Below are 56,717 nucleotides of genomic sequence, written 5' to 3'. Positions count from 1 at the left end.
CCTGGCCATGGAGCAGACCGGCCGCGCCGAGTGGCTGGTCACCAAGGTGGCCGTGGTCCCGGGCGGCTCCGGCCTGGGACTGCGGCGACGCGGCCCGACCAAGATCGTGGAGTGGGCCGAGGTCGGCGGCTTCGGCGCGGTGCAGAAGGACCAGGGCGCGGCCAACCTGCTGGTCGCCTTCGAGACGATGCGCGCGGCCGACCTGGCCGGCGCCCTGCACGAGCTGCCGGACAAGCGGCGCGCCGAGGTGGCCGCCGCCCTCGACGACGTACGGCTCGCCGACGTGCTGGAGGAACTCCCCGAACGCGACCAGATCGGCGTCCTGAGCAGGCTCACCCCCCAGCGGGCCGCGGACGTGCTGGAGGAGATGGCCCCCGACGACGCGGCCGACCTGCTGCAGGAGCTCCCCCCCGAACAGGCCGAGGCGCTGATGGCGCTGATGGAGCCCGAGGAGGCCGCCCCGGTCCGGCGGCTGCTGGTCTATCCCGAGGACACCGCGGGCGGCATGATGACGAGCGAGCCCGTGATCCTCCCGCCGAACGCCACGGTCGCGGAGGCACTGGCCCACATCCGCCAGCGCGAGGTGTCACCCGCGGTGGCCGCGCAGGTCTACGTGGCCCGGCCACCCGTCGAGACGCCGACCGGCCGCTTCCTGGGGCTGGCCCACTTCCAGCGACTGCTCCGCGAGCCCCCGTCCACGCTGCTGGGCGGCGTCATGGACACCTCCCTGGACCCGATCCGGCCCGAGTACACCCTCAACCAGGTGGCCTCCTACCTGGCCACCTACAACCTGATGGCGGTTCCCGTGGTGGACGAGGTGGGCCGCCTGGTCGGCGCCGTCACCGTGGACGACGTGCTCGACCACCTGCTGCCCGACGACTGGCGGGAGCAGGACCACGGACCGGGGGCCGAACATGACTGACCGGCTCGACCTTCCCAGGGAGCGGGGCCTGCGCCTGCGCGTGCACTACGACCCGGAAGCCTTCGGGCAGCTGTCGGAGCAGATCGCCCGGTTCCTCGGCACCGCCAGGTTCCTGGTTTACATGACCGTCTTCGTGGCGGTCTGGGTGCTGTGGAATGTTCTCGCCCCGGTGAACCTGCACTTCGACCCCTATCCGTTCATCTTCCTGACACTGATCCTCTCGCTCCAGGCGTCCTACGCCGCGCCGCTGATCCTGCTCGCCCAGAACCGGCAGGACGACCGGGACCGGGTCCAGAACGAGCTTGACCGCGGGGCGGCCGAGCGGAACCAGGCCGATGTCGAGTATCTGAGCCGGGAGATCGCCGCCCTGCGCATCGCGGTCGGCGAGGTGACCACCCGCGACTATCTCCGCTCGGAGCTCCAGCGCCTGCAGGAGGATCTCAGGGAGCCGCCCTCCTCGGCCGTGTCACGGTCCACGGAGCCTTAGTCCCGCGGAACGACGGTCCCCCCGGCAGAGCTGTCAGCATCCTGACATTCCTCGATTTTTCTCCACATTCCTCCACATTTTCAAACGGTCCACCCGCGGAACCCGAGGGCCGGGCCGCGAGCGGGGAGAACGGGCGCGGCGCCGCGGACGGCAGCCCCGCCCCGCCGTTCCCGACCTTGATCCGCAGGTCACTCCGGCGGTCGTGCCCCCGCGCCACACGGGGCAGCACAGGCTCCCCGGACCACGCATTCAGCGGGACAAACCCCAACGAACGACGGATTCCCCGCTTTAAACCATAAAAGACGGAGCTTTCTGACAAACCACAGCAAAACTGGGACTTGCATCGGCCATGTGACGTGTGAAATTTTACATTTCATATAACGATCAACCGCTTGGCCGCGTTCTCGGCCGGGCGGCATCGCTCCCCCTCCCCCCAGGAGTGACATGCAGAGCAGATTGCGCCGGACGATCTCCCAGGTGGTCCTCATCGGCTCCGTCCTCGGCCTCGGCGTCGGCACGCAGGTCGTGCTCGCCTCCCCGGGTTCGGCGGTCGCACGGGACACCTCGACGATCACAAGTGGGACCGTTCCCGACGGGGATGTCATCGGCCCCAGCGACGGTGCGCCGCCCCATATCCAGCACGAACCCCTCAAGCTCGAAGACCGTCCGCCGCTGTCGGCCTCCACCAAGGAGCGCGGTCGCGACCACAACGCTCCGCCGACCACCGACAAGCCCACGCAGAAGGCGACGGAGAAGCCGACCCAGAAGTCCCTCCAGGCCGCCGCGGCCTGCGGCGTCTCGGACTTCACCGGCCGGACCGGCGGCGCCCTGGTCACCGCGATCAAGAACGCCACCCCCGACTGCGTGAACACGCTGTTCGGTCTCACCGGGGGCAACGCCTCCGCCGCGTTCCGCGAGTCGCAGATGACCAGCGTGGCCTACGCGCTGCGCGACAACGCGCTCTACTACACAGGTGACAACAGCACTGGCACGCTCCAGTTGGTGCTGTATCTCCGGGCCGGCTACTACGTGCAGTGGTACCACCCCGGCGACGTCGGCTCCTACGGCGCCGGCCTCAAGACCGCGATCCGCTCCGCCCTGGACGCGTTCTACGCCAACGGCCACTCCGGCGACGTCAACAACGTCAACGGCGAGACCCTGGCCGAGGCCGTCACCCTCATCGACAGCGCCCGGGAGAACGCCCGCTACATCTACGTGGTGAAGCGGCTGCTGAACGCCTACAACAGCTCCTACGACCAGCACTGGTACATGCTCAACGCCGTCAACGGCGTCTACACCGTGCTGTTCAACGGCCACGACGAACCCGAGTTCGTCACCGCCGTCACAAACGACACCAGCGTCCTCGACACCCTCAACAGCTTCGCCAACAACAAGTTCAACCTGATCAGCACGGGGAACTACTACCTGCCCTACAACGCCGCCCGCGAACTGAGCCGTTTCCTGCGGCACAGCGCGCTGAAGGCCAAGGTCCGTCCCCTGACCAAGGCGCTGATCGGCCGGAGCGGCATCACCGGTACGACCGCCCGGATCTGGGTGGGCGCGGGCGAGATGACCGACAGGTACGACAAGGCGAACTGCTCCTACTTCGGCACCTGTGACTTCCTTGGAAGGGTCAAGGCCGTCGCCCTGCCGCTCAGCCACACCTGCAGCCCGACCCTGCGGATCCTGGCCCAGGACATGACCGCGGCCCAGTTCAGCGAGAGCTGCGCCAGCCTGGCCAACCAGGACGCGTTCTTCCACAACATCGTCAAGGACAACGGCCCGGTCGCCGACGACAACAACACCTCCCTTGAGGTGAGCGTCTTCGACTCCGACGTCGACTACGACACCTACGCCGGCGCGTTGTACGGCATCGACACCAACAACGGCGGCATGTACCTGGAGGGCAACCCCGCCGTCGCCGGCAACCAGCCCAGGTTCATCGCCTACGAGGCCGACTGGCTCCGCCCGACCTTCGCCATCTGGAACCTGAACCACGAGTACACGCACTACCTCGACGGCCGCTACAACATGCACGGCGACTTCGACGCCGGCATCACGACCCCGACCATCTGGTGGATCGAGGGCTTCGCCGAGTACGTCTCCTACTCCTACCGCCAGGAGGTCTACACCGCCGCGATCACCGAGGCGGCCAAGAAGACCTTCACCCTGCGCGAGCTGTTCGACACCACCTACGACCACAACGACACCACCCGCACCTACCGGTGGGGCTACCTCGCGGTCCGCTACATGCTGGAGAAGCACCCCGCCGACGTCACCAAGGTCCTGGGCTACTACCGCTCCGGTAACTGGAACGCGGCCCGCACCTTCCTGACCGGCCTGAACTACAACACCGACTGGAACGCCTGGCTGACCGCCTGCGCGACCGGCGCCTGCGGCGGCGGTGGCGGCAACCCGAACAACCAGGCCCCCACCGCGGCCTTCACCTCCAGCGTGAACGGCGCCACCGCCACCTTCACCGACGGCTCCACCGACTCCGACGGCACCATCGCCTCCCGGATGTGGGACTTCGGCGACGGCACCACCTCCACCGCCGCCACCCCCTCCAAGACCTACACCGCCTCCGGCACCTACGCCGTCCGCCTCACCGTCACCGACAACGACGGCGGCACCGGCACGGTCACCAAGAGCGTCACCGTCACCGTCGCGCTACCCCAGTGCACCAGCGCCGACAGCCGTGAGCTCGGCAAGAACTGTGCCCGGAGCAACGCCACCGCGACCGCGGGCAACTACTCCTACTTCTACATCAACGTCCCGGCCGGAACCACCCAGCTGAAGATCACCAGCTCCGGCGGCACCGGCAACGCCGATCTCTACTACAGCCCCAGCACCTGGGCCACCACCGGCAACTACACCAAGCGCTCCGTCACGGCCGGCAACGCCGAGACCCTGACCATCACCAACCCGGCTGCCGGCTACCACTTCATCACCCTGCACGGCGCCACCGCCTTCGGCGGCGTCACCGTGACCAGCCAGTACTAACGGCCGGAGCCGGCGTCCGACGTCGATCGGCCGCCGGAACACCGATCGCCCCCGAGCCCTCCCCGTCCTGGACGGGGAGGGCTCGGCCGTGCCCGCCGGCGCGTCCTTCAATCGGCCTACATTTAAATGCCATTGTGAATCAGCACATTAATGACAGCTTCGGACAAGCATCAGATGTTCCATTGCGAGGCGATGCAGGATCGGAGCGTTCCATGATGTTGCGCGCAATTTCCCCGCGACTCGATCAGAGGTCATCAATCCGGCATGTGACATGTGACATCTTGTGAATCACGGGCGCCCTGCAACGGGGCGGGCGACCGTGATTCCACGGAGGAACTCGATGAAGCAGATCGCCAGACGCGGCGCCGCACTCCTGACCGCGGGGGTGGTCGCGGCCTGCGGGCTCACCGTGAGCACCCCCGCCTCGGCCGAGATCACCACGACCACCTGCGGTACCGGACCGGTCCAGGCGCTGAACATCAAGGCGTGCGTGGACGTCAGCGGCGGCTACGTACGGATCTACGGGATCGTCGGCGCCCGAGGCATCTCCGAGCCCCCGGGCACCCCCATGAACGTCCGGGCGACCGTCTCCGGCGAGATCGCCGGCGGCGCGTCCCTCGGCTCCAACAGCCGGGGGCTGAGCATCTGGAACAACTCCTTCACCGTCGAGGGCCCCAGCGCGTTCGTGGCCTGTGGCTCCACGGTCCGCGCCACGGTAAGCGTCACCCCCGGCCCGTCGGGCCCCGGCGGCGGCGGCATCCCGCCCGTGCTGACGCCCGTCTCCATCGACGTTCCGGTCTTCTACTGATCCAGACGGGGCCGACCGAATCACAGGGGCGCGGAACCACGGTTCCGCGCCCCCACGCGTTTTCCAGGCGCCCCCGCTCGATGGGAACGTTCCTACCTGGGCACCTCCGGAGCAGACAGTCACTGACACCGCGCCCACCTCAGCGATAACTCACCGAAAACACCCCACACAGGTGAGATCCGCCGCCGCCTCCGGCGCATCCGCAAATCAGACCGCACCTCAACACAGATTTAGGACAGCCCGTTAATGCCGCCTCCCAGCAGACCGTCGCGCGTTCTGTTGCGTGGCGATGCAGGATTAGAGCGTTCCATGATGTTGCGCGCAATTTCGCTGCAATTCACTTGGAGATCATTAACTTGGCATGTGACATGTGACATCTTATGAATCACGGGCGCTCCGCAACGGGGCGAGCGCCCGGACTTCCTGGAGGAACTCGATGAAGCAGATCGCCAAGCGCGGCGCCGCACTCCTGGCCGCGGGGGTGGTCGTGGCCTGCGGGCTCACCATGAGCACCCCCGCTTCGGCCGGCACCACCACGACCACCTGCAGCACCACTGGACCGATCCAGGCGCTGAGCGTCAGGGCCTGCGTGGACGTCACCGACGGTTACGTACGGGTCTACGGGACCGTCGGTTCCGTCGGCATCTCCGAGCCCCCGGTCAACCCGAGGAGCGTCGGCGCGCAGGTCTCCGGCTCGATCGTCGGCGGTGCCTTCCTCGGTTCGGGAAGCCAGGCGCTGAGCATCTGGAACAACTCATTCACCGTCGAGGGCACCACCGCGACCGTGGCCTCCGGCTCCACGGTCCGCGCCACGGTGCAGATCACCCCTGGCCCCTCCGGCCCCGGCGGTGGCGGCGGCGGCACGCTGCCCGGCCCGACATCCGTCTCGGTGGACGTTCCGGTCGTCTACTGACCGGAACCAGATCAACCAAACAGGCAGGGCGCGGAACCACGGTTCCGCGCCCTGCGCGTGTTGCCCGCCCGGCCCCCTCCGCGCCGCACCGGCCTCCCCAGGCCACCTATCAAGCGGAATAAACCTCTTCAAACAATAGATTTCCCACTTCAACCCGCAAATGGCAATGCTCTTTGACAAGGTGGAGTAAAGCTGGACCTTGCACCCGTCAGGCAATGTGTGAAATTTTACATTTCATACATTGATCAACTCCTTGGCCGGCAACTGCCGGCCAAGGGGGATCGCTCCCCTTACCCCCCAGGAGTGACATGCAGAGCAGATTGCGCCGGGCGGTCTCCCAGGTGGTCCTCATCACCTCCGTTCTCAGCCTCGGCGCCGGCACGCAGGCCGTGCTCGCCGCCCCCGGTGCGGCGGCCGCACGAGACGGCTCGACGATCACCAGCGGAACCACTCCCGACAGGGATGTCGTCGGTCCCAGCAACGAGGAACCGGCCCACGTCCAGGACAAACCCCTCAAGCTCGAAGACCGCCCGCCGATGTCGGCCTCCACCAAGGAGCACCGCCGCGACTACGACACGCCGCAGGCCGCCGACAAGCCCAAGCGGAAGTCCCTGCGGGCCGCCGTGCCCTGTGACACCTCGCAGTTCACCAGCCAGACCGGCGGCGCTCTGGTCACCGCGATCAAGAACGCCACCCCCGACTGCGTGAACACGCTGTTCAGCCTCACCGGGACCGACGCCGCGGCGGCCTTCCGAGAGGCGCAGATGGCCACCGTGGCCACGTCGATGCGGAACGTGTCGGGCAAATACGCCGGCGACAACAGCACCAGCCTGCTTCAGCTGGTGATGTACCTGCGGGCCGGCTACTACGTGCAGTGGTATCACCCGACCGACGTCGGCACCTACGGCGCGACGCTCAAGAGCGCGATCCGCTCCGCGCTGGACGCGTTCTACGCCAACCCCCGCTCCGGCGACGTCAACGAGGCCAACGGCGAGACCCTGTCCGAGGTCGTCACCCTCATCGACAGCGCCCAGGAGAACGCCCGCTACCTCTACGTGGTGAAACGGCTGCTGAACGCCTACAACACCGGCTACAACCAGTACTGGTACATGCGCAACGCCGTCAACAACGTCTTCACGGTGCTGTTCAACGGCCACGCCCTCCCCGAGTTCGCCACGGCGGTCACCCAGGACCCCAGCGTTCTCACCACCCTCGACACCTTCGCCAACGACTACTTCAACCTGATCGGCACGGAGAACTCCTTCCTGCCCTACAACGCCGCCCGCGAGCTGACCCGTTTCATGCAGTACAGCGCGCTGAAGGCCACGGTCAGCCCCATGTCCAGGGCGCTGCTCAACCGCAGCAGCCTCACCGATCCGACCACCGTCAGCGTCTGGGTGGGCGTGGCCGAGATAGCCGACCTGTACGACAAGGCGAACTGCTCCTACTACGGGATCTGTGACCTGCAGGCCCGGGTCAAGGCCGTCGCCCTGCCCATCAGCCACACCTGCAGCCCCAGCCTGCGAATCCTGGCCCAGGACATGACCACGGCCCAGCTCAACGAGAGCTGCGCCAGCCTGGCCAACCAGGACGCGTTCTTCCACAACATCGTCAAGGACAACGGCCCGGTCGCCGACGACAACAACACCTCCCTTGAGGTGAGCGTCTTCGACTCCAGCTCCGACTACGGGACCTTCGCCGGCCTGCTGTACGACATCGACACCAACAACGGCGGCATGTACCTGGAGGGCAACCCCGCCATCGCCGGCAACCAGCCCAGGTTCATCGCCTACGAGGCCGAGTGGGTGCGCCCGACCTTCGAGATCTGGAACCTGAACCACGAGTACACGCACTACCTCGACGGCCGCTTCGACATGTACGGCGACTTCGACGCCGGCGTCACGACCCCGACCATCTGGTGGATCGAGGGCTTCGCCGAGTACGTCTCCTACTCCTACCGCAACGTCACCTACAGCGAGGCCATCACCGAGGCGGCCAAGAAGACCTTCACGATGCGCGAGGTGTTCGACACCACCTACGAGCAGAACGACACCACCCGCACCTACCGGTGGGGCTACCTCGGGGTCCGCTACATGCTGGAGAGGCACCCGGCCGACATCACCAGGCTCCTGGGCTACTACCGGGCCGGTAACTGGAGCGCGGCCCGCACCTTCCTGACCGGCCTGAACTACGACTCCGACTGGAACACCTGGCTGTCCTCCTGCGCGGCCGGCGGCTGCAACTAACAGCCGGCACCAGCCGGACCGGCAACACCGATCACTCACCCGAAGCCCTCCCCACCAAGGACGGGGAGGGCTTCGGCCGTATCCACCGGCGCCCCCGAGAGCCGGGCGAGCCCGCCGCCTCCGTCAGCCGGGATCGGGGAGGATCTCGTCCAACATGGCGACGCACCGGCGCAGTTCCCCGGCCTCCGGCCGGCCGGTGAACTGGGCGCGCAGGTCGCGCAGGTAGGTGGGGGTGGCCTCCGCCAGCCGTACGGCACCCCCCTCGGTGAGAACGGCGTACAGCCCCCGCGCGTCACCGGCGCAGGCCTCGCGCTCGACGAGGCCGTCACGCTGGAGACGGTCGACGAGACGGGTCAGACCACTACGGGAGAGCAGGACCCGCTCGGCCAGGTCGTTCATCCGCAGCCTCCGGCCGGGCGACTCCGCCAGCCGCGCGAGCACGTCGTAGGAGGCCAGGGCCAGGTCGTGCTCGACCAGCAGCCCGGCCTCCACCGCCCGGGTGACGCGCGCCTGGACACGCTGCAGCATCCGCCAGATCTCCGGCTCGCGTGAGCCGACGACCTCTCGTGGCTCGCCCGCTGTCAAGGACACGGAGTAACCTTAGAACGTTGCACACGCATCTACACAGCGAATTGTCCGAATCGGGGATCACAGCGGACCCCTGGAATTCCCCAGATCCTCCCCGGGTTCCTACCATGGGTCCGTGACATAGCCCCGCTCCCCTCCGGGAGCGGCCCCTCGCCAAGCCGCATGGCGTCACGACGGACAGACCGTGCCCGTGGAACGCCTGGCCAACAATAGACAAGGAGGGACGGCACCCTCCGCCGCCTTAAGGGTGGCGGTCCGTTGCCGACACTTCGATGGCACCTACCCCGGAACTGGTGATGGCCGCGCTGGCGACCGTCAACGACCCTGAGATTCGTCGGCCGATCACCGAACTCGACATGGTCAAGAGCGTCGACATCTCCCCCGAGGGGGCGGTGCGCGTCGGAATCTACCTCACGGTGTCAGGCTGTCCCATGAAGGACACCATCACCCGCGACGTCACCGGCGCGGTCTCCAAGATCGACGGAGTGAGCGGCGTCCAGGTCGAGATGGACGTCATGAGCGCCGAGCAGCGCAAAACGCTCCAGACCAAGCTGCGCGGTGACAAGGGCCCGGAGAAGGAGATCCCCTTCGCCCAGGCGGGCTCCCTGACCCGGGTGTTCGCGGTCGCGTCCGGCAAGGGCGGTGTCGGGAAGTCCTCCGTCACCGTGAACCTCGCCGCCGCGATGGCGGTGAGCGGGCTGAAGGTCGGCGTCGTGGACGCCGACATCTACGGCCACAGCATCCCGCGCATGCTCGGCGTCTCCGAGCGCCCCACCAAGGTCGAGGACATGATCATGCCGCCGGTGGCGCATGACATCAAGGTCATCTCGGTGGGCATGTTCAAGCCCGAGGGCAACACCCCCGTCGTGTGGCGCGGCCCGATGCTGGACCGGGCGCTGCACCAGTTCCTCGCCGACGTCTACTGGGGCGACCTCGACGTCCTGCTGATGGACCTGCCTCCGGGCACCGGCGACATCGCGATCTCGGTGGCGCAGCGGATGCCGTCGGCGGAGCTCCTCGTGGTGACCACCCCGCAGCAGGCCGCCGCCGAGGTGGCCGAGCGCGCCGGGTCGATCGCCGTCCAGACCCACCAGCAGATCGCCGGCGTCATCGAGAACATGGCCTGGCTGCCCTGCCCGCACTGCGACGAGCGGATCCCGGTCTTCGGCGAGGGCGGCGGCCAGACCGTCGCCGACGCGCTCACCCGCACCCTCGGCGCCCGCGTGCCCCTCCTCGGCCAGGTGCCGATCGACATGCGGCTGCGCGAGGGCGGCGACGAGGGCAAGCCGCTCGTGCTCACCGAGCCGGACGCTCCGGCCTCCACCGAGCTGATCGGCATCGCCGCCGCCCTGAGCAAGAGGTCGAGCAGCCTCAAGGGCATGCAGCTCGGGATCTCCCCGACCCGGGGCCGCTAGCGCCGCCACCCGGCCGGAACGCCGACGGGCGCCCCTTCACCTCGGGGTCGCCCGTCGTCCGTAGGCGTGCCGTCCGGCACCCGATCACCCGCCGGGGGGCATACCGCTCACCCGCCGGGCGGTCCGTGCCGCCCGCTCCTCAGGTCGCCTCCGAGTCGTACGGCGGGACCTCACCGTAACCGAGCTCCTGAGCCGCGTCCGCCGAGTAGGAGTCGGCGTAGGCGGACGCGACGGCCGCCGTCGGGGCCGCGGACGAGGCACCGTTCCAGCTGTCCTCAAGGTCGCCGGTGAGGTGCTTGCGGACGAAGGTCTTGGGGTTGAGGTCGGCGGGGTCGAAGTCGGCGAACTCGGGCCCGAGCCCGCTCCGCAGGTCCTGCTTGGCGTTGTTCGCCATCTGACGCAGGTTGCGCAGCGTCTTGCCCGCCTGCGCGGCGGCCTGGGGCAGCTTCTCCGGACCGAAGACGAGAAGGGCGATGACCACCAGCGCCACGACCTCAGGCCAGCCGAGTCCGAACACGGTGATCTCCTACCGGGACAACGCCATGACAGCCCTCCGGGCAGACGTCCGGAGACCCTCCAGACTAATGCCCCTTACCACGAGCCCGCACCCACCCCCAAGTGATCAAGACGGCCGGGGCGTGGGCCGCACGGGTGCGGCGCCCACGGTCACGGTGACCGTCCTCTCCCGGCCGCCGCGCTGGAACTTGACCGTCAGCTTCTCCCCGGGGGCCTTGTTCCGGATCAGCGCGATCAGCTCGTTGCCGTCCTGCAGCACGATGCCGTTGACCTCCAGGATGACGTCTCCGGGCTTGAGGCCCGCGTGGTCGGCCGGGCCGTTCGGCTCGACGGGCCGGCTGCCCTGCCTGGCCTCGGTCTCGATGCGCACCCCGGCGCCCTGGTAGCTCTGGTCGATGGTGACGCCGATCCGCGACTTCTTGGCGACCCCGGTGGTCACCAGCTCCTCGGCGACCCGGCGCGCGTGGTTCACCGGGATGGCGAAGCCGAGGCCGATGCTGCCGCTCTGGCCGCCGACCGACCTGCCGAGCGTGGCGATCGCCGAGTTGACCCCGATGACCTGGCCGTCGGCGTTGACCAGCGGACCGCCGGAGTTTCCCGGGTTGATGGCGGCGTCGGTCTGGATCGCGCTGAGCCAGGTGGTGTCGCTGCTGTTCTCCTCCCCCGCCTGGACCGGGCGGTTGAGCGAGCTGACGATACCGGAGGTGACGGTGCCGGTCAGGCCGAGCGGGGAGCCGATGGCGACGACCGGGTCGCCCACGACCACGTTGTCGGAGTTGCCCAGGGTGATCTCCGGGGCGCCGAACGTCTCATCGGGCTTGACCACGGCCAGGTCGGACTCGGGGTCACGGCCGATGACCCGCGCCGAGGTGGATCTGCGGTTGCTGAACTGGACCTGAATCTGGACCTGGTCGCTCTGCGCCGCCGCGGCGACCACGTGATTGTTGGTCACCACGTAACCACCCTTGATCAGGAAACCGGAGCCGGTGCTGGAGCTGGAACCGGCGTCGATGGAGAGCGAGACCACGCTGGGCAGAACCTTGGCCGCCACCCCCGCGATCGAGTCCGGGGGGCGGGGGCTGGAACTGCTCGGCGCCGCTCCGAGGCGGTAGGAGGGGTCGAGCCCCGAGGACGGGGGGCGGGTGAGCAGGTAGGTGCCGACACTGCCGAGCGTCGAGGCCAGCAGCGCGATCAGCACGGCGAGGACGGCGAGCGTGCCGGTGCGCGGCCCGCGCCGGGCGGGGCCGGACGGGTCGGCGCCGCCGAGGACACCCGGAGGCGGCGGGAACGGCGGAGGGGCGGGAGCCGCGGGAGGCGGAGCCCACCCCGGCCCCAGGCCGAACGCCTGGGACGGCGGAGGCGGCGGGGGGGCCTGGGTGGCGAAGACAGCCGTGTCCTGCCGTGCCCTGCCGGACGGATCGCCCCAGCCGCCTCCACCGGGGCGGGCGCCCCCTTCCCGCCGGTCGGTCCAGCCGTCGTGTCCGGGCCCCTCCGTCTGGCCCCGCGTCCCGGTCCGGCCCCACCGGTCCTGGCCGGGGGGCGCGCCGAGCTGGCTCCAGCCGTCGTGGCGGGGTGCCTCGCCACGGGGGGAAACCGCGTCCGCCGCGGGCAGGAACTCAGGCCGGGGGGACTCCGTGGTGGGGCCTCTGTCGCCGGTGAGATCCGACGGCGTACGTCCCTCAGCGTCGTCCGCCTCGTGGGTACGGGTCTCGTCGGTCATCGAATGTTCACCACTCCTTGCCTCGCATGAGGCCGCCTACCAGAACAATCCGGTAATTTTCCCTTGAAAGGCATACGAGAGATGTAAAGCGCGCCTTACCCGAAGGGGTTGACCCAGGACAGCAGGCGGTGCGCGCCCCGGCCGAGGCGGGTCCACAGACCGGGCGCGGACTCGTGGGGCAACGCCGCCACCGCGGCGTCGACCAGGTCGGCCGGAGCGTCCGCGAAGACGGTGTAGACATGACCCCCACTCGCCCAGATCGTCTCCTGCTCGGCTGAATTCCGCATCCAGATCGTATGCCCGTTGCGCTGCTGAGGATGCCATCCGCGCAGCCTTTCCTCATCAAGCACACCAGGCTGGATGAAAACGGACACAACTGACAGTCCATCTGAATATCCCAGATACAAGTATCCAGTAGGAGCGGCGTGCGCGGCGAACAGTTCGAGACGGCCGGGCAGCGCATCGGGGAAGCGCCAGCCCCGGGCCGACAGCCGGGAGGTCTCGGCGAGATCGAACCCGCCGACGGTCAGCGCGGGACCGACAACCCTGCGCGCCGGATCGAGGGTCAGGTCGACGAACGCCCCGGCATGGACGATCCTGCCGTGGCCGTCGAGGAGTTCGCGCCGCAGCACCGGGCCACCGGCCTCGTCCAGCCAGTAGCGGGCGGCGACCGTGCCGTCGGCGCGCAGAGCGTGCACGAGGCGGGCCGGACGTCCGCAGACCTGGTCCCTGCCCGCCACCACCACCCGGTAGTTGCGGGCCAGCACCTCCAGCATGACCTCGGACGGGGCGGACATGCTCCCGGCGGGAGTGCCGGGGTCCACCCTCTCGGTGAGGTTCGAGGGCTGGGCGTGGACCGTCAGCCCCCGTCCGGGGACGTTGCGGACCTCCAGCACCGAGGAGAAGGAGCCCGAGCGGCCCCAGGTGGTGACGTACTGCGTCCCGGTGTAACCACGGGTCCGGGCGGCGACCGCCGCCTCACGGAGCAGCGGCAGGCCGGTGTCCTCGTTGTTCTCGGCGTCGTCGGGGGGCGCGGCGTGGGCCGGACCGCCCACCACCAACCCCAGCAGCATGACCGCGGCGAGGATCAGGGTGGCGGGCGGCCGGATCACGGGGTGGGCGAGAAGGTCGGCGTCGCCGGCCCTCCGTAGGGCGCCGTGTTCCTGTGCTGGTTGGCGAACATGTCGACCGGCGGCACGACCCTCGGGTTGGGGTCGGACCCGGCCGCGACGAACAGGGTGCCGAGCGCCACGGCCGCGGAGGCGACGCCCACCGCGACGTAGCCCGCCCTTCTCGCACGGCGAGGGCCCGCGGCACGCCCGCGCGGCCGGTTGTCCGGCGGCGCGACGCTGTGCATGCTCGGAATCGGCGCCCCGCCGAAGGTCCGCGAGCTGGGGAAGGGCCGCTCACGCGGCGGTAAAGGGCCGCCGGGTTCCGCCATCCGCAGCAGGGACATGGTCAGGTCGGCGGGCATGGCGGGCCCGTCGAGGGATCTCAGCCGGTTCTTCAACGCCCGCACGGCGTCGACCTCGGCCCGGCAGGGGGCGCAGAAGGCCAGGTGGGACAGGGCGCGGTCGCGCTCGTGGTGGTTCAACTCACCGTCGACCAGTGCGGAAACGCGTTCTCCGAGATGACTCATGATCACTCCCTGCCAAACGGCTTGTCGTGACATTCGTCATGACTGTGGTTTCTCATGCGAATTCCTCCCCGCGGGTAACGGTCGGGGGGAGTTGGTCGCCACGGGGCGCGCGATGCTCCAGCGCGTCACGCAACTGCGCCCGGCCGCGGTGGATGCGGCTGCGGACCGTGCCGAGCTTCACGCCGAGCGTCGCGGCGATCTCCTCGTAGGAGAGCCCCTCGATGTCACACAGGACAACGGCCGCGCGGAACTCCGGCGCGAGGGCGTCGAGCGCCGCCTGGATGTCGGCCTCCAGGTGGGTGTCGTCATACGCCTGGGCGGGGGACGGCTCGCGTCCGCGCAACCGCTCGGCGGCGTCGTCGGCGAGCCCCTCGAACCTGATGCGCTGCCTGCGCCGCGCCATGTCGAGGAACAGATTCGTGGTGATGCGGTGCAACCAGCCCTCGAAGGTGCCCGGCGTGTAGTTCGACAGGGACCTGAAGACCCGGACGAAGACCTCCTGGGTGAGATCCTCGGCGTCGTGGATGTTACCGGTGAGCCGATAGGCCAGCCGGTACACGCGCGCCGAGTGAGTCCGGACCACTTCCTCCCAGGTGGGAGGCGTCCAGTCAGGCACGGGAGTATCTGCCTGGTGGTCGGACTCGTCCACCGGCACTCCTCTCTCCGGGACCACCGCTATCGCCATAGTGCCTGGTTTCGTCCCTTCGTGCGCACTCACTACCTTCAGGACCGGCAAAGGCCGCTTAAACCGTGCAACGCACCGGGCGTTACATGAGTTCCCGATCGGGCCTGGCTCCCTTAGGCTGCGACCCAGCGCCTATATGACTGTGTACGGAGAAAGCGGGAGGAGAGGCCGATGGCAGAGACGCCGACAAGTCCGCTGGAGGCCACTCTGGCCTATGCCGAGAAGTTCCACCCGGAGGACGAGATCCTCATGACCGCCCGCCGGCGTGCGGCGGAGGTGGGTGCTCCGCCGATCCTGCCCGGCGCGGGCGCCGCGCTCTGTTTCCTCGCCTCGGCCGTCAACGCCCGCGCCGTGGTGGAGATCGGCACCGGCTGCGGGGTGTCCGGCCTCTGGCTGCTGCGAGGCATGCGCCCCGACGGCACACTCACCAGCGTGGACGTGGAGCCGGAGCATCAGCGCCTGGCCCGGCAGAGCTTCGCCCAGGCCGGGTTCTCCGGCGGCAGGCTCCGCCTGATCACCGGCCGCGCCCTGGACGTCCTGCCCCGGCTGTCCGACGGCGGCTACGACCTCGTCTTCTGCGACGGGGCCAAGCACGAGTACGCCGACTACCTGGCCGAGTCCGTCCGCCTGCTGCGGGTCGGCGGCATCGTGGTCTTCGACGGCGCGTTCGGGAACCACCGGGTCGCCGACCCAGCCCAGCGTGACCCGGACACCGTCGCCATACGGGAGCTGGGCAAGCTGGTCAGCGCCGACGAACGGCTGCGACCGCTGATGATCCCCCTCGGCGACGGCGTCCTTGCCGCCGTCAAGCTGGGCGACTAGACAGCCACTCCAGCAGCAGGCGCACGCCGTAGCCGGTGGCGCCCTTGCTGAGAACACCCTCGTCCGCGCCGCTGCGGCCGACGCCGGCGATGTCCAGGTGCGCCCACGGCCGCCCACCGGTGAACTCGCGCAGGAAGAGCGCCGCGGTGATGGAGCCCGCGCCGTAGGTCGATCCGGCCTCGATGTTGGCCAGGTCCGCCACACTCGACCTCAGAGCCGGAACATAGTCCTCGATCAGCGGCATCCGCCAGAGCCGCTCGCCGCTGCTCTCGCCCGCCCCGGTCAGCTCGGCGGCCAGACCGTCGTCGGAGGCGAAGATCGCACCGAGCCCCTTGCCCAGGGCCACGCTGATCGCCCCGGTCAGCGTGGCGATGTCCACCACGACGTCCGGGTCCAGCTCCGCGTCGGCGTAGGCCAGCGCGTCGGCCATCACCAGACGGCCCTCGGCGTCGGTGTTGAGCACCTCGACCGTCCGCCCGCCGTACTGTGTGATCACATCGGAGGGGCGCTGGGCCGTACCGGAGAAGGAGTTCTCCGCGGCGGCGATGAGACCGGTGACCCTGACCGGCACGTCCAGGGAGGCCAGCGCGCCCATGACCGCGATGACGGCCGCGCCGCCCGCCATGTCGGTCTTCATGAACTTCATGCCCTCGGTCGGCTTGAGCGACAGGCCACCGGTGTCGAAGGTGATGCCCTTGCCGACGAGGACCACGTGCCTGGTCGCCCCCTCGGGCCGGTAGGACAACTCGATCAGCCGCGGCGGGCTCACCGAGCCCTGGCCGACGGCCAGGAGGCCGCCGAACCGCCCGGAGCGCAGCGCCGCCTCATCCCGCACCGACGCGCCGACCCGGCTCCCGTTCGCGGTTCCGGTTCCGGTTCCGGCGAGAACGTGCTCGACGGCGCGCTCGGCGAGCCAGTCGGGGGTCTTGATCGAGGAGGGCGTGTTGGCCAGGTCCCTGGCGAACGCGACGGCCGAGGCGATCACCTCGCCCCGGGCCACCTCCGCCTCGGCGCCCTCGCCGACGAACTCGATCCGCGCCACCGGCGTGGCCTTCGCCTCACCGATCCGGAAGGTGTAGGTGGCCAGCAGCGCGCCCTCCACGAACGCGGCCACCGGCCCCTCGGGCAGCACGACCCTGATCGCGTCCCTGCCGCTGCCCCGCCGGGCCACCGCCGCACCGGCCTTGCGCAGGGCCGCGGCCGAGCCGTCCCCGATCCCGTAGAGCAGCACCCGGCCGACGGCCTCGCCGACGGCGACGGGAACCTCGACGATCTCGCCCGCCTCCCCCTTGGCCTCGTAGTGGGCCAGCAGCTCGGCCGTGGGCAGCGGTAACTCGACCTCGGGGGCGAGGTCCGCCGCGAAGGGGACCGCGAACAGTTCGGCCGTCACCGCGACCGAGGTCACGGCAGGGGCCTCCGTGCCCGCCTCACCCTCCAGGTCGGGCGCCTCCCGAAGGGAGGGCTCACGGGGCAGCAGCACGTACGAGGAGATGGGCATGTGAACTCCAGTCATCGGCCGGGGAGCACCGCGGCCCTGGCGCGAGCCGCCCTCGGGCGGTCCGGCGGCCAGGGCCGTGCGTCGGTCGGGGTCGCTCGGGCCATGGCGGACGTCATGCTCTGTGAGCAGGAACGGATCAGGCCCGGCTTCACCGCTGATCTCAGGTCGGGCTCAGACGATGACCTTCTTCAATTCCTCACCAAGGGCACTGGCCTCGGCCGCCGAGAGTTCGACGACGAGCCGGCCGCCGCCTTCCAAGGGAACCCGCATGACGATGCCCCTGCCTTCCTTGACGACCTCCAGCGGACCATCACCGGTCCTCGGCTTCATAGCCGCCATGCGTGTATCCCTTCCTGCTTCGGGCTCCGGATCTCCGACTGACCCGAGGGTGGCCGACGCATTCACGTCTTCTGTGATGTCCTATTATCCCGTCTCCGGGCTCGGAATGGGAACGATCAGGCTCAGCATCGACTCATCGGGCAATCAAGACCGTCGTCCGAGCCCCTCCGGACGACCAAACTTGTCCTCGTGAACGCCCGTGCCGCTCCGCGCGCCCCCCACGCGGCATCACCCCCGGTTCCCGGGTGGCCACCGGCCCTCGACCACCCCGGCCCACCTGCTCGCACCGCTGGACACCGCCGCTCCGGCCCTCCGCTCCGCCGTCCGGCGAACGGCCCGCGGAACCGGCCGCCCCCGGCCGGCCGTTCCGGAGACCGGACCGCGAGACCCTCCCCGGCGCGTTCGCCGTCCCGGCCGAGCCGCGCCGAGAATTTACCGAGTTGGGACGATCGGCCTCGGGAGGACGGCGGCGGAAGACCTCAGCGGGCGTCGCGCACCCAGCAGTCGGCCACGTGGTCGTTGACCAGGCCGATGGCCTGCATCAGCGCGTACGCGGTGGTCGGGCCGACGAAACGGAAGCCGTGCGACCTGAGCTCCTTGGCCAGCGCCTTGGAGCCGGACGTCTGGGCGGGCACGTCCGCGAGGAGCCTCGGGGCGGGCGAGTCGGGGTCGGCGTGGCGCCAGACCAGGTCGGAGAGGCCGGCGTCGAGCGCGACGCGGGCATTGGTGATCGAGGCCTCGATCTTGGCCCGGTTCCGCACGATGCCCGGGTCCCCGAGCAGGCGGTCCACGTCGGCCTCACCGAACGCGGCCACCGCCGGGATGGAGAATCCGGCGAAGGCCGCCCGGAAGTTCTCCCTCTTGCGCAGGATCGTGATCCATGAGAGGCCGGACTGGAACGCCTCCAGGGTGAGCCGTTCGAAGACCCGGTCGTCACCGATGACCGGGCGGCCCCACTCCTCGTCGTGGTAGGCGATGTAGTCGGGAGCCGAGCCCACCCATCCGCAGCGCACCGGCCCGGTCATCGAAGATTCCTCGCGCCCGGTGCCTGCGGGCGGTCGCCGTCCCGATCGCCCGCGAACCCGGACGGGGTCTCCGGGGCCTCCGAGCTCTCCGGGATCTCCAGGGCCTCCGGAGAACCCGGAGCCTCCAGGGGTTCCGGTGACTCCAGGGGTTCCGGTGACTCCGGGGGGTCTGAGGTCTCTGGGGACTCTGGGGACTCCGGGGGTTTCGGAGAACCCGGGGCCTCCGGGGACTCCGGCGGCTCGGGAAGCCCCTCGGGGGCCTGCGGCTGGTGCTCGGTGCGCGGGGCGGCCGGTGGGCCTACGCGAAGTTCCTGGCGCGCCTGGAGCCTGCCGGCGAGCAGCTCGTCCACCCGCTGCTCAAGGACCGCGATCCTGGTGTCGCGCTCGCTCAGCGCGTTCGCGACCCGGTTCAGCGTCTCGTCCACGCTCTGCGTGTGATAGCCGACGAGGCTCACCGGGAGATGCAGGGCCATGAAGTCGGCGGCGCCGAGCCGCGTGGCCTCGGGCAGGTCGAGTGGGGGAACGTCCGGGGCGAACTCGGCCAGCTCGCCTCCGTACCCCATGGCGACCGCCACCACCCCGGCGAGGACGGCTAGAGCGGCGAGAGCGAGTACGACCAGCACATACGAATCGTGCCACAACTCCCCTGACCTAGGATCAGTTCTTGCCCCCCTCCCCCGCCTGCGGGTGGGGGATTCCAACCCGGATCCCTACGCGATGGGGAGTTCAGAGTGACAGCTCTCATGGTCTTGGGTCCCGGCGACCGCGACGACCCCGGCTGGGCCAGGGCCGGCTCGATCGCCGAGGTCGAGAGGCTGGTCCGTGCCGGGCGCACCGTCGTCGTCACGCCCGCCGAGCTCGCCGGAGACCTCCCAGCCGACCGGGACAATCCGGACGACGGGAACAACGCGAACGGCGGGAACGGCGGAGACCTCGGGGGTGACGAGGACGGCGGGGAGAGCGCCGAGCTCGCCGCAGCCGCGCTCTGCGCCTGGGCGGGCGCCCGGGTCTTCCGCACCACCCGTCCCGGCCAGGTACGGCTCGCGGTCGAGATGGCCGACTCGCTGGCCGGGCGGCGCCCGCCCACACTGACCCGGCGCGGCCTCGCCTAGCCGCACCGGCCACGGGTGTTCACCGGGCCGCGCGCCGTTCACCGGCGCCGGTCAGGCCGGTGCCCCCACTCTCGGTACCGGCGCGAAGAGCCCTATTGGGCGTCGGCGACCGTGCCCCGGGTGGCGGCACGCTCCCTCCTGCCCCTGTTGCCGCGGTTCAGGTGGTCGGCCTCGACGACGATCCGTACGGCCTCGTCCACGCTGTCGGTCACCTGGATGAGGCCCAGATCCGCCGGAGAGATCTTGCCGGTGCCCACCAGGGTCGTCTTGATCCAGTCGACCAGGCCACCCCAGAACTCCGTGCCCAGGAGCACGACGGGGAAGGACGTGACCTTTCGCGTCTGGACCAGGGTCAGCGCCTCGAACAGCTCGTCCATCGTGCCGAAGCCGCCCGGCAGCGCGACGAAGCCGCAGGCGTACTTCACGAACATGGTCTTGCGGACGAAGAAGTAGCGGAACTCGATGCCCAGGTCGACGTACTCGTTCATGCTCTGTTCGAAGGGGAGCTCGATGCCCAGGCCGACGGAGACCCCGCCCGCCTCCCTGGCCCCCCTGTTGGCCGCCGCCATGCAGCCGGGCCCACCACCGGTGATCACGGCGTAGCCGGCCTCGGAGAGCTTCCGGCCCAGCTTGATGCCCATCCGGTACTCGGGCGAGTCCTGGGGGGTACGCGCGGATCCGAAGACGGTCACCGCCTGGGGGAGTTCGGCGAGCTGCCCGAAACCCTCCACGAACTCGGCCTGGATGCGCATGACCCGCCATGGATCCATGTGGAGCCAGTCCGCGGGGCCTCGGCGATCGAGAAGCCTCTGGTCGTGGGTGGAGTCGGAGACGAGGTCGCCACGGACCACTGCGGCCCCCTGGCGACGCTCCGGACGTGTCTTCTTCATGGGGACACGCTAGTGCGGTGACCACGAATGTTCACCGGGTCCCGTATTGTCCGCCGATGCCGCTCCGGCCGACGGCGCCACTCGCCGTACCGGCGCGGCGGGCAGGTCACCAACCCGGCAAAGGTCTGCGATCATCGCACCGGCCCCGGAATCAGAAAAATCTTGAAAAATCTCCCGGGAATCCGGGAACCGAATTTCCGGGAGCCCGCGTCTAACTGCCGAGGGTGCTGCTCGGGACTGAAAGTGGCTTTCCCCGCCAAATGGCCGGCGAGGAAAGCCACTTTCATTTGTGCCCCGGCTCTTCAGGGGGTGTGACCAGGGCGGCGACGGCGCGTGACCCCGGATCAGCCGGGCCGCGAATCAAGCCAGTGGAACATTCTTCGCTCACAGTCGGTGATCTTCTCAAGTGAGACGAACTCCCCACTCTGATGGGCGAGATTCGGATCTCCCGGCCCGTAGTTCACCGCGGGAACACCGAGGGCGGAGAAGAGCGAGACATCGGTCCAGCCGAGCTTGGCCCGCGGCGTGCCGCCGACAGCCGACAGGAAGGCCGCCGCCACCGGATGGGTGAGACCGGGCCTGGCCGCGGGGGCGCCGTCGGTGAAACGGACCTCCAATCCGTCGAACACCTCGCTCACGTGAGCCTGGGCCGCCTCCAGCGTCAGGTCGGGGGCGAAACGGTAGTTGACGGTCACCACGCACTCGTCGGGGATCACGTTGCCCGCGACACCGCCGCGGATCGCCACCGCGTTCAGGCCCTCGTGGTACTCCAGCCCGTCCACCACCGGCAGCCTGGCCCGATAGGCGTTCAGGATCTCCAGCACCGGCTGGGCCGCGTGCACGGCGTTGACCCCGAACCACGACCTGGCGCTGTGCGCCCGCCTGCCCCGGAGCGTGATCTCCGCCCGGAGCGTTCCCTGGCAGCCCCCCTCGACCTCCCCGTCGGTGGGCTCCATGAGCACCGCGAAGTCCCCGGCGAGCCAGTCCGGGTGGTCTCGGCTGAGCCGGAGCAGGCCGTTGCGCTCGGCCGCGATCTCCTCGCAGTCGTAGAAGACGTAGGTCACGTCCCTGCCCGGCTCCCTGAGCGCGGCGGCCAGTTTCAGCGCCACCGCGACGCCGGACTTCATGTCCGAGGTGCCGCAGCCGTACAGCAGGCCGTCCTCGACCCGGCTGGGCAGGTTGCCGGCGACCGGGACGGTGTCGAGGTGGCCGGCGATCACCACCCGCTCGGCGCGTCCGAGCGAGGTGCGGGCCACGATCGACTCGCCGTCGCGGTCCACCCGCAGGTGCGGCAGCGCCCGCAGCGCCTCCTCCACCGCGTCCGCCAGCACCTTCTCGTCGCCGCTGACCGACTCGACGTCCACGATCCGCGCGGTGAGCGCCCCGACGTCCTGTGTGAGATCCAGACGCGTACTCATGGTCGCGACCCTATCCCCCGGCTGTGGGCTTTACTGGAGGCGTGTTGCGCATCGGCGAACTGGCCGCGCTGGCCGGGGTCACGAACAGGACGATCCGTCACTACCACCAGGTGGGTCTGCTCACCGAGCCGCCGCGGACCCCCGAGGGCCACCGGCTGTACGGCATGGCGGACGTGGTCCGGCTGATCAGGATCCGGCGGCTGACGGCCCTCGGCATGAGCCTGCCCGACATCGGCCGGCTGCTCGGCCCCAGACAGGACCTGGCCAAGGCGCTGACCGACCTGGACGCCGACCTGGCCAGACAGGAGGAGGCCGTCCGGCGGCAGCGGGCCATGCTCGCCGAGCTCCGGCACACCGGCGGGGATCCGGCGCTCACCCCCGAGCTGGGCCGCGTCTTCGCCGAGCTGGAGCAGGTCTTCCCCGCCCATCCGCTGCTGGAGCGCGGGCGGGAGACGATCGTCATGCTGGAGACCGTGGCGCCAGAGACGGCCGGGGCCCTGGCGGACGTCTACCGGATGTCGATGGGCGACGAGGGGCTCCAGCGCCGGATGTGGGATCTGGGGATGCGTTTCGAGGCGCTGCGGGAGGCCTCCCCCGACGATCCGGAGGTCGCCGCGCTCGCCGGCGAGTTCGCCGACGCGCTGCGTCCCTTCCTCGGCACCGTGGCGGCCGAGGCCCCGGCGGGGGCCGTGCCGGGGGAGCCGCCCGGCACGCCGACGGTCGGCGACCTGTCACCCGCCCAGCGCAGAGTGGTGGCGCTGATCAAAGGTTGAGGCCGTACTCCCGCAGGATCTCGCCGAGCGCGGACCTGTCGTGCCGCGGCGCCTCCGGCAGATGTCCGAGCACCAGCACGCACGGCAGCCCGAAGGCGCCGCCGGCCGGCGACGCGGCCCTGGTGCCGCCGACGGCGACGGACCGGTCGGGAACGCGCCCGCGCTCCAGTTCCTCACCGGTCCGCACGTCGACGACCGGCGTGGAGGCGGACAGGATGGTGCCGGCCCCGACCACCGCGCCCCGGCCCACCCGGGCCCCCTCGGCGATCAGCGCGCGACCGCCGATCAGCGCGTCGTCCTCGACCACCGCCGGGACGCCGTCCGGCGGCTCGGCCCCTCCGCCGACGCAGGCCCCGCCCGACAGGCGGACGTTCTCCCCGATCTGGGCGCACGAGCCGACCGTGGCCCAGGTGTCCACCACGGTCCCGGCGCCCACGTGGGCGCCGATGTCGACGAACGAGGGCATCAGCACGACGCCGGGCGCCAGGTGGGCGCCCCAGCGGGCGATCGCCCCCGGCACCACCCGGACGCCGTCGAAGGAGGTCTTCAGGGGGATGCGGTCGTGGTGCTGGAAGTCGCCGACCTGGGATCTGACCAGGCCGAGCAGGCGGAAGGCGAGCGCGACGGCCCGGCTCGCACGTCTGTCCACGACCACCTCGCCGCCGCCGGAGACGGTGGCGACGCGGGCCGTACCGGTGTCGAGCAGGTCGACGGCTCCCACGACGACGCCCCGCGCCTCGGCGTCACCGGGGTCCAGCTCGTCCCGGCGTTTCCACAGTTCGTCGACGGCCGCCGGAAGCAGACTGTCATGGCTCTGGCTCGTGACTCCTCCGCTCCCGGACGAAAGCGGCTTCTCGCCGAGCCGCAGGGGCATCGCGACGGACAGGTCCCGCCCACAGAACCTGTGAAACGATAACAGAACGCGACGGTCCCGCTGCGAGATTTCATCGGGATTCACCGCGGGCTCCCCGGCTCCCCGAGATCGGTAGGTTCTTCAGCGTGCGACGGCGGTTCTCCAAAGGGGTCATCGCGATCGTCTCGATCGTGGTCGTGCTCGCGGTGGCCATCACCGTGGGCATCTTCAAACTGCTCAACCGGGTCACGCCGTTCACCGAGCCCGTCGAGGGATGCAGGATCACCGCGCCGGGGGGCTCGCTGGAGCTGGAGATCGGGCAGGCCCAGGTCGCCTCGGTCATCGCGATGGTGGCCGCCCGCAGGAAGCTGCCCGAGCGGGCGGTGGTGATCGCCTACGCCACCGGCATCCAGGAGTCCAAGCTGCTGAACCTGCCGTTCGGCGACCGCGACTCGGTGGGGGTGTTCCAGCAGCGGCCGTCCCAGGGCTGGGGCAGGCCCGAGCAGCTCGTCGACCCGGTCTACGCGACGGGGAGGTTCTTCTCCGCGCTGGTGAAGGTGAAGGACTATCAGAGGCTGCCGGTCCACGTGGCGGCCCAGGAGGTGCAGCGTTCGGCCGACGGGTCGGCCTACGCCCAGCACGAGGAGGAGGCGAAGATCCTGTCCGCGGCGTTCACCGGACGGGTGCCCAAGGCCGTGCACTGCTGGTTCCCCACCCCGGCCGCGAGCGCGACGGGCGGGACGTCGCAGCCCGGCACCGCCAAGGCCAGGCGCGCGCTCGCCTACGCGCTCGGCCCGGGAGCCACGCTCACCGTCACCTCCCCGCGGCGGGGCTGGCTGATGGCGGGTTGGTCGGTCGCCCATGCCCAGGAGTTCGGGCTGCGCCGGATCCGGTTCGGCGGCCAGTCGTGGACCTCGGCCGACGGCGGCCGGGGGTGGAGGGCCGACGCCGGGGCCCCTACGGGCCAGGTGGACATCTCCTAGCTCTTCTTCTCGATGTTGATGGAGCCAGGGGGCAGGGGCTGGGCGTGCGAGGAGTTCCAGGGCTGCCCCTGGAGGCGGTCGAAGCAGAGCAGCCGGCCGTCGGCGGCCCGGTAGTCGGCGAAGTCGAGGAGACCGCGCTCGGGCATCGAGGTGACGCCCTCGGAGCGGAAGGCCGCGGTGCCCCGCTCCACGGGGAAGAACTCGACGCCCTCCACGCTCAGCGTGGTCTTGGCCGGGATCATGCCCTGGGTGGGCACCGGAGTCCAGAGCAGCACCTCAAGGTGGGGGGGATCGTCCGGGGTCGGACCGTCGTGCGTCTCGATCGACAGCCACTGGTAACGGTGGGTGCCGTCGTCCAGGAGGTACTCGGTCCACTGCTTGCCCTGCCACGACAGGTACAGGGCGCCCAGGACGCGGGTGCGCACGCCCTGGCGGTCGATCGTGTCGCCCACTTTGATCGTGCGTGGATCGGGGTAGTCGATGCCGACGTGGCCGGCGCTCGGACGGGGCGGCGGCTGGACGACCTCGACGGGCGGGAGGGGGGTCTCGCCGGGAGACCCGGACCTGAGCGGTCTCCTGTCCTGGCGCGTGGTCGCGAACAGCGCGCCCAGCAGCAGCACGAGGGTGACCGCGCTCAGTCCCAGTATCGCGGCGACCTCAGGGGTCATGCCGCGGGATCCTACTGGAGGCGGCGTACTGCCGCACTGATACGTTCGTCACTCGCGGTCACGGCGATTCGGATATGCGCACTACCGGCCTTTCCGTAGAAGTCGCCCGGTGCGACCAGAATGCCATTCTCAGCGAGGATTCGCGCCTGTTTCCAGCAGTCCATACCGTTGGATGCCCATAGGTAGAGTCCCGCGGTGGAGTGGTCGACCCGCCAGCCGGCCGCCTCCAGGGCGGGGCGGAGCGCCGCGCGGCGGGCGGCGTAGCGGGCCCGCTGCTCGATGACGTGCGCGTCGTCGTCCAGAGCCACGGCCATGGCGGCCTGAACCGGTGCCGGCATGAGCATGCCCGCGTGCTTGCGGACCTCCAGCAACCGCTGGATCAGCGCCGGGTCACCCGCGACGAACCCGGCCCGGTAACCCGCCAGGTTGGAGCGCTTGGAGAGCGAGTGCACCGCGAGCAGGCCCTCGTGCGAGCCGCCGCAGACGTCGGGGTGGAGGATCGAGACCGGCTGCTCCTCCCAGCCCAGCTCGATGTAGCACTCGTCGGAGGCCACGACCGCGCCGTGCTCGCGCGCCCACGAGACGACCTTGCGCAGGTGCTCGGCGGGCAGCACCCTGCCGGTCGGGTTGGAGGGGGAGTTCACCCAGACCAGCGGCACCCGCTCGGGCCCGAGCGCCGTCAGCCCGTCGGTGGCGTACGGCTCGGCGCCCGCGAGACGGGCTCCGACGTCGTAGGTGGGGTAGGCCAGCTCGGGGAGGATCACCCGCCGGCCGGGGCCGATGCCGAGCAGCGTCGGCAACCAGGCCACCAGTTCCTTGGAGCCGATCAGGGGCAGCACGTTCGCCTGGTCCAGGGTCACGCCGTGCCCGCGCCGCAGCCAGCCGGCGGCGGCCGAACGGAGCCGCTCGGTGCCGTAGGTCGGCGGGTAGCCGGGGCTGTCGGAGGCGTCGGCGAGGGCCTGCCGCACCACGGCGGGCACCGGGTCGACGGGGGTGCCCACCGACAGGTCGACGATGCCGCCGGGATGTTCCCCCGCCAGCGTCTTGAGCGGGGTGAGGCGATCCCATGGGAAGTCAGGCAGGCCGATCAAGCTTGTCCCTCGCTGAGGTTGTGCTCCGTCCCCGGCGGGGCGGGAGAGAGAAGACGTCCGGCCGGTGAGGCCGTGCGGGTGGAGACGGCTCACCGCGCCACCCCTGCCCGCACGGATCTCCCGGGTGCCCCGCCGGTGGACCGCTCCGGCCCACCGGCGGACCGTTCCGGTCCGCTAGTGGCTGTCGGCCTGCGGAGGCAGAACCGCGACGACCGGGTGGTCCTTGTGGATCTTGCCGACCTTGGACGCCCCTCCGGGCGACCCCAGGTCATCGAAGAAGTCCACATTGGCCTTGTAGAAGTCCTTCCACTGCTCGGGAAGGTCATCCTCATAGAAGATCGCCTCAACGGGGCAGACGGGTTCGCACGCGCCGCAGTCCACGCACTCGTCAGGGTGGATGTAGAGCATGCGCTCGCCCTCGTAGATGCAATCGACGGGGCACTCCTCGATGCACGCCTTGTCAAGGACGTCCACGCAAGGCTGCGCGATGACGTAGGTCACCTCGGGCTCCTTCTTTATTTACGCACCTAGGCACGACTTCGACCGCGGGTTGCTACGCCCTAGTATTGCCGTGCCCGCCTTGTAGCTGAAACGGGAGGGGGCGAAAGACGATGATCCCCAGTCTGGGCGCCGCCCTTGAAATCACCATAACCCCTTCTGACGTGGGGAAAAGGGTAACCACCCGACGACGTGTTCCCGGAGGGTTCCGCGACGCCGTGGGCGAGCTGGAGTTCTGGCGGGACGGCGTGCTGGGTGTGCGCAGACGCGACGGCACCCTGGTCGAGATCGCCCGGGCGACGCTGGCCGCGGCGAAGGTCGTCCCGGACCGGCCGCCCCGCCGGATGTAAGCCGTTCCCCAAAAAAGGCCGCGCCTCCTCGACCCGTCCGGCCGTCGCGGAGAGTATTCGGCCGTGACCGTACGCATCAGCGCCGCCGCCGCCATGATCCTCACCGCCACGATCGCCGGATGCAGTACCCCGGCCACCGAGAACAAACAGCTCCCCCCGGTCAAACCACAGGCGTCCTCCCTCCGTGACGGGTTCTCGACGATGGACCGTCTTGTCGAGGCGGCCAGGAAGGAGAGCTCGCTCACCGTCATCGGCCTGCCGCGTGACTGGATGAACTACGGCGAGATCATCGACGCCTTCTCCGACGAGTACGGAATCAAGGTCAACCAGGTGGAGCCGGGCGCGAGCAGCCAGCGGGAGATCGAGGCCGCGGCATCGCTCAAGCCCGACGTGTTCGACCTGAGCCTTGAGGTCGCGGTGGCCAACGCCTCCGCCTTCGCCCCCTACCGGGTGCAGCCGTGGCAGGACATCCCCGACAACCTCAAGGACTACGGCGGGCGCTGGTACGCCGGGTACGGCGGATACATGTCCATCGGCTACGACCCTCGCAAGGTCGCGGCCCCCACCTCATACGCCGACCTGCTCAAGCCCGGTTACAGCGTCTCGCTGCCCGGCGACCCCCGGCAGGCCGCCACGGCCTTCAACGGGGTGATGGCGGCCTCGCTCAGCGGCGGCAGGGCCGAGGCGGCGAGGGGCGTGGAGTTCTTCGGCCGCCTGAAGAAGGCCGGCAACCTCGCGGCGACGCAGGGGGCGGCCTCGGCCGTGGTGGACTGGGACTACCACAACGCCGAGCGGGCGGCCCACGAGGCGGGCGGCGACAAGCCCGGCTGGAAGGTCGCGATCCCGGGCGAGAACGTGCTCAGCGCGTACTACGTCCAGGCCATCAGCAAGAACGCCCCGCACCCGGCGGCCGCCCGGCTCTGGCAGGAGTTCATCTTCTCCGACCGGGGCCAGAACCTGTTCCTCAAGGGGTATGCCCGGCCGGTGCGGATGGAGGCCCTTCAGATGCGCGGCACGCTGGACCGGGAGCTCGCCGCCAAGCTGCCCGCCACGGACGCCAAGCCGGTGATTCTCACGATTCCCGAGACCGATACGGCCAAAACGTACCTCAAGCGCGAGTGGGGGGCGAAGGTCGGTTAAGCCTGAGGCTGACGAGACTGATATGTCGGGACATCTTCAAGGCTCTAAAGTGTCTGAGGAGGACCGATAAGAAGCCGTGGCGTCTTGGAATGTGAGCTGATCGTCTTGCGATACGACACCCCGACCCCGATGAGGTGGAACGCTCGCGCCTACGACAGCGGCTTTGGTTACGTCTCGGCTCACGGCGCCCCCCTGGTCGACCTGCTCGATCCCCAGCCTGGGGAGCGCGTCGTGGATCTCGGGTGCGGCACCGGGGTGCTGGCCGCCGAGATCAGCTCCCGGGGTGCCCGCGTCCTGGGCGCCGACGGATCCCAGGCGATGATCGAGAAGGCCAGGACCCAGTATCCGGGGCTGGACTTCATCGTGGGCGACGGCCATGACTTCACGGTCGCCGAGCCGTACGACGCGGTCTTCTCCAACGCGGCCCTGCACTGGATGAGCCGCGAACCGGACGCGGTGATAGCCAACGTCCGGGAGGCCCTGACCCCGGGCGGCCGGTTCGTGGCGGAGATGGGCGGCGCGGGCAACTGCTCCGCGCTCATCGCCGCCCTGCTCACCTCCTGGCGGGAACACGGGCTCCCCGAGCCCGACCTGCCGTGGTACTTCCCCAGTCCGGCCGAGTACGCCACCCGTCTGGAGAAGGGCGGGTTCACCGTCCGGCTGCTGGAGTACCTCGACCGGCCCACCCCGCTGGACGAGTGCCCCGGCGGAGCCGCGGACTGGGTACGGATGTTCGCCGGCTCCCTGCTTCAAGGAGTGCCCGCGGACCTGGTCGAGTCGCTGCTCCGCCGGGTCAACGAGTTGGCCGCCCCCGCCCTGCGCCGGGAGACGGGATGGATGGCCGACTACGTACGACTCCGGTTCGCGGCGGTACGCCGCTGACCAGACCCGATGCGCTGGGGCGATTTGCCAGACTATGGTCTGTTCCATGAGTCTCGTTCCCCGGCGACGTGGAGTGACTCGGGCGGCTTGAGGGGCTGGTGAAGGGAACGGATGAATTTCTGTTTGAGTGACCTCGTGCCGCCGCTGCGCTGGAGCGACGCGGCCACGATCCCACTTCTACGTGATCAACCGGAGCTTCCGGACGCCTGGTGGCGGAGCCTGCCGATGGCCCGCGTGCTCGCGGTGCTGAGCCCGGAACGGCTGGCCGGGATCCTCTCCGGGGTCGCCCTGGAACACTGGCCGGCCGCCGCCGTGGGAGACATCCTGCCGGCCCTGTACGCGCTGGATCCGGAGGAGGCCGACGAGCCCTGCACCGCCATCGCCCTCGACCGCACGGGCTCCTGGTCCGGCCTGCTCGCCCTCACCGGCCACGAGCTGCGCGACCAGCCCTTCATCCAGCCGCTCCCGGTGCTGAACGCGCTTTTCGCCGCGGTCTTCAGCCGCATGGCCCAGCCGGTCTCCGGCGTCGCCTCCCGCTCGGGGGCCGTCGTGGTGCCCTCCGGCGCGGAGGGAGCCCCCTCGGAGACGGCCGCCCCCGATGCCGCCGCCCCGGAGACGGCCACTCCGGAGGGTGCCGTTCCGGAGACCGCTCTCCCGGAGAGCGTGGTTGCGGAGGGTGGCGTTCCGGAAGGTGCCGTTCAGGAGACCGCTCTCCCGGAGAGCGTGGTTGCGGGGGGTGGCGTTCCGGAAGGTGCCGTTCAGGGGAGTGCGGCCCCGGAGGTCGCCGCCGGATCCGGGGGGGGTCCCTCCGCGCCGGACGGGCCGCCGGCCCCGGACACCTCGGACGCCCGACCGGCCGCCTCCCCCCGCAGGGCCGGGAAGGCCCCGCCGGACGCCGGAGGGGAGGAGCGGCGCCCCGGCGGCCTGCACGCGCTACTGGACGGCGCCTTCGCCGACCTGGACGACAAGAGCTGGGCCGTCGCGCAGAACAGGGTGTTCAGCGACGTCCCGGCGACCGTTGAGGCGCTGGCCAAGCTCTTCGGGGTGCGGCCCGAGGTCATCGACGAGGCCGAGGCCAGCCTGCGCCGGCGGCTCGGGGAGTGGCTCGCCTCGGATGAGGCGGCGCCGTACCGGGACCATCTGGCCGAGGTCAGGAACGCCCTCGGCAAGGCGGCACCCAAATCGCGCCTGGTCACCGCGGCCTCCTGGCACGTCCGCGAGCTGCACTCCCTCGACGTGCCCGCCTGGCAGTTCGTGCTGGCCACTCTCTCCGGCTACCACCTGGTCGACGAGTGGCTGGTGGACGGCGACATCGCCGAACTACGCCACCACACCAGAGACGTGATCAGCGGCGCCAAGCCCCCACTGACCATGACCAAGGCCCTCAAGCTGGTCACCTCCCTCGGCATCCACCCCGAGGTGTCCAAGGAGTGGCTGGAGAACGTCCCCCAGCTCCGCATCCTGGGCGCCGGCCAGCAGGCCCCCCAGCGGGCCGGCGGCGGCAAGGGCGTCGACAAGGGCAACGGCAACGGCCGGGGGAATCCACCGGGACCGGCGGGCAAGACGGTCGGCGCGGCGGGCGGTGAACCGGGGCGGGAACCGGCGGTCGCCCCGTTTCGTCCCCTGAAGGACGTCTCACTGACCCGGCGCTGCTTCAGGCAGCCGGACGGCCGATGGTGGCTCAGAATCGACATCACCACCGAGCACATACAGGGCACCGAGTGCGCGCTGCCCACCGGATTCGCCTCCTACCTCGGCATGTCGCCCGGTACCGCGAGCAGGGTCCAGAGCGCGGTGGGCGAGATCGCGCTGAGCTGGCGGGAGCGCCCGGTCCTGGAGTCGCTCAGGACGCTGCTGGAGGACGTGGGCGCCAAGCAGGGAAGCCACCTGTTCCTGACCCTGTCCGACGAGGGGGTGCTGCGGGCCAGGCACCTGCCGACGGCGGGCGAGGAGGTGGAACCGATCGCGCGGGCCCTGCGGCTGGTCGGCTACACGGCGCCGGGGGGAACCCAGGAACAGGCCGGCCGGGTCATCGCGACCCGGGTCGGCATGACCGGTCCGGTGAGCCTGCCCGACCTTCTCGGCCGGCTACGAGAGCGCGGGGACCGCGATCTGCTGTCCCTGATGGCCTAGCCGATGCCCCGACTCGCCATCTCCCCGGAGTTCCCAGCGGAACTCGGCGCCCTGGCCAAGCCGGTGCGCCAGGACGTCGTGGTCGCGGTGCGCCGATTCATGCAGAACGTGGCGGGCGCGCCGTACCCGGAGCGTGTCAGGGGGGCCAGGGATCCCCGGGTCGCCACCCTGCGCCTGGCCGGCGGCCACCGCGGGGTCGTGGTCAAGCAGCGGGACGTCTACTGGCTGCTGACCGTGTTACCGGACGCCGAGGCGTCGGTCTACGCGCGAAGTCACCGCTTCGGGGTCAACACCGCGCTCGGCGTGGTCGAGGTGTGGGACGCCGCGGCGCTGGAGCGGGTGGAGCCCGCCGTGCGCAGGGCCGCCGAGTCCTCCTCCGCCCGGCTCTTCTCCGGCATCTGTGACACCGACATGACCGCGCTCGGCATCGACCACCGGTTCCTGCCGCTGGTCCGGCAGATCACCGACGAGCTGATCCTGGAGGCGCTGGAGCCGCTGCTGCCCCCGACGCAGTACGAGCCGCTGGCCGCGCTGGCCAGGGGGGAGTCGGTGGCCGGGGCCTGGCGGGAGCTGGAGGCGTGCCGCGCGATCGCTCCCAGCAAGGACCCGGTCGATCCTGAGGACCTGGCGGCGGCGTTGCGGCGCAGCCCGGACCGCGCCGTCTTCGTCGGCAGCCCTCGCGAGCTAAACCACGTGCTCGACGCACCCGACTGGTGCGTGTTCCTGCATCCGCCGCAGCACCGGCTGGCCCAGGGGGAGTCCTACGAGCAGCCGGTGCTGGTGATCGGCGGCGCGGGTACCGGCAAGTCCCTGGTCGCGCTGCACAGGTCGGCCTTCCTGGCCGGGCGCGGAGCCGGTCCGATCCTGCTCGTCACCTTCTCCCAGCAGTTGAGCGCCGAACTCGCCAACCGCCTGGACGTCCTGATCGAGGACGAGGTGATCCGCGGGCGGGTCGAGGTCGGCAACGTGGACCGGCTGGCCCACCGCGTCGTCGCCGACGCAGAGGGCCGGGCGCCCGCGCTGGCCGGGGCCGCCGAGCTGACCACGCTCTGGCGGGAGACGGACACCGGCCACAGTCCCGCCTTCCTGCTGCGCGAATGGGAACAGGTGGTGCTGGCGCAGAACCTGCGCACCCTGGAGGAGTATCTGGGCGCGTCCCGCGCCGGGCGCGGCGTCGAGCTGTCGGGTCCGGAGCGCGTCGCCGCCTGGCGGGCCATGGAGCACGTCGTCGGACGGCTGCGGGAGCGCGGTAAGCGCACCCTGCTCCAGCTGGCCGCCGAGGCGTCCCGGCTGCTCGGCCGGACGAGCGGGGATCTGCTGGAGGACGAGCCGAGGCGGGAGCCGTACAGGCACATCGTGGTGGACGAGGCGCAGGACATGCACCCCGCCCAGTGGCGGCTGCTGCGCGCGGCGGTGCCGTACGCCCGCGACGACCTGTTCATCGTGGGCGACCCGCACCAGCGCATCTTCGACACGCGGGTGACGCTCGGCTCCGTCGGGATCGACGCGACCAGGCACCGGTTGCAGGTGTCGTACCGGCTTCCCCAGGAGATCCTCTCCTGGGGGGTACGGCTGCGCGGAGGCGGCCCCGCCGACGGGCTGGTGGACGTGGTCCAGGAACTGTACGGCTTCCGCGCGACGCGGCACGGGCCTCGGCCGATGGTCCGAGCCTACGATTCACCGGAGGAAGAGCTGACCGGTCTGGTCGCACAGGTGGGACAGTGGGTGAAGGACGGGGTGCCCTCCCGGGAGATCGGGGTGGCCGCCAGGAGTGCGAGCCTGGTGCGTGACGCCCGCACCGCCCTGCGTGAGCTGGGGGTGAGGGTGACGACGTTGCACGGCATGAAGGGGCTGGAGTTCCGCCGGGTCGCCGTGATCGGCGTGGCCGACGGCATCGTGCCCGCCCCCGACTCCCTCACCCCGGCCGACGAGGATCCGGGGGCGCGGGCACACGACCTCCAGCGCGAGCGCGGCCTGCTGTACGTGGCCTGCACCCGGGCCAGGGAGCTTCTCTACGTCTCTCACTCCGGGCGCGCCAGCCCCTTCCTTCCCACCTGACCACATACTCTGAACTGCGGATATATTCCCCTTTGCCGGTTGGACCCCAATGAACCTCAGCCTGAGCGACATCGCGCCACCCCTGCGCTGGACCTCTCCCGGCCAGGTAGCGCCCATCGCGAACGACCCCCGTCTCCCCGAGGCGTGGTGGCAGGCGCTTCCGCTCGACCGGGCCTGCTCCACCATCGGGACCTCAGAGATAGCCGGACGTCTGGCCGATCTGGCCCTGACGTGCTGGGGACACCTGATGCTCGGCGACGTCCTGCCTCTGCTCAGGTTCGCCGACCCGGCGGCGAGCGTCCGCACGCCGGAGGGGCTGGGGCGCGAGGTGGTGCACAAACTGTTCACCGGCGTGCTGGAGCATCTCCTCGAACCCGTCACCGAGGAGAGCGTCGCCCAGGTCCGTCCCACCCGGCCCGACCGGCCGCTGCCCGAGTTGATCAATGAGGTCTTCGCGGCCCTGGACGATCGGCAGCGGGCCATCGCCAGGGACCGGCTGTACGCCTCGCAGCGGGCCACGCTCGACGACCTGGCCCAGCGGTTCTCGGTGACCAGGGAGCGCATCCGGCAGATCGAGCGCGACCTGCGCGACCACGTCGAGTCCTGGCTGGCCGGTGAGGACGCGGCCCCGCTGGTCGCCCACGTGTCCTGGCTGCGGGGCCGGCTGGGCTCCGCGGTGCCCGCGGACGACCTGGCCGCCGCGGTGCCGTGGCACCGCGGCGACCTCGCCACCCTGGGGATCCCGGCCTGGCGGTTCGTGCGGACCCTGCTGACCGGCTACGACCAGGTGGACGGCTGGCTGGTGGCGGGCGGCGCCGACGAGCTGCGGGAGAAGACGCGGCAGCTGTTCACCGACGGGCCCCGCCCCCTGGAGGAGGCCGTCACGCTGGTCAGCCAGCTCGGCATCCGCGAGGACGTGGCCGAGCGGTGGCTCATCGCCGTACCGCAGCTCCGGCTCCTGGACAGGCACGTGGTGCCGTGGCCGCGCAGCGTCAACGACAAGGCCGAGGCCGTGCTCGCGGTGACCGGCAGCGCGCTGACCCCCGAGGAGATCCAGGAGCGCATCGGCGAGGACTACAGTCTCGTCGGCATCCGGAACCAGCTCACCGCCGACGACCGCTTCCTGCGGCTGGACCGGAACAAGTACGGTCTGACCCGCTGGGGCGGCGAGCAGTACCTGGGCATCCGGGAGATGATCGTCCGGGAGATCGAGCGGGCCAACGGCGAGGCGTCGGTCAACACGATCGTCACCAACCTCACCTCGCGCTACGACGTGAGCGAGAGCTCGGTCCGCGCCTACGCGGGCGGCCCCGGCTTCGAGCGCACCCAGCGCGGCTGGATCCGGGTGGCCGGTGCCGAGCAGGCCGACTACCAGCCGCGCCGGGACGTCTCGGCGACCCGTCGCTGTTTCCGCAGCCGCGACGGGCGCTGGTGGCACCGGGTGGACGTCAACGCCGAGCACCTGCGCGGCTCGGGCTCCCCGCTGCCCACCGGCTTCGCCGCGCATCTGGGCATGGCCCCCGGCGGCCAGCTGACCGCCTCCACCCCGTCGGGCGACGTGGTGATCAGCTGGCACAACCAGCCGACCATGGGGTCGGTCCGCCCGATCCTGGTCGCCGCCAACGCGGCCGAGGGCGACCACGTCTTCCTGACGGTCTCCGACGGCGGCGAACTCCTGACCCGCTACCTGCCCGCCGCCGCGCCCGGCCTGCCGGCGCTGAACCGGGCGCTGCACCTGATCGGCTACACCGCGCCGGTCACCTCGGAGGCCGAGGGCGTCCGTCTCATCGGCGCCCGTATCGGCCTGCCCGACGGCGCGGCCCGCGAGGACGTCGTCGCCCGGCTCCGCGACCGCGGCGACCGCGACATCCTGGCCTTCCTGGAGGGCCCCACCTGAGAAGTAGGCTCGGATCATGTTGCGGCTGTATGACACCCGGCACCGCCAGATCGAACCGGTCGTCCCCCCGGGGGCCCGATCAATGCGGATGTACACCTGCGGGCCGGCCGTCCACCGCCGCGCGCACGTGGGCGACCTCCGCTCCTACCTGCTCTCCGACCTGATCAGGCGGGTCTGCGAGCGGAACCGGATCCGGGTGGTCGTCTGCCGGAACATCACCGACGCCGAGCACCTGGTGGACGACGCCGAGATCGCCCCGGGGGGCGAGGACGAGATCCCGGCCCTGGCGCGGGCCGGGGGACGGACCGCGCCGGAGATCGCGCGGTCCTACGAGGACGCCTTCCTGGCGGACACCGCCGCGCTGAACATCCGGCCCCCCGAGCACTCCCCCAGGACGACCGAGACGATCGGCCCGATGGTCGAGATGATCGCCAAGCTGATCTCCAAGGGGCACGCCTACGCCGTCCCCGACGGGCCGGTCTTCTTCGACGCGGCGTCCTTCCCCGGCTACGGCGAGATCTCCGGCAACCGCCTCGACCGGCTGAGGACCGGCCACCGCGCCGAGGGCGCCGACCCGCGCAAGCGCTTCCACGCCGACTGGGCCCTGTGGAGACCCTCGGACCGTGAGACGGCCTGGGAGGCCCCGTGGGGCCGGGGCCTTCCCGGCCGGCACATCGGGTGCTCCGCCATGTCGCTGCGGTTCCTCGGAGAGCGCGTCGACGTGCACACCGGCGGGATCGACCTGCGCTTCCCGCACCACGAGGACGAGCGCGCCCAGTCGGACGCCGCCGCCGGGCACGAGGTGGTCGGGCACTGGGTCCACGGCGAGCACCTGCTCTTCGACGGGCGCACGATGGCCGAGTCCACCGGCGACGTGGTCCTGCTCTCCGACGTGACGGCGGCGGGCCTGGACCCGCTGGCCGTACGGCTGGCCCTGCTGGGGCATCGGCACCGCCGGCGGATGAACCTCACCTGGGACACCCTGCGGGCCGCCGACCAGACCCTGAGGCGCTGGCGTTCCCGGGTCGCGGGGTGGGCGGAGTCGCCGAGCCGCCCGATGCCGGTGGAGCGGGTCTCCCGGATCGAGGCCGCCTTCGACGACGACCTCGACACCCCGCTGGCCCTGCGCCTGCTGCGCGAGCTGGAGCTCGACGACTCGGCCACGCCGGGCTCCCGCTTCGAGGCGTTCCTCCATCTGGACCACATCCTCGGCCTGGACCTCTCGGCCGACATCGGCAGATCCAGCAGCCTCCCACCGGGCGCCGCCGAGCTGCTCGAACAGCGCCTGCGGGCGCGCGAGGCCGGGGACTGGGCCGCCTCCGACCGTCTCCGCGACGGACTGGCCGGCCTCGGGGTGCGGGTCGCGGACACCCCCGAGGGCCAGACCTGGTCGGACCTGCGGGACTGAGGGGGCCCGGGGACGGCGTACTCGTGGGCCTGAAAGGGGCCTTTTGGCGTCAAGGTACTGCCAAACTTGTTCAAACACGCGGTATGGGAGGTGTTTGTGAAGTTCCAGCCGTATGCCTGGATGCCTCGCCCGCTCAGGTGGCTCTCACGGGCGCTGACCGTTCTGGTGATACTCGGGCTGGCCCTCGCCGGGGCCGGCGTATGGGCCGTGCGCGCGTCCTTTCCCCAGCTCTCCGGTGAGCTCAAGGCGGAAGGCTTAATGGGAAGAGTCACTGTTTACCGCGATAAAACCGGCATTCCGCATATCTATGCGGACTCCCCCGAGGACCTGTTCCTCGCCCAGGGCTACGTCCACGCCCAGGACCGCTTCTTCGAGATGGACTTCCGCCGGCACGTGACGGCGGGACGGCTGTCGGAGATGTTCGGCCCCTCGACGCTCGTCGAGGACAAGGTCGTCCGGACCCTCGGCTGGCGGAGGGTCGCCGAGCGGGAGCTGCCGATGCTCTCCGAGCAGACCCGGCGCTACCTGGACTCCTACGCCAAGGGCGTGAACTCCTGGCTGGAGGAGCACCGGGGCTCGATCGGCAAGAGCCTGGAGTACGGACTGCTCAAATTCACCGACTCCGGCTACCAGCCCGAGCCGTGGACCCCCGCGGACTCCGTCTCCTGGCTCAAGGCCATGGCCTGGGACCTGCGCTCCAACCTGTCGGACGAGATCGGCCGCGCGCTCGCGGCGAGCAGGCTGCCCCGCGATCGGGTCGAGCAACTCTGGCCCGGCTATCCCTTCGAGACCCACCGGCCGATCGTCACCCGGGGGTCGGTGACCGAGCACGGATTCAACCAGGACGAGGAACCGCACAAGGACGCCCCACCACCGGATCCGGCACCGCCGGACCCGGCCGCGCTGACCCGGGCCTCCGAGGCCATCCGGGCCGTTCCCAGCCTGATGGGCGACCCCGGGGGCGGCAGCGGCATCGGCTCGAACTCCTGGGTCGTCGACGGCCGGCACACCACCTCCGGCAAACCGCTGCTGGCCAACGACCCGCACCTGTCGGCCGCCCTGCCCTCGATCTGGTACCAGGCCGGGCTGCACTGCCGTGCCAGGAGTGCCGCGTGCCCGTTCGACGTGACCGGGTTCACCTTCGCCGGCCTGCCCGGCGTCGTCATCGGTCACAACGACCGCATCTCCTGGGGCTTCACCAACCTCGGCCCGGACGTCGCCGACCTGTATCTGGAGCGGGTGAAGGACGACTCCTACCTGTTCATGGGCGAGTGGAAACCGCTCACCACCAGGGTCGAGACGATCCAGGTGGCCGGGGGTGACCCGGTGCTGCTCAGGGTCCGCGACACCATGCACGGGCCGATCATCTCCGACGTCATGCCGGGCGCGAGGAACACGCTGCCGGGGGCGGCCACGATCTTCAAGGAGCGGGCGGACGCGGTCGCGCTCAAGTGGACGGCCCTGGAACCGAGCCGGACCGCCGACGCGATCTTCGAGCTCAACGCCGCACGCGACTGGCCGGAGTTCCGGGCCGCGGCGAGCAGGTTCGACGTCCCGTCGCAGAACCTCGTCTACGCCGACGTCCAGGGCAACATCGGCTACCAGGCGCCGGGCCGGATCCCGGTGCGGACCCAGGGCGACGGCACCTGGCCGGTGCCCGGCTGGACCGGGGAGTACGGCTGGCAGTCCGTCGTTCCCTTCAACGACCTGCCCAGCGTCTACAACCCGTCCGAGGGATACATCGTGACCGCCAACAACGCGGTCGTCGACCCCGGACGCTACCCCCACATGATCACCAAGGACTGGTCGTACGGCTACCGCTCCCAGCGCATCCTGGACCGCCTCAAAGCCGAGCTGAAGAAGGGCAAGGTGGACGTCGCGACCATGAGCAGGGTGCAGCAGGACACGCACAACGGCTTCGCCGAGTTCCTGACGCCCAGGCTGACGGCCCTGAAGGTGACCGGCGGCGCCAGGGAGGCGCTGGATCTGCTGGCCGGCTGGGACGGCTCCCAGGACGCCGGCTCGGGCGCGGCGATGTACTTCAACGCCGTCTGGCGGAACCTGCTCGTCGAGACCTTCAACGACGACCTGCCGGCCGGTGCCCTGCCGACCGGCGGCGACCGCTGGTTCGAGGTGGTCCGCGTCATGCTCGACAAGGAGGACGACCCGTTCTGGGACGACACGCGGACCCCGCGGGCGGAGACCCGCGACGACATGCTCCGGCGTGCCATGGCGCTGGCCTACGACGAGCTGACCGCCCGTCTCGGCCCCGACGTGAAGAGCTGGCGCTGGGGTGACCTGCACACCCTCAGGCTCACCAGCCAGACGTTCGGCGCCTCGGGGATCGGCCCGGTCGAGTGGCTGTTCAACCGGGGCCCGTTCCCGGTGCCCGGAAACGACGACGCGGTGAACGCCGCCGGCTGGAACGTCCAGGAGGGCTACTCGGTGGACTGGCTGCCGTCCATGCGGATGATCGTGGACCTGGCCGACCTGGACAGGTCCCGGTGGATCAACCTGACCGGCGCGTCCGGCCACGCCTTCCACGACAACTACTGGGACCAGGCGTCGCTCTGGGCGAGCGGGAAGACCATCCCCATGCTCTCGGGCGAGGAGGCCGTCAGGAAGGCGGCCGTCCACATCCTGACCCTCACCCCCTGACCCCCGAACCCCTCCCGTTCCCGCGCGGGGACCTCCCGCGGAGCCACCAGGGCGATCTGCGGACGTAGTTCCCGTCCTCCAGGTTCGCGAGCCGCTCGAAGAGGTTCCAGGACGCCTGGTCGCCGCAGACCAGCACCGAGACGGCCATCGCCACGAGATAGAGCGGGAGCATCGGCAGGCCGGCGCAGAACATGTACTGGGAGGCGTGCCGGTCCTCGTGCCTGAGCAGGCCGCCGCTGAGATAGCCCTCCTCCCACCTGGTCAGCACCACGTTGCCGACGGTGAACGCCCCGGCAGGCGGGAACGGGACGCGGTAGCCGTACGCCAGGATCAGCCCGCCGGGCCCCGGCTTCGTCCGGGCCCGGCCGAGACGTGCCACCAGCAACCCCAGCGGCGTCGACAGGTTCAGGTAGTTGAGTGTCCGGCGTATCCGATGCGACCGCTGCATACCGGGATTGTCCGCCATCGGATCGGGCCGCGACAGGCCCGTACGGGCTTACCTCGGATCGGCCGGGCGTGAGCCGTACGGGGGCCGGCGCAGGAGCCAGGAGCCACCGCCCGAGGCGGGCGTGAGCAGGACGGCCGCCAGGATCGCGGCCAGACCGCCGTAGAGGTAGAGGTAGCCGGCCAGGTTGTTGGCGATCACCACGTCGCCCTCCGGCCGGCCGCCCAGGAAGAGCATTGTGACCACCAGCCAGGCCGCCGCGGGCACCAGCGCCGCCGCTCTGCCGCGCATCGCCCGCCCGGCGCCGGAGCAGACGGCGAACAGCACCAGGACGCAGCCGCCGGCCGAGACCGGGACGGGCCAGACGTACCACGAGTGCTGGAACGCCCCGACGACCCCCATCACGAGGCCGAGCATGACGAGCACGGCGTACACAGCCGCGGTGATCACGCCCTCCGAGGGCCGCTCCACCTCCTGGGCCTGCTCCGTCACAACCATCGAGGCTAGTCGATCCCGGCGAAGAGATCGTCTTCAAGCTTGTACGGCTCGCCGAGCCCTCCCACCTCGATCGCCACTGACGGACCGGTCGCCCCCGCCGTCCCCGCGCGCAGGATGAAGTGCTCCACCCCGAGCGCCTCCTGACCGACGTTGTTGGAGAGCGCGAACCAGGGCGCGTCCACGCTGATCTGGGTGGCGTGCGCCCGCATCGCGTCGAGTTTCCGACCGACCTGGGCGCGGGCGTCGATCTCGGTGGTGACCTCCTCGTCCGCGCAGCCGAACGGCAGGTCGTCGACGGTGTCCTCAGTGAGGAACGGCAGGTCGGCCTCGCGCATCGCCTCGGCGACCCGGCGCAGCACCGATCTGGCCATCGCGGTGAAGTAGAACTTGGCGATCCGCCACGGCTCACCCTCGCCGAACGCCGGGTCGGCGGCCAGTTCGAAGGCCCGCCAGGAGACGCGGTACGCCTGGATGTGGTCGGGATGGCCGTAGAAGCCGTTCTCGTCATAGGTGACGAGCACCTGGGGCCGTACCTCACGGATGACCTTGACCAGCTCCGCCGCGGCCTCGTCCAGATCGGCCTGCCAGAAGGCGTCGGCGCGGTGGTTGGAGGCGACGCCCATCATGCCGGAGTCGCGCCAGCGGCCGGGTCCGCCGAGAAAGCGGTGGTCGGTGACGCCGAGGGCCGCGCAGGCCGCGGCGAGCTCGCCGACGCGGTGCCCGCCCAGGGTGTCCTCCCGGTCGGCCGCCAGGTGGGCCAGCTCGGGCGGGATGACCTCGCCCTCCTCACCGAGCGTGCAGGTGACCAGCGTGACCTGGGCACCCTCGGCGGCGTACCTGGCCATGGTGGCCCCGCTGCCGATCGTCTCGTCGTCGGGGTGGGCGTGCACGAGCAGCAGACGGCGGTCATTCATGCCTCCGAGGGTAACCGCCTGGTGTAGAGGGTGATGCGAACCGCCCCGGATATCCGGGTCTGACCAGTTTTACGGAAGTCCCGCTTGAGCTCCCTCAGCCGGGGATCCTCCAGCCACTCGGTACCCAGGACACGCCGCGAGACCAGCCACACCCGGTCGGCCCCCGGCCCCGGCGGGCCCAGCCTGTCGTACGGCTCGCCGTACACCGCGACGAACAGCCGGAAGCGCTCGGGCATGTAGAGCACGGCGTCGCCCGGCCGCTCCCGGACGCTCAGCTCCGCCGCCAGGGCGCGGAGGTCGTCGGGACGGGCGGACGGCCCGCGGACGGCGAGGTGGGCGGTGGCGGAGAGGGCCACCAGGGCGGCGAGGACCGCCCAGCGGAGCGGGGCGCGGCGGAGCGCGACCAGGCCCGCCCCCGCCAGCAGCGCGACGGCCGGCAGCACGAACATGACGTAGCGCGCGTTGTAGACCGGATACACCTGGGAGATCAGGAAGGAGAGCGCCACCGGGAGGAGCAGCCAGGGCACCGCCACCATCGTCACCGTCACCGTCACCGGAGACGGTGCCCCCGCCACCGTCCTCGTCCCCGCCTCCGCCACCGCCTCCGTCCGGGACCGCCGGCCGTACCAGGCCCCGAGCAGGGCCAAGGCGGCGAGCAGGGCCAGGAGGAGCGCGGGCAGGGGCGTGGCCCGCCACGGCTGCCCGCCCCCCACCATCTCCACGCCGAACCCCGCCAGGTCGCCGAGGCCCGGCACCTTCAGCCAGAAGAGCTGCTCGTCGCGCTGCCCGGAGGCGACGACCGCGAGCGGCGCGAGCAGCAGCCCGGCCCCGGCCACCGAGACGGACCACGGGACGATCTCCCCACGCCCGCGCCCGCGGGCGACGATGACGGCGTGCGCGGGCAGCAGGAGCAGCGCGTAGAGGTGGAGCCAGCCGAGGAGGGCCACCAGCAGGCCGTACCCGGCATAGCGTGACCGGCGCTCACCGAGCAGGACCCAGGTGGCCGCGACCGCCACCGCGCTGACCAGGGCGTAGCTCCGCGCCTCCTGCCCGTAGCGGCTGACCATGGGCAGTACCGCGTAGACCAGCCCGGCGAACAGCCCCGCCTCAGCCCCCGCCTCCGGCCTCGCCTCCGTCCCCGCCTCAGCCCCCGTCCGGGGCGCCGCCGCCCTGCGCCCGATGGCCGCGACACCGAACGCGGCGGCGGCGACCGCGAGCGCCGAGGGCAGCCGGGCCGCGAACTCCCCGTCGAAGGCGGCGAACGGCCGCAGCAGGAGGTAGTACAGCGCGTGAACGGCGTCGATGTGATGGAGCAGTTCCCATAGTTCGCCGAGCGGCATGGTCGCCGCCATGACGCTCACCGACTCGTCCCGCCAGAAGGAGGGGACGTCGATTCTCCAGAGCGCGATCGCGAACGCCAGTATGGCGGGTATCGCAGGAGAGCGAAGAGTTCGCGTGGTAAGCGTCACTCGTCCAAGTTTCTTGGAAGATCAGGCCCTTTGGGGCATCATCAGGAAACCGCGATACAGTTGGAACTGGCAAGATGACTCACATGAGTGAGAGTTTTCCTCGTCTCCACGCCAGAACCCGCCGATTCACCCTTGGCGTTCCGCGTGGATTCACCATCGCCCCGGACGGCGCACGCATCGTCTTCCTGAGGACGAAAGGCGGTTCCGACCCGGTCACCTGCCTGTGGGAGTTCGACGTCGCAAGCGGCACCGAGCGGCTGATCGCCGACCCGCGTGCCATGGCCGTCGATGATGAGGACCTGCCTCCCGAGGAACGGGCACGCCGCGAACGCAGCCGCGAGCAGGCCGGGGGCATCGTCGCCTACAGCACCGACGCCGCGGTGACCACCGCGGTGTTCGCGCTCTCCGGCGGACTGTACGTCGCCGACCTGAAGACCCGGCGGGTACGCCGGCTGAAAACCCCCGGGGCGGTGATCGACCCGAGGGTCTCCCCGAACGGTGTCCACGTGGGCTACGTGGCGGGCGGCGCCTTCCACGTCCAGGACCTGGAGGACGAGGTCGACCACACGCTGGCCCGCCCCGAGTCGCCCGGGGTGACGTACGGCCTGGCCGAGTTCATCGCCGCCGAGGAGATGGACCGGATGCGGGGCTACTGGTGGTCCCCGTCGGGCGACGCGGTACTGGTCGAACGGGCCGACGAGTCCCCGGTGGAGAAGTGGCACATCGCCGACCCGGCCAACCCGGCCAGGCCCGCCACCGAGCAGCGTTACCCCGCGGCCGGTACGGCGAACGCCACGGTCGAGCTGTTCGTGCTGACCCTTAGCGGTGCCCGCGTCCCCGTCCCCTTCGACGACGAATACCTGGTCACCGCCTCCTGGGACACCCACGGCCTGTCGATCGTCACCCTGACCCGCGATCAGAAGACCATGCGCCTGCTCGCCGTCGACCCGGACACGGGCACCTCAACCGTGGTCCGCGAGGACACCGACCCCGCGTGGGTCGACATCGTCGTCGGCGTCCCCGGTCACCTGTCCGACGGCAGCCTGGTCTGGGTCGCCGCCGACGGCGGCGGTCACCGCCTGATCATCGGCGACGAGCCCGTCACGCCGCCCTCCCTCCAGGTCCGCGAGATCCTGGACGTCGACGGCGACGCCGTGCTGTTCCGCGCCAGCGGGGAGCCCACCGAGATCGCCCTGTGGGCTTACCGGGACGGCGGCATCACGCTGGTCAGCCCGGCCGAGAGCGGCGTCTACAACGGCCACACGGCGGGCGGCACCCTCGTGGTCACCGGCCAGACCCTCGGCGACGAGGGGGCGGTGACACGTGTCCTCCACCACGGCAAGCCCGTCGGCCACATCGTCTCCCACGCCGAACGGCCCGGCCTGGACCTGCGGGTCTCCCTGATCCGCACCGGCAAGCGCGACCTGGCCACCGCCGTGCTCCTCCCGTCGGGGCACGTGCCGGGCTCGGCGAGGCTGCCGGTCCTCCTGGACCCCTACGGCGGGCCGCACGCCCAGCGCGTCCTGGCCGCCTCGGGCGCCTTCCTGACCAGTCAGTGGTTCGCCGACCAGGGCTTCGCGGTGGTCGTGGCCGACGGCCGGGGCACCCCGGGGCGGGGGCCGGAGTTCGAGCGGAGCGTCCTGCACGACCTGGCCACACCCGTTCTGGAGGACCAGGTGGACGCCCTGCAGGGCGCCGCCGCGCAGTTCCCCGACGACCTGGACCTGTCCCGGGTCGGCATCCGGGGCTGGTCCTTCGGCGGTTTCCTGGCGGCCCTGGCCGTACTGCGCCGTCCGGACGTCTTCCACGCGGCCATCGCCGGAGCCCCGGTGACCGACTGGCGCCTGTACGACACCTGCTACACCGAGCGTTACCTCGGCCACCCGGACGAGGGGCACTACGACTCGCCGTCCCTGCTCGCCGACGCCGAGAAGCTGGACCGCCCGCTCATGCTGATCCACGGACTGGCCGACGACAACGTGGTCGCCGCCCACACTCTGCGCCTGTCCTCAGCGCTGCTGGCCGCGGGCCGCCCGCACACCGTCCTGCCGCTCTCCGGCGTCACCCACATGACCCCCCAGGAGGTCGTGGCGGAGAACCTGCTGCTGCTTCAGGTCGACTTCCTGAAGAGAGCCCTCGCCTGATCCGGAGAGCTCCCCTCCGAACCAGGAGATTTCCCACCTGAACCATCTGAATCGGCGAGGGGGCGGTACCGCCCCTTTCGACGTGGTGGGCCGGGGACGCGTGTCCCCGGCCCAGCGGGCGGAAAGGGTCTTTCCGAGGTCCTCTCCTAGCCGGACCGCCCCCAGCCCTCGGCGGGCTTCCTCACGACCTTGCCGACCTTGCCGTCGAGGCCGGCGGCCTCCCTGCCGTCGTTGGGGACGTCGGAGTCGTCGGGGTCGTCGGCCCGGTCGACGCGGCCGGCGTCCTTTCTGCCGGTGTCCCCGCTCCTGCCGCCGTTCTTGCCGCCGCCCCTGCCCGCGTCCCTGCCTCCGCCCCTGCCACTGCCGGTCGCGCTCTCACTGTCGTTCCGCGACTTCCCGCCGTTCGAGCCGGGCTGCCTCACCCCGTCCGACCCACCGGGCTGCTTCCCGCCGTTCGAGCCGGGCTGCTTCACGGCGTTCGACCCGCCGGGCTGCTTCGCGCCCGGCTGCCGCGCCTCGGGCGTGGGAGACGGTGCGGGCGACGAGGTGACGCCGGGACGCGGCTTTCCCGCCGACGGCACCTTGTCCGCGGGCGGCACCCTGTCCACGGTGGTCACCGGATGCGAACCGGCGACACCTGAGGTCGTGCGGGCCCACGGTCCGCAGGCCGAGGCCATGGCGGCACCCGGGCCGGACAGGACGGCGGGGACGACGAAGGCGGCGGCGGCCAGGAACCTGCCCAGCACCACACGCCGCCCGGCGCCCACGCCGCCCACGACGGGCTCGTTCGATTCGGATGACACGAGGTGGCACCCCTTTCACTGTTGTGACTACACGCGTTCGGCCGACCACTGTCAGCGATGGATCATCGTAGCCCTCCACGGCCGTTCCGAGCCGTAGGCGGGCTCCTCACCTTCGCCGGGGCGTCAGAACTCCGCCCTCGGGCCTCCGGCCGTCACGCCCCCCGGTCGCCACACGTACCGGACATCGGGCTCATGCTCCGTCGCGGCCGAGCCCACCGGTCCACTCGGCCGCGACGGAGCCGCGCCGTTCCCCCGAACCGGCCGACCGGTGCGAGGTCAGCCGGCCGTGCCGTGCCAGCTGCTCCACAGGGCGGCGTAGGAGCCCGCGGCCGTGACGAGTTCGTGGTGGGAGCCGAGTTCACTGATCCGGCCGTCCTCGATCACCGCGACCCGGTCGGCGTCGTGGGCCGTGTGGAGCCGGTGGGCGATGGCGATCACCGTGCGGCCCTCCAGGACGGCGGCCAGCGAGCGCTCCAGGGACCGGGCGGCCCTGGGGTCGAGGAGTGAGGTGGCCTCGTCGAGGACCAGGGTGTGCGGGTCGGCCAGGACCAGCCGGGCGAGGGCGAGCTGCTGCGCCTGGGCGGGCGAGACCGGTTCGCCCCCGGAGCCGACGGACGTCTCCAGTCCGGCGGGCAGGGCGGCGATCCACTCCCAGGCGTCCACGGCCTCCAGCGCGGCCCTGATCTCGGACTCCCCGGCCTCCGGGCGGGCGATCAGCACGTTGTCGCGCAGTGTGCCGCGGAACACGTGGTGCTCCTGGGTCACCAGAGCCACCTGGCCGCGCAGGTCGTCCAGCGGGAGCGCGACCAGCGGGGCGCCGCCGACCGTGACCGAGCCGGCGCGCGGCCCGTGGATACCGGCGAGCAGGCGGCCCAGCGTGGACTTGCCCGCGCCCGACGGGCCGACCATGGCCAGCCGCTCCCCCGGCTCGACCAGCAGGTCGATGCCGTGCAGCACGTCGTGGCCCTCGCGATAGGCGTAGCGGACGCCGGTGGCCAGCAGTTCCCTCCCCTCGGGGACGTCCGGACCGGTCTCACGGTCGTCGGGCACCTCGGCGACGCCCAGCAGCCGGGCCATGGAGGCCCCGCCCACCTGGAGCTCGTCGATCCACATCAGCAGCCGGTCGAGCGGGTCGATGAGCTGCTGGACGTAGAGCGTGGCCGCGGTGACCTGGGCCAGTGAGACCCAGCCCTGGGCGTAGAACAGGCCGCCGGCGACCAGCGTGGCCACGATCGGGATGACGTAGCCGAGCTCGACCGCCGGGAACCAGAGCGTGCGCAGCCCGAGGGTGTAGCGTTCGGCGGCCCACGACTCGGCGATGTCGGCGTCCGTACGGCGGTGCCGCCGCTCCTGCAGGCCCAGCGCCTCCACGGCGCGGGCGCCGTTGACCGTCTCGGTCAGGCCGTCGGTCATGTCCGCGTAGGCGGCGCTCTCCCGCAGGTAACCGTCCCGGGCCCGCTTGAGGTACCACCGGGTGGAGATCCACAGGATCGGTACGGCCAGCAGCGAGGGCAGTACGAGCAGCGGCCCGGTCAGCAGCAGCGCGCCGAGGGTGATCACACAGGTGACCAGGGCGATCATGGTCTCCGGTACGGCGTGCCGTACGGTGCGCGACAGCGAGTCCACGTCGCGGGAGGTCCGGCTGATCAGGTCGCCCGATCCGGCGCGCTCGACGGTGGACAGCGGCAGGCCGAGCACCCGGACGACGAACTCCTGGCGCAGCTCGGCGAGGACCTTCTCCCCGAGCCTGGAGGAGGCGTAGACGGCGAACCTGACCAGCACCCCCTGCAGGACCAGGAAACCGGCGATGCCCAGGGCGACCGCGGTGACGTCGGCCCCGCTGCCGTCCTGGACGCTCTGGACCAGCCGGCCGAGCAGCCACGGCACGGCCAGCCCGGCGACGGCGGCCAGGGCGTGCAGGCCCAGCGCCACCGTCAGCGCCCCGGGATACTTCAGGGTGAGTCCGCGGGCGTACGCCCGTACCTGCGCCCGGTCGGCGACCGGGAGGATCTGCCTGCTCATGCGCTCTCCTCGCCCCGTACCCCGCAACCGGCGGCGGCGGGCGCGCCGGGTCCGGCCGCCCGCCCGTCGGCGAGATCCTCTCCCCTGGTGACGACGGCCCGGTAGGCCGGGTTGACGGCCAGCAGGTCCCGGTGTGTTCCCTGGGCGCGCACGAGGCCGTCCTCCACGTAGATCACCTGGTCGGTGCGGTCGAGCACCAGCGGGCTGGTCGTGCAGACCAGCGTGGTCCGGCCGGCGCGGGCCTTGGCCAGCCGGCCGGCGATGCGGGCCTCGCTGTGGGCGTCCACCGCGCTGGTCGGCTCGATGAGGATGAGCACCTCGGGGTCGGCGGTCAGCGCCCTGGCCAGCCGTAGCCGCTGCCGCTGGCCGCCGGAGAACTCCTGGCCCGACTCGGCGACGCGCCCGTCGAGGCCGCCGGGGAGCGCCTCGGCGATGTCCTCGGCGCACGCGGCGCGCAGCGCGGCGGCGATCTCGGCGTCGGAGGCGCGGCCGGTGACGTCCAGCTCGTCCCTGAGCGCACCGGCGAACAGCCTGGCGTCGTTGTCGGCGACCAGGATCCGGCTGCGGACCTCAGCGATCGGCAGGGTGCTCAGCGGCACGTCGCCGAAGTCCACGTCGCCGTCGGCGTAGCCGCCGAGCCGGTCGGCGATCGCGACCGCCTCCTCCGGGACGGCCGCCACGACGGCGGTGAACACGCCGGGGCGGACCCCGGCACCCGAGGCCACATCGCGGAGCAGGCCGCCGGCCGAATGGCCGGTGCCACCGGTCACCTCCGGCTCCAGCTGGAGGATGCGCACCACCCGGCGGGCGGCCACGTGTCCCTTGGTCAGCTTGTCGGCCGCCTCGGTGAGCGTCCGCAGGGGGGCGATCAGGAAGACCGCGTAGCCGTAGAAGGCGACGAGCTGGCCGGCGGTGATCTCACCCCGGATCGCGAAGGTCGCGCCCAGCCAGGTCACCCCGGCGATCAGCAGGCCGGGCAGCAGGATCTGCGCGCCCTCCAGCACCGACTCCACGGCCGCCACCCGCACGCCGGCGTGCCGTACCCGCTGGGACTCGCCGGTGTAGCGGTCGGCGAAGACCTGCTCACCGCCGATGCCGCGCAGCACGCGCAGACCGGCGACGATGTCGGCGGCGCGGGTGGACAGCTCGCCCTGCAGGTCGCGGTGGGCGTGCTGGCGCCGGTGCAGCGGCTTGAGCAGGGGGCCGACCGCGGCGGCCATGATCGGCACGCCGATCAGCACGGTCAGGCCCAGTGGCGTCGAGGTCCTGATGAGGATGACGGTGACCGCGCCGATGGCGACGATCGCGCCGACGCCCCGGAGCAGGATGTCCACCGCGTGGCCGATGTGGGCGATGTCGGAGTTGCCGACGCTGACCACCTCGCCGGTGGACATCCGCTTGGGCAGCGTCGCGCCCAGCCTGGTCGCCTGCCTGACGGTGACCTGGACCGTCCGGTAGGCGGCGCTCAGCCAGTTGTAGACGGCCATCCGGTGCCGCAGGATACCGGCGACCGCCTGCACGGCGCCGAGGCCGGACAGCGCCGCGGCCCAGGTGAGCAGGGCGGGCACGTCCTTGGCGGTGATCGCGTCGATGCCCTTGCCCATCACGGCCGGCACAAGCGCCATCGTGAGCCACCACAGGGTGGCGTAGCCGATGCCGATGAGCAGGTAGCCCCTCTGCCTGCGGGCCACCCAGATCAGGTATCGGGCCGGGCTGCGGGCGTCAGGAGTGCCGGGATCGCCGACAGGTAGGGAGCGCATAGCCCCTCCAGGCTGACAAAACCCAGCCTTACCTGGCAAACCGTTTTCTGACCTTGAGACGCCGCCTGCACGCGAAGGCGTCAATTTAGGTTGACAGATCTGTCGCGTCAACCTAAATTGACACACATGAGCGATACGGCACAGCTGGCCTCCGACGCCGGCAGCCGCGATCCGGCCGTCGGCCTGCGGGCCGTACGGGCGCTGCGGATGCTGGTCGATCGACTGGAGGCCCTTCAGGTGGAGAACGCCAGGGAGCAGGGGTGGTCCTGGCAGGAGATCGCCCACTGCCTGGAGGTGACCCGGCAGGCGGTTCACAAGAAGTACGCGGGCGGCCGGGGCCTGTTGAGACGGGAGAAGTGATCATGTTCGAACGGTTCCACCGGGACGCCCGCCAGGCGGTGATCCTCGCCCAGGAGAACGCCCGGCGGCTGCGTCACCGCTCCGTGGGCACCGAGCACCTCCTGCTCGGCCTGCTCCAGCAGCCCGGCACCCTGTCGGCCCGCGTGCTGGGCCGGCACGGTCTTGACCACGACCGGGCCTACCGGGCCGTCGTCCGGCTCGTCCCCCGCAGACCCGGGGACGCGCTCGACGCCGACGCCCTCGAATCCATCGGCATCGACCTGTCGGCCATCCGGGAGAAGGTCGAGGCCGCCTTCGGCCCCGGCGCCCTGGACCGCGAACCCGTGACGACCCGGCGGGGCCTGCTCAGCGGTCGCCACACACCCTTCGACCCCCGGGCGAAGAAGACCCTGGAACTGTCCCTGCGCGAGGCAATGCACCTGCGGCACAAACACATCGCCGACGGGCACATCCTGCTCGGCCTCCTCCGCGGGGGCGGCGGCCTGGCCTGCCGCGTCATCGCCGACGCGGACATCGACCCGGCGAGCCTCCGCCAGGAGATCGTCACCGAACTCCCCTGAGGACCACGCCCCGACCGCGCCCTGACCACACCTCCGAGAAGACGCAAACGCCCACGTCAGTCCGCGAGGGGGGAGGCGGGGTCCCAGCGGGACTTGCGGGTGAGAACGCTGACGGTCCGGCCCTCCCCGCAGGTGAGGGGGCCGCCGGAATCCGGGTGACCGAGCCGGGTGGCGAGTTCACGGACGTGGAGATCGACGGTGGATTCGAGGAGGTCGGCCAGAACGCCGGTGGTGTCGCGAGCCTTGATCTGGGCGGTGACACCGACGATCACACCGATGAGGGCCGCCGGCCACCACCAGATGGTCAGGAGCAGGTAGAGCAGGGCCCAGCCCATGAGACGCGCGGAGGCGGAGTAGGCGTCGCGGGCGGCGGCGATCTCGGTCCGGGTGGAATCCGGAACGAGGAGCCACAGCCTGGGCCACACCGCGTCGAGGTCGAGCCCGTAGGCGTGTTCGACCCGGATCCTGCAGGCACGGAGCCGGTCGCCCACCCAGGTGGGCCGATCCGCTTCGACGAGGCAGACGCGATCGGCTCGATCGATGGCCGCGAGTATCCGGTCCGGCGTGGCGCCGGGGTCGTCGGCCTCGCTCTTGGCCCGCCGCGAGCGTCCTCTCCGCCACTGAGCGACCCAGCTGGCGGGCGGCCGTCCGCCCGGCAGGGTCCAGACATGTGAGACGAGCCTGCCGAGGGTCGCCGAGGCCAGTCCGACGGCGACCGAGCCGGCCAGCACCGCGACGACGATGAGCATCGCTCCGCCGGCCGACTGCAGGCTGGGGTTCCTCGCCCACTGGTCGATCCGCCTGCTCAGCAGGCCCATGTCGAGAGCGTGTCCCCATCCCAGCGTGTGGGCGGCCGTCGCCACGGCCATGTACAGAAACCCGGGAAGAGCCAGAAGCGTCGCCCAGCGCTCGGCGAGCTTCTTCCCGATCTCGCCGAGGAATCCGTTCACCGGGTCAGGGGTTTCGCCGTCATCGGCTCCCCGCCGACCCCGCAGACCGGGGTGGGCCGCCCCGCCATCACCCGGCCACGACCGGCGCAGCGGTCTCGCGGGCAGCTCCACCACTGCGCCCCGGCCGAGCCGGACATGCCGGGCAGCGGCGAATAGCCCCGTGTCGCGGAGGGGAAGAGACCGTGCCCGGTGGAGTCCTCCACCATGGAACTCAGCACGTCGAGATCGGCTTCGAATTCCCGGTCCATCCGGCCTGATTCGAGTGCCGCTCTCACTCGAAGGTAGACCGGCTCCTTGCCCTCCTCCCGCGCCAGGAGCAGCAGGGTCTCGTCCCCGAGTTCGCGGCAGAAGCCCGAGATCTTGACGCGGATGTCGGCCTCCACGGGGGCCCTCCTTGTGGGTCGTCGGAAGCACCAAGTATGACCTTGAGGTGGCGGACGGAGCGGAGGAGGACCACCGCGGCTCCCGACCATGCCCCAAACGGTCGCGAGAGTAGTGGAACGCTCATTCCACCGCTCTGGCCCAGTTCAATTCGTAACCCGCCTCCCGAAGTCGCGTCACCGTCTGTTCGAGGTCGTCCTTCCGAAACTCTCGCCACACCTGGAGAAGGGCCGCGAACGGCGCTAGGAGGTCCACATTTTCGTATTTGTTAGAAATGCCCCATTTTATGACAACCTCCGACTCTCCAGTGTGGTCCGGGGCACTGAGCCCGGCACCAAACGGGTGCCAGTGGAGGGTGTGCCCGTCGAGTCGCGCATCGAGGATCACCATCGCGGTCGCGAAGGGCGCCCCCGACAGCTCGAACGCCGTTCGCATGTCGGAGTCCTCCCACACGGCGATGATCCGCGTGGCCACCAGCACCGACGGCAGCAGCCCGAGGTCGGCCACGGCCGAGGCCGCGTCGGCGCCGCGGTAGAAACGCCGGCACACCATATACCCGAGATAGGGGACGTCCAGATCCTCGGCCAGCAGGTGAAGCTGCGGAGGTGGAGCGGCACCGCCTGCCCGGATGTACGCTTCACTGGCCTCCAACAGAATATGGGGTAATTCATTTGCTATATCCGGCATACTCTAAGTATTGCCGAACCATCGGTGGAACGATCAGTTTATGAGGAAAAGGTGGGCGGCGGCCGTCCAGTCCAGGTTGGCTGACGAGGGTAGTCCGTACGGTTTGCTGGATTCGGCGGCACCACTGGAGGCGGCCGAACTCTTCGCCCATACGACAGACGCCGGGGACGTCCTGGAAACCTGTCACCTCGTCGGGCTACTGCACTGGAAGCGGGCCATGGCCCTCACGGACGAGCGCAATCGGCGCGAACTCCTGACCGCCGTCCCGCTGCTCTACGTGGTCCATGAGTTCCGATCCGGGCTGCCACTGCCCGAACCGCTGCTGCACAGCTTCTCCGAGCCCACCGGAACGCCGGATGATCGCGACGCGATCTGGCGGCTCCTCCTCACGGCGCTCGACTCATGGGTGATCGACGGAGGGGACCCACACAATCTGCGGATGGCAGTCGCCGCTGGACGCAATGCCGTGAGAGACACCCCCCGCCCGCATCCCCTGCGCGCGAGACGTCTGACCTTTCTCTGCGGCGCCCAGCAGTTCCTCTTCGAGCACTCCGGGGACATGGCCACTCTGAAAGAGGCCGTCGAGGCCGGGAGATCCGCGGCGGCGGAGGCATACGCCGACGACCCGGACAGGGGGATGTACCTGTCCACCCTGGCCAACGGTCTGCGGGTCCTCTTCGAGCGCACGGGCGAGCCGGAGCCGCTCAGGGAGTCCGTCGACACCGCCAGGCTCGCGGTGCGGGCTACGGCCCCGGGTCACGACCAGCGCGTCGTTCCCCTCTCCGCCCTGAGCCTCTCGCTCGGGCTGCTGTACGGCCTCACGGACGACGCGGCGCTGCTGGAGGAGGCCATCAAGGTGAGCGCGGCGGCCGAGGCGCACGCTCAGGGCGGCTCGGCGCCCCTGTCCGTCCTGACCAACCACAGCAGCATGCTGCGTCACCGATTCGAGCGCACCGGCGACCAGTCCGTTCTCAACCAGGCGATCGCCGTCGCACGCAGGGCGGTCGACGGGGCACCTTCCGGTACCTCCCGGTGGGGATGCCTGCACAATCTCGGCAGTCTCCTGCAGGCCCAGTTCGAGCACACCGGGGACCTGTCCGCACTCGACGAGGCCATCGACCTCGAACGCGCGGTGATCGGCGCCCTCCCGAAGGGCCATACCGACGCTCCGTTGTATCAGTCGACTCTCGTCGGAGAGCTCAAATCGCGCTTCCAGCTGACCGGTGACATCGCCCTGTTGCGCGAAGCGGCCTCCTGGGGCCGTGCCGCGGTGGAGGCGACGCCGCACGACCACCCCAACCGGGCCATGTACCTGTCCAACCTCGCCCTCGTACTGCGCGTCGAGGGCGAGTACACCGACGATCCCCGCGTCCTGGGCCAGTCGGTCGAGGTCAACCGGCTGGCGGTGGCCTCGGCCCGAGGCCGCCTCCGGGCCGGGGTACTGACGAATCTGGGCGCCTCGCTGAACAGGTACTTCGAGCGCACCGGTGACCCGGCCGCACTGGAGGAGGCGATCACCTCAGGACGGGCCGCCGTGGCCGCGAGCGACGCCGACGATCCGGTGAGGTCGCGCTGCGAGTTCAACCTCGCCCAGTCGCTGGCGGAGCGCGGACTGGCGAGCGGTGACGATCGACCGATGGAGGAGGCGATCGAGCTTCTGGAATCCGCCGCCTCCCGGGACAGCGCCAGGACGGCGGTCCGGGTGGAGGCCGCGAGGGAGTGGGGCAGGATCGCGATGCGCCTGGGCCGGGCGGAGCACGCGACGCGCGGTTTCGCCGTCGCCGTCGAATTGCTGCCGCGCCTCGCCGCCCGCGGTCTCCTCCGGGCCGACGCGGCACGATGGATGGCCGTGTACTCACAGCTCGTCGGAGACGCCGCGGCCTGCGCGCTGAACGCCGGCCGGGCCGACCGAGCCGTCGAGTTGCTCGAAATGGGCCGGGGGGTGCTGCTCGCCCAGGCCCTGGAGTCCCGCGTCGACCTCGCCGACCTGCGAGAACAGGATCCCACGCTGGCGACCCGGTTCACGTACCTGTGTGTGTGCCTCGACGCCGAGGAGACCGGAGAACCGTCGGACGGCGAACCGGACCGGCGCCGTGAGCTGGCCGAGAAACTGGCGAGGCTGGTCGCCTACATCCGGACGCTGCCCGGGCTGAGCAGGTTCCTGCTGCTTCCCGACGCGGCACAGCTCGCCGCCGAGGCGCACGAAGGCCCGATCATCATGATCAATGTCAGCCGGTACCGGTGTGACGCGCTCATCCTGACCACCGGCGGTGTGCGGGTGCAGGAGCTTCCCGCACTGAACATAACGACCGTTCACACCCGGCTCACCGCCATGCGCGACGCCCTCGACCGGACGTACCTTCTCGGGCTCGGCGAACGGCGGAAGGCCGAGCGCGTGATGCACGAGACGCTGGCCTGGCTGTGGGACACCGTCACCGGGCCGGTCCTCGAACGGCTCGGGATGACCGGCTCCGTGGAGGGCGACCAGAGCCACGGGCGCGTCTGGTGGGTGCCCTGCGGTCCGCTGGCGTACTTTCCGCTGCACGCGGCCGGCCACCATCTCGAAGAGCCGTCCCCGGGCCGCCGTACCGTGATGGACCTGGTCGTGTCCTCCTACAGCCCGACCGTACGGGCACTGAGCCACTCCCGGCTACGGCGAGCGGCGTGGAGAGGGACACGTCCCCCGCGCGCGTTGGTGATCGCCATGCCGCGCACCCCCGGCGCCTCGGACCTGCCCGGGGCCGAGCGGGAGTTCGAGAAGCTCACCGGGCTCTTTCCGGCCGTGACCGGACTGATCGGGGAGGACGCCACCCACGACGCCGTCCTCTCCCGCCTACCGGCCGGCACCTGGGCGCACTTCGCCTGTCACGCCGTCGGCGATCTCACGGATCCGTCCAACAGCCATCTCCTGGTCCACGACCACGCCGACAGGCCGCTCAGGGTCATGGATGTGTCCCGGCTGCGCCTGGAGAACTCGGAGTTCGCCTACCTCTCGGCCTGTGGCACGGCCGTCACCTCGCCCCACCTGCCGGACGAGTCCATCCACGTCGTCACGGCCTTCCAGCTTGCTGGATACCCGCACGTGGTCGGGACCCTCTGGGAGATCGACGACACCGTGGCCGCGGAGATCGCCGAACACGTCTATGAGTATCTCGCGTCGAGCGGGTTCGACGCCGGACAGGCGGGGGCCGGTGTGCACCGGGCGACACGGTCGATCCGCGACCGCCACCCCCGTCTACCGAGCCTGTGGGCCGCGCACATCTATACGGGCGCGTGACGAAGGAGGCCCGTGCCCCGGCCGCGGCAGGAGAACTCCGCGCCCTGACGGCGGGTAACCGGCCGGGCCGATCGTCCCGGCCTCGGCGTCCCGCCGATCGCCCTCGTCCCACCGATCATCCTCCCCAGGGCCCGGCCACCACGGGGATGGCCGAGCCCTGGGGCGACGGGACCTACTTGGACACCCTGAGGTAGTCGCGGTTCATCTGGGCGATGGCGTCCAGCGGGATGCCCTCGCGGCAGTCGTGATCGAAGGCGACCGGCTCGTCACCCTCCAGGATGAGACGCTCGTTGAGCACGTCGAGCATCTCCAGGAAGGACATGTCGGGCGACACGTCCTTCCCACGCCCGTGGGGGTGAACCGGAGCAGCATGAGATCCCGAATCACGAGCCGCCCGGGGGTGGAGGGGACATCCCGGGGCGGCGGTTCGTTACTCGTCGCGTTTCCGGGTGCTGCCTGCCAGGAGTGCGAGGACTTCTGCTCTGCGGTAGCGGCGGTGTCCGCCGAGGGTGCGGATGCTGGTGAGTCGGCCCGCCTTCGCCCAGCGGGTGACGGTCTTGGGGTCGACACGGAACAGGGTCGCGACCTCGGTCGGGGTGAGCAGCGCCTCGAACCGGGGCGGGAGAGCGGGGAAGGGGGTGATGAGGGCGGAGCCGTCACCACCGATGACCTTGATGCCTTTCACGGGGGGATCTCTCCTGGGGGGGTTGGGGGGGTGTGGGCGGGCGTGGTCGGGGAGTTCGGCGTGTACGGCGAGCGTGGCGGGGTGTTTGGGGGTGCACCGGCCGGGCCGTGGGTGCGGTCCGGCCGGTGCGGGCGGCCCTCTTCCCCCTCCGGGAGAGGGCCGCGCTGGGGTGCGGCCCTCTCCCCTTCCGAGAGGGGGCCGCGAGGTGCGGCCCGGGTCCCCTCCGGCCCGGGTCGCACGGCGAGGGACGCGACGGCGCGCTACGGGGGGCTGCGCGCCGGCGCGGGCGGGGTTAGGGCGCGGCCCGGGGGGGGTGGGGGGGGT

At 70.9% G+C, this 56,717-nt stretch carries 50 protein-coding genes and 1 pseudogene (1 of these 51 running past the window's edge); 23 read left to right on the top strand and 28 right to left on the bottom strand.

Annotation, left to right across the window (positions count from 1 at the left end; all coding sequences use genetic code 11):
- From ABZ194_RS19970 to ABZ194_RS19945, 6 genes are all read left to right on the top strand, one after another.
- Nucleotides 1-922, top strand: the 3' portion of a protein-coding gene (locus ABZ194_RS19970; protein ID WP_355598260.1) for a CBS domain-containing protein. 320 nt of this gene lie to the left of the window's left edge; the window shows 922 of its 1,242 coding nt (coding positions 321-1,242); the start codon falls outside the window, past its left edge; the stop codon is at nucleotides 920-922.
- Nucleotides 915-1,409, top strand: coding sequence for a DUF1003 domain-containing protein (locus ABZ194_RS19965; protein WP_355598258.1), 495 nt, complete (start codon nucleotides 915-917; stop codon nucleotides 1,407-1,409). The genes ABZ194_RS19970 and ABZ194_RS19965 overlap by 8 nt, the downstream gene beginning before the upstream one ends.
- Before the next feature lie 444 nt (nucleotides 1,410-1,853).
- Complete coding sequence (locus tag ABZ194_RS19960; protein ID WP_355598256.1) at nucleotides 1,854-4,412, top strand: collagenase; 2,559 nt, start codon at nucleotides 1,854-1,856, stop codon at nucleotides 4,410-4,412.
- Nucleotides 4,413-4,752: 340 nt separating this feature from the next.
- A complete protein-coding gene (locus ABZ194_RS19955; RefSeq protein WP_355598254.1) occupies nucleotides 4,753-5,220 on the top strand; it encodes a hypothetical protein in 468 nt (155 codons plus the stop codon).
- A 436-nt stretch (nucleotides 5,221-5,656) separates the two neighbouring features.
- Nucleotides 5,657-6,133 (top strand): hypothetical protein, encoded by a 477-nt coding sequence (locus ABZ194_RS19950; protein WP_355598252.1) that lies wholly within the window; start codon nucleotides 5,657-5,659, stop codon nucleotides 6,131-6,133.
- A 308-nt stretch (nucleotides 6,134-6,441) separates the two neighbouring features.
- Entirely contained in the window at nucleotides 6,442-8,379 is a 1,938-nt protein-coding gene (locus ABZ194_RS19945) for a collagenase (RefSeq protein WP_355598250.1), read from the top strand.
- A 123-nt stretch (nucleotides 8,380-8,502) separates the two neighbouring features.
- On the opposite strand, the gene ABZ194_RS19940 is transcribed toward ABZ194_RS19945, so the two are convergent.
- Nucleotides 8,503-8,970, bottom strand: coding sequence for a MarR family transcriptional regulator (locus ABZ194_RS19940; protein WP_355598248.1), 468 nt, complete (start codon nucleotides 8,968-8,970; stop codon nucleotides 8,503-8,505).
- A 269-nt stretch (nucleotides 8,971-9,239) separates the two neighbouring features.
- Here ABZ194_RS19940 and ABZ194_RS19935 point away from each other — a divergent pair, with 269 nt between their 5' ends.
- On the top strand, nucleotides 9,240-10,382 hold the full coding sequence (locus tag ABZ194_RS19935; protein WP_355598246.1) for a P-loop NTPase: 1,143 nt from the start codon (nucleotides 9,240-9,242) through the stop codon (nucleotides 10,380-10,382).
- A gap of 139 nt (nucleotides 10,383-10,521) precedes the next feature.
- Here the strand turns inward: ABZ194_RS19935 and ABZ194_RS19930 are convergent, their stop codons facing one another.
- From ABZ194_RS19930 to sigE, 5 genes are all read right to left on the bottom strand, one after another.
- Nucleotides 10,522-10,899 (bottom strand): sec-independent translocase, encoded by a 378-nt coding sequence (locus ABZ194_RS19930; protein WP_355598244.1) that lies wholly within the window; start codon nucleotides 10,897-10,899, stop codon nucleotides 10,522-10,524.
- A gap of 105 nt (nucleotides 10,900-11,004) precedes the next feature.
- Entirely contained in the window at nucleotides 11,005-12,618 is a 1,614-nt protein-coding gene (locus ABZ194_RS19925; protein WP_355598242.1) for a trypsin-like peptidase domain-containing protein, read from the bottom strand.
- A gap of 95 nt (nucleotides 12,619-12,713) precedes the next feature.
- The gene (locus ABZ194_RS19920) at nucleotides 12,714-13,730 is read right to left on the bottom strand and encodes a sigma-E factor regulatory protein RseB domain-containing protein (protein ID WP_355598240.1); all 1,017 of its coding nucleotides are present in this window, start codon (nucleotides 13,728-13,730) and stop codon (nucleotides 12,714-12,716) included.
- On the bottom strand, nucleotides 13,727-14,257 hold the full coding sequence (locus ABZ194_RS19915) for an anti-sigma factor (protein ID WP_355598238.1): 531 nt from the start codon (nucleotides 14,255-14,257) through the stop codon (nucleotides 13,727-13,729). The genes ABZ194_RS19920 and ABZ194_RS19915 overlap by 4 nt, the downstream gene beginning before the upstream one ends.
- A 52-nt stretch (nucleotides 14,258-14,309) precedes the next feature.
- Nucleotides 14,310-14,942, bottom strand: a complete 633-nt coding sequence (gene sigE, locus ABZ194_RS19910; protein ID WP_355598236.1) for an RNA polymerase sigma factor SigE — start codon at nucleotides 14,940-14,942, stop codon at nucleotides 14,310-14,312.
- A gap of 171 nt (nucleotides 14,943-15,113) precedes the next feature.
- Between sigE and ABZ194_RS19905 the strand changes: the two genes are divergently transcribed.
- The gene (locus tag ABZ194_RS19905) at nucleotides 15,114-15,764 is read left to right on the top strand and encodes an O-methyltransferase (protein WP_355598234.1); all 651 of its coding nucleotides are present in this window, start codon (nucleotides 15,114-15,116) and stop codon (nucleotides 15,762-15,764) included.
- On the opposite strand, the gene ABZ194_RS19900 is transcribed toward ABZ194_RS19905, so the two are convergent.
- The 4 genes from ABZ194_RS19900 to ABZ194_RS19885 form a co-directional block, all read right to left on the bottom strand.
- Nucleotides 15,748-17,262 (bottom strand): leucyl aminopeptidase family protein, encoded by a 1,515-nt coding sequence (locus ABZ194_RS19900; RefSeq protein ID WP_355598232.1) that lies wholly within the window; start codon nucleotides 17,260-17,262, stop codon nucleotides 15,748-15,750. The two genes, ABZ194_RS19905 and ABZ194_RS19900, sit on opposite strands and share 17 nt — an antisense overlap.
- Nucleotides 17,263-17,433: 171 nt before the next feature.
- Nucleotides 17,434-17,601 (bottom strand): DUF3117 domain-containing protein, encoded by a 168-nt coding sequence (locus ABZ194_RS19895; protein WP_355598230.1) that lies wholly within the window; start codon nucleotides 17,599-17,601, stop codon nucleotides 17,434-17,436.
- 479 nt (nucleotides 17,602-18,080) lie between these two features.
- Nucleotides 18,081-18,626, bottom strand: a complete 546-nt coding sequence (locus ABZ194_RS19890; RefSeq protein WP_355598228.1) for a DNA-3-methyladenine glycosylase I — start codon at nucleotides 18,624-18,626, stop codon at nucleotides 18,081-18,083.
- Nucleotides 18,623-19,249, bottom strand: coding sequence for a hypothetical protein (locus tag ABZ194_RS19885; RefSeq protein ID WP_355598226.1), 627 nt, complete (start codon nucleotides 19,247-19,249; stop codon nucleotides 18,623-18,625). The genes ABZ194_RS19890 and ABZ194_RS19885 overlap by 4 nt, the downstream gene beginning before the upstream one ends.
- Before the next feature lie 108 nt (nucleotides 19,250-19,357).
- On the opposite strand from ABZ194_RS19885, the gene ABZ194_RS19880 reads away from it, so the two are divergent.
- Nucleotides 19,358-19,738, top strand: coding sequence for a hypothetical protein (locus tag ABZ194_RS19880; RefSeq protein WP_355598224.1), 381 nt, complete (start codon nucleotides 19,358-19,360; stop codon nucleotides 19,736-19,738).
- A gap of 92 nt (nucleotides 19,739-19,830) precedes the next feature.
- Here the strand turns inward: ABZ194_RS19880 and ABZ194_RS19875 are convergent, their stop codons facing one another.
- Nucleotides 19,831-20,628, bottom strand: coding sequence for a TIGR00730 family Rossman fold protein (locus ABZ194_RS19875; RefSeq protein WP_355598222.1), 798 nt, complete (start codon nucleotides 20,626-20,628; stop codon nucleotides 19,831-19,833).
- Nucleotides 20,629-20,972: 344 nt separating this feature from the next.
- Entirely contained in the window at nucleotides 20,973-22,046 is a 1,074-nt protein-coding gene (gene dapE, locus ABZ194_RS19870) for a succinyl-diaminopimelate desuccinylase (RefSeq protein WP_355598220.1), read from the bottom strand.
- 41 nt (nucleotides 22,047-22,087) lie between these two features.
- On the opposite strand from dapE, the gene ABZ194_RS19865 reads away from it, so the two are divergent.
- Nucleotides 22,088-22,819, top strand: coding sequence for a MerR family transcriptional regulator (locus tag ABZ194_RS19865; RefSeq protein ID WP_355598218.1), 732 nt, complete (start codon nucleotides 22,088-22,090; stop codon nucleotides 22,817-22,819).
- Here the strand turns inward: ABZ194_RS19865 and ABZ194_RS19860 are convergent.
- Nucleotides 22,809-23,693: a 2,3,4,5-tetrahydropyridine-2,6-dicarboxylate N-succinyltransferase gene (locus ABZ194_RS19860; RefSeq protein ID WP_355598216.1), complete on the bottom strand. Its 885-nt coding sequence runs from the start codon at nucleotides 23,691-23,693 to the stop codon at nucleotides 22,809-22,811. The two genes, ABZ194_RS19865 and ABZ194_RS19860, sit on opposite strands and share 11 nt — an antisense overlap.
- A gap of 125 nt (nucleotides 23,694-23,818) precedes the next feature.
- Here ABZ194_RS19860 and ABZ194_RS19855 point away from each other — a divergent pair, with 125 nt between their 5' ends.
- Entirely contained in the window at nucleotides 23,819-24,655 is an 837-nt protein-coding gene (locus tag ABZ194_RS19855) for a hypothetical protein (RefSeq protein ID WP_355598214.1), read from the top strand.
- Here the strand turns inward: ABZ194_RS19855 and ABZ194_RS19850 are convergent.
- From ABZ194_RS19850 to fdxA, 3 genes are all read right to left on the bottom strand, one after another.
- On the bottom strand, nucleotides 24,652-25,323 hold the full coding sequence (locus ABZ194_RS19850) for a DUF4178 domain-containing protein (RefSeq protein WP_355598212.1): 672 nt from the start codon (nucleotides 25,321-25,323) through the stop codon (nucleotides 24,652-24,654). The two genes, ABZ194_RS19855 and ABZ194_RS19850, sit on opposite strands and share 4 nt — an antisense overlap.
- 11 nt (nucleotides 25,324-25,334) lie before the next feature.
- Nucleotides 25,335-26,414, bottom strand: a complete 1,080-nt coding sequence (gene dapC, locus ABZ194_RS19845; RefSeq protein WP_355598210.1) for a succinyldiaminopimelate transaminase — start codon at nucleotides 26,412-26,414, stop codon at nucleotides 25,335-25,337.
- A 174-nt stretch (nucleotides 26,415-26,588) separates the two neighbouring features.
- Nucleotides 26,589-26,915 (bottom strand): ferredoxin, encoded by a 327-nt coding sequence (fdxA, locus tag ABZ194_RS19840; RefSeq protein ID WP_355598208.1) that lies wholly within the window; start codon nucleotides 26,913-26,915, stop codon nucleotides 26,589-26,591.
- Between the two features lie 215 nt (nucleotides 26,916-27,130).
- On the opposite strand from fdxA, the gene ABZ194_RS19835 reads away from it, so the two are divergent.
- The 8 genes from ABZ194_RS19835 (at nucleotide 27,131) to ABZ194_RS19800 (ending at nucleotide 39,438) form a co-directional block, all read left to right on the top strand.
- Nucleotides 27,131-27,262, top strand: coding sequence for a hypothetical protein (locus ABZ194_RS19835; protein WP_355598206.1), 132 nt, complete (start codon nucleotides 27,131-27,133; stop codon nucleotides 27,260-27,262).
- A gap of 63 nt (nucleotides 27,263-27,325) precedes the next feature.
- Entirely contained in the window at nucleotides 27,326-28,402 is a 1,077-nt protein-coding gene (locus tag ABZ194_RS19830) for an ABC transporter substrate-binding protein (RefSeq protein ID WP_355598204.1), read from the top strand.
- 129 nt (nucleotides 28,403-28,531) lie between these two features.
- Nucleotides 28,532-29,284: a methyltransferase domain-containing protein gene (locus tag ABZ194_RS19825; RefSeq protein ID WP_355598202.1), complete on the top strand. Its 753-nt coding sequence runs from the start codon at nucleotides 28,532-28,534 to the stop codon at nucleotides 29,282-29,284.
- 123 nt (nucleotides 29,285-29,407) lie between these two features.
- Entirely contained in the window at nucleotides 29,408-31,417 is a 2,010-nt protein-coding gene (locus ABZ194_RS19820) for a hypothetical protein (RefSeq protein ID WP_355598200.1), read from the top strand.
- Between the two features lie 3 nt (nucleotides 31,418-31,420).
- The gene (locus tag ABZ194_RS19815) at nucleotides 31,421-33,475 is read left to right on the top strand and encodes a UvrD-helicase domain-containing protein (RefSeq protein WP_355598198.1); all 2,055 of its coding nucleotides are present in this window, start codon (nucleotides 31,421-31,423) and stop codon (nucleotides 33,473-33,475) included.
- Nucleotides 33,476-33,524: 49 nt separating this feature from the next.
- Nucleotides 33,525-35,372, top strand: coding sequence for a sigma factor-like helix-turn-helix DNA-binding protein (locus ABZ194_RS19810; protein ID WP_355598196.1), 1,848 nt, complete (start codon nucleotides 33,525-33,527; stop codon nucleotides 35,370-35,372).
- Between the two features lie 16 nt (nucleotides 35,373-35,388).
- Nucleotides 35,389-36,780 carry a cysteine--tRNA ligase gene (locus ABZ194_RS19805; protein ID WP_355598194.1) on the top strand — a complete coding sequence of 464 codons (1,392 nt, stop codon included), beginning with the start codon at nucleotides 35,389-35,391 and terminating at the stop codon, nucleotides 36,778-36,780.
- A gap of 120 nt (nucleotides 36,781-36,900) precedes the next feature.
- The gene (locus tag ABZ194_RS19800) at nucleotides 36,901-39,438 is read left to right on the top strand and encodes a penicillin acylase family protein (RefSeq protein ID WP_355598319.1); all 2,538 of its coding nucleotides are present in this window, start codon (nucleotides 36,901-36,903) and stop codon (nucleotides 39,436-39,438) included.
- On the opposite strand, the gene ABZ194_RS19795 is transcribed toward ABZ194_RS19800, so the two are convergent.
- From ABZ194_RS19795 to ABZ194_RS19780, 4 genes are read right to left on the bottom strand one after another with little or no spacing between them, the layout of a single operon-like run.
- Entirely contained in the window at nucleotides 39,428-39,886 is a 459-nt protein-coding gene (locus ABZ194_RS19795) for a hypothetical protein (protein WP_355598192.1), read from the bottom strand. The two genes, ABZ194_RS19800 and ABZ194_RS19795, sit on opposite strands and share 11 nt — an antisense overlap.
- A 48-nt stretch (nucleotides 39,887-39,934) precedes the next feature.
- On the bottom strand, nucleotides 39,935-40,381 hold the full coding sequence (locus ABZ194_RS19790) for a DUF6113 family protein (RefSeq protein WP_355598190.1): 447 nt from the start codon (nucleotides 40,379-40,381) through the stop codon (nucleotides 39,935-39,937).
- A 5-nt stretch (nucleotides 40,382-40,386) separates the two neighbouring features.
- The gene (gene mshB, locus ABZ194_RS19785) at nucleotides 40,387-41,295 is read right to left on the bottom strand and encodes an N-acetyl-1-D-myo-inositol-2-amino-2-deoxy-alpha-D-glucopyranoside deacetylase (RefSeq protein ID WP_355598188.1); all 909 of its coding nucleotides are present in this window, start codon (nucleotides 41,293-41,295) and stop codon (nucleotides 40,387-40,389) included.
- Entirely contained in the window at nucleotides 41,292-42,764 is a 1,473-nt protein-coding gene (locus tag ABZ194_RS19780) for a hypothetical protein (RefSeq protein WP_355598186.1), read from the bottom strand. The genes mshB and ABZ194_RS19780 overlap by 4 nt, the downstream gene beginning before the upstream one ends.
- A gap of 83 nt (nucleotides 42,765-42,847) precedes the next feature.
- Here ABZ194_RS19780 and ABZ194_RS19775 point away from each other — a divergent pair, with 83 nt between their 5' ends.
- Nucleotides 42,848-44,908: a prolyl oligopeptidase family serine peptidase gene (locus tag ABZ194_RS19775; protein ID WP_355598184.1), complete on the top strand. Its 2,061-nt coding sequence runs from the start codon at nucleotides 42,848-42,850 to the stop codon at nucleotides 44,906-44,908.
- A 146-nt stretch (nucleotides 44,909-45,054) separates the two neighbouring features.
- On the opposite strand, the gene ABZ194_RS19770 is transcribed toward ABZ194_RS19775, so the two are convergent.
- The 3 genes from ABZ194_RS19770 to ABZ194_RS19760 form a co-directional block, all read right to left on the bottom strand.
- A complete protein-coding gene (locus ABZ194_RS19770; protein WP_355598182.1) occupies nucleotides 45,055-45,711 on the bottom strand; it encodes a hypothetical protein in 657 nt (218 codons plus the stop codon).
- Between the two features lie 276 nt (nucleotides 45,712-45,987).
- On the bottom strand, nucleotides 45,988-47,733 hold the full coding sequence (locus ABZ194_RS19765; RefSeq protein ID WP_355598180.1) for an ABC transporter ATP-binding protein: 1,746 nt from the start codon (nucleotides 47,731-47,733) through the stop codon (nucleotides 45,988-45,990).
- Complete coding sequence (locus ABZ194_RS19760; RefSeq protein ID WP_355598178.1) at nucleotides 47,730-49,493, bottom strand: ABC transporter ATP-binding protein; 1,764 nt, start codon at nucleotides 49,491-49,493, stop codon at nucleotides 47,730-47,732. The genes ABZ194_RS19765 and ABZ194_RS19760 overlap by 4 nt, the downstream gene beginning before the upstream one ends.
- 126 nt (nucleotides 49,494-49,619) lie before the next feature.
- On the opposite strand from ABZ194_RS19760, the gene ABZ194_RS19755 reads away from it, so the two are divergent.
- Nucleotides 49,620-49,853 (top strand): RNA polymerase subunit sigma-70, encoded by a 234-nt coding sequence (locus tag ABZ194_RS19755; protein WP_271220101.1) that lies wholly within the window; start codon nucleotides 49,620-49,622, stop codon nucleotides 49,851-49,853.
- A 2-nt stretch (nucleotides 49,854-49,855) separates the two neighbouring features.
- Nucleotides 49,856-50,413 carry a Clp protease N-terminal domain-containing protein gene (locus ABZ194_RS19750; RefSeq protein ID WP_355598175.1) on the top strand — a complete coding sequence of 186 codons (558 nt, stop codon included), beginning with the start codon at nucleotides 49,856-49,858 and terminating at the stop codon, nucleotides 50,411-50,413.
- A gap of 56 nt (nucleotides 50,414-50,469) precedes the next feature.
- On the opposite strand, the gene ABZ194_RS19745 is transcribed toward ABZ194_RS19750, so the two are convergent.
- The 3 genes from ABZ194_RS19745 to ABZ194_RS19735 all read right to left on the bottom strand — a co-directional run bounded on the left by ABZ194_RS19745 (nucleotide 50,470) and on the right by ABZ194_RS19735 (nucleotide 52,431).
- Nucleotides 50,470-51,363 (bottom strand): hypothetical protein, encoded by an 894-nt coding sequence (locus ABZ194_RS19745; protein ID WP_355598173.1) that lies wholly within the window; start codon nucleotides 51,361-51,363, stop codon nucleotides 50,470-50,472.
- Complete coding sequence (locus ABZ194_RS19740; protein ID WP_355598171.1) at nucleotides 51,360-51,746, bottom strand: hypothetical protein; 387 nt, start codon at nucleotides 51,744-51,746, stop codon at nucleotides 51,360-51,362. Before ABZ194_RS19740 ends, ABZ194_RS19745 begins: the two co-directional genes overlap by 4 nt.
- A gap of 121 nt (nucleotides 51,747-51,867) precedes the next feature.
- On the bottom strand, nucleotides 51,868-52,431 hold the full coding sequence (locus ABZ194_RS19735) for a hypothetical protein (RefSeq protein ID WP_355598169.1): 564 nt from the start codon (nucleotides 52,429-52,431) through the stop codon (nucleotides 51,868-51,870).
- A 103-nt stretch (nucleotides 52,432-52,534) separates the two neighbouring features.
- Between ABZ194_RS19735 and ABZ194_RS19730 the strand changes: the two genes are divergently transcribed.
- A complete protein-coding gene (locus ABZ194_RS19730; RefSeq protein WP_355598167.1) occupies nucleotides 52,535-55,708 on the top strand; it encodes a CHAT domain-containing protein in 3,174 nt (1,057 codons plus the stop codon).
- A gap of 226 nt (nucleotides 55,709-55,934) precedes the next feature.
- On the opposite strand, the pseudogene ABZ194_RS19725 reads toward ABZ194_RS19730, so the two are convergent.
- Nucleotides 55,935-56,045 (bottom strand): annotated as a pseudogene (locus ABZ194_RS19725) (succinate dehydrogenase/fumarate reductase iron-sulfur subunit); the annotation flags it as partial.
- Nucleotides 56,046-56,138: 93 nt separating this feature from the next.
- Nucleotides 56,139-56,312, bottom strand: coding sequence for a BldC family transcriptional regulator (locus ABZ194_RS19720; protein ID WP_355598317.1), 174 nt, complete (start codon nucleotides 56,310-56,312; stop codon nucleotides 56,139-56,141).
- Nucleotides 56,313-56,717 lie beyond the last annotated feature (405 nt).

The organism is Streptosporangium sp. NPDC006007, assembly GCF_040614315.1.
Classification (GTDB): domain Bacteria; phylum Actinomycetota; class Actinomycetes; order Streptosporangiales; family Streptosporangiaceae; genus Streptosporangium.
Note: the sequence above shows the minus strand (reverse complement) of the source record. Positions and strands in the feature narration are given on the sequence as shown.

What these genes read in the sequence shown, in the direction of transcription:
- ABZ194_RS19965 (WP_355598258.1), top strand. Translation starts at nt 915, where the DNA reads ATGACTGACCGGCTCGACCTTCCCAGGGAGCGGGGCCTGCGCCTGCGC.
- ABZ194_RS19960 (WP_355598256.1), top strand. Translation starts at nt 1,854, where the DNA reads ATGCAGAGCAGATTGCGCCGGACGATCTCCCAGGTGGTCCTCATCGGC.
- ABZ194_RS19955 (WP_355598254.1), top strand. Translation starts at nt 4,753, where the DNA reads ATGAAGCAGATCGCCAGACGCGGCGCCGCACTCCTGACCGCGGGGGTG.
- ABZ194_RS19950 (WP_355598252.1), top strand. Translation starts at nt 5,657, where the DNA reads ATGAAGCAGATCGCCAAGCGCGGCGCCGCACTCCTGGCCGCGGGGGTG.
- ABZ194_RS19945 (WP_355598250.1), top strand. Translation starts at nt 6,442, where the DNA reads ATGCAGAGCAGATTGCGCCGGGCGGTCTCCCAGGTGGTCCTCATCACC.
- ABZ194_RS19935 (WP_355598246.1), top strand. Translation starts at nt 9,240, where the DNA reads ATGGCACCTACCCCGGAACTGGTGATGGCCGCGCTGGCGACCGTCAAC.
- ABZ194_RS19925 (WP_355598242.1), bottom strand. Translation starts at nt 12,618, where the DNA reads ATGACCGACGAGACCCGTACCCACGAGGCGGACGACGCTGAGGGACGT.
- ABZ194_RS19915 (WP_355598238.1), bottom strand. Translation starts at nt 14,257, where the DNA reads ATGAGTCATCTCGGAGAACGCGTTTCCGCACTGGTCGACGGTGAGTTG.
- sigE (WP_355598236.1), bottom strand. Translation starts at nt 14,942, where the DNA reads ATGGCGATAGCGGTGGTCCCGGAGAGAGGAGTGCCGGTGGACGAGTCC.
- ABZ194_RS19905 (WP_355598234.1), top strand. Translation starts at nt 15,114, where the DNA reads ATGGCAGAGACGCCGACAAGTCCGCTGGAGGCCACTCTGGCCTATGCC.
- ABZ194_RS19900 (WP_355598232.1), bottom strand. Translation starts at nt 17,262, where the DNA reads ATGCCCATCTCCTCGTACGTGCTGCTGCCCCGTGAGCCCTCCCTTCGG.
- ABZ194_RS19895 (WP_355598230.1), bottom strand. Translation starts at nt 17,601, where the DNA reads ATGGCGGCTATGAAGCCGAGGACCGGTGATGGTCCGCTGGAGGTCGTC.
- ABZ194_RS19890 (WP_355598228.1), bottom strand. Translation starts at nt 18,626, where the DNA reads ATGACCGGGCCGGTGCGCTGCGGATGGGTGGGCTCGGCTCCCGACTAC.
- ABZ194_RS19875 (WP_355598222.1), bottom strand. Translation starts at nt 20,628, where the DNA reads ATGAAGAAGACACGTCCGGAGCGTCGCCAGGGGGCCGCAGTGGTCCGT.
- dapE (WP_355598220.1), bottom strand. Translation starts at nt 22,046, where the DNA reads ATGAGTACGCGTCTGGATCTCACACAGGACGTCGGGGCGCTCACCGCG.
- ABZ194_RS19860 (WP_355598216.1), bottom strand. Translation starts at nt 23,693, where the DNA reads ATGCCCCTGCGGCTCGGCGAGAAGCCGCTTTCGTCCGGGAGCGGAGGA.
- ABZ194_RS19850 (WP_355598212.1), bottom strand. Translation starts at nt 25,323, where the DNA reads ATGACCCCTGAGGTCGCCGCGATACTGGGACTGAGCGCGGTCACCCTC.
- ABZ194_RS19825 (WP_355598202.1), top strand. Translation starts at nt 28,532, where the DNA reads ATGAGGTGGAACGCTCGCGCCTACGACAGCGGCTTTGGTTACGTCTCG.
- ABZ194_RS19815 (WP_355598198.1), top strand. Translation starts at nt 31,421, where the DNA reads ATGCCCCGACTCGCCATCTCCCCGGAGTTCCCAGCGGAACTCGGCGCC.
- ABZ194_RS19810 (WP_355598196.1), top strand. Translation starts at nt 33,525, where the DNA reads ATGAACCTCAGCCTGAGCGACATCGCGCCACCCCTGCGCTGGACCTCT.
- ABZ194_RS19805 (WP_355598194.1), top strand. Translation starts at nt 35,389, where the DNA reads ATGTTGCGGCTGTATGACACCCGGCACCGCCAGATCGAACCGGTCGTC.
- ABZ194_RS19800 (WP_355598319.1), top strand. Translation starts at nt 36,901, where the DNA reads ATGCCTCGCCCGCTCAGGTGGCTCTCACGGGCGCTGACCGTTCTGGTG.
- ABZ194_RS19795 (WP_355598192.1), bottom strand. Translation starts at nt 39,886, where the DNA reads ATGCAGCGGTCGCATCGGATACGCCGGACACTCAACTACCTGAACCTG.
- ABZ194_RS19790 (WP_355598190.1), bottom strand. Translation starts at nt 40,381, where the DNA reads ATGGTTGTGACGGAGCAGGCCCAGGAGGTGGAGCGGCCCTCGGAGGGC.
- mshB (WP_355598188.1), bottom strand. Translation starts at nt 41,295, where the DNA reads ATGAATGACCGCCGTCTGCTGCTCGTGCACGCCCACCCCGACGACGAG.
- ABZ194_RS19775 (WP_355598184.1), top strand. Translation starts at nt 42,848, where the DNA reads ATGAGTGAGAGTTTTCCTCGTCTCCACGCCAGAACCCGCCGATTCACC.
- ABZ194_RS19765 (WP_355598180.1), bottom strand. Translation starts at nt 47,733, where the DNA reads ATGAGCAGGCAGATCCTCCCGGTCGCCGACCGGGCGCAGGTACGGGCG.
- ABZ194_RS19760 (WP_355598178.1), bottom strand. Translation starts at nt 49,493, where the DNA reads ATGCGCTCCCTACCTGTCGGCGATCCCGGCACTCCTGACGCCCGCAGC.
- ABZ194_RS19755 (WP_271220101.1), top strand. Translation starts at nt 49,620, where the DNA reads ATGAGCGATACGGCACAGCTGGCCTCCGACGCCGGCAGCCGCGATCCG.
- ABZ194_RS19750 (WP_355598175.1), top strand. Translation starts at nt 49,856, where the DNA reads ATGTTCGAACGGTTCCACCGGGACGCCCGCCAGGCGGTGATCCTCGCC.
- ABZ194_RS19735 (WP_355598169.1), bottom strand. Translation starts at nt 52,431, where the DNA reads ATGCCGGATATAGCAAATGAATTACCCCATATTCTGTTGGAGGCCAGT.